At 52.1% G+C, this 55,947-nt stretch carries 57 protein-coding genes, 1 tRNA gene and 2 pseudogenes (1 of these 60 cut by a window edge); 31 read left to right on the forward strand and 29 right to left on the reverse strand.

Annotated elements, in window-relative coordinates; translation table 11 throughout:
- On the reverse strand, positions 1-462 hold the 5' portion of the coding sequence (locus tag WGC32_RS10905) for an amidase domain-containing protein (protein ID WP_342681936.1). The gene continues 48 nt to the left of window position 1, outside the view; the window shows 462 of its 510 coding nt (coding positions 1-462); its start codon is at positions 460-462; its stop codon lies off the left edge, out of view.
- A gap of 139 nt (positions 463-601) precedes the next feature.
- On the opposite strand from WGC32_RS10905, the gene WGC32_RS10910 reads away from it, so the two are divergent.
- Positions 602-688: transfer RNA gene (locus tag WGC32_RS10910), tRNA-Leu, on the forward strand.
- A 174-nt stretch (positions 689-862) separates the two neighbouring features.
- Here the strand turns inward: WGC32_RS10910 and WGC32_RS15115 are convergent.
- From WGC32_RS15115 to rbsD, 12 genes and pseudogenes are all read right to left on the reverse strand, one after another.
- Positions 863-1,162 (reverse strand): integrase core domain-containing protein, encoded by a 300-nt coding sequence (locus WGC32_RS15115; protein ID WP_462933637.1) that lies wholly within the window; start codon positions 1,160-1,162, stop codon positions 863-865.
- Positions 1,162-1,392 (reverse strand): annotated as a pseudogene (locus WGC32_RS15120) (DDE-type integrase/transposase/recombinase); the annotation flags it as partial. The pseudogene WGC32_RS15120 and the gene WGC32_RS15115, both read right to left, overlap by 1 nt.
- Before the next feature lie 125 nt (positions 1,393-1,517).
- Positions 1,518-1,589 (reverse strand): annotated as a pseudogene (locus WGC32_RS15125) (hypothetical protein); the annotation flags it as partial.
- Positions 1,590-1,722: 133 nt separating this feature from the next.
- Positions 1,723-2,715 carry a PfkB family carbohydrate kinase gene (locus WGC32_RS10920; protein ID WP_191483291.1) on the reverse strand — a complete coding sequence of 331 codons (993 nt, stop codon included), beginning with the start codon at positions 2,713-2,715 and terminating at the stop codon, positions 1,723-1,725.
- 79 nt (positions 2,716-2,794) lie between these two features.
- Positions 2,795-3,931 carry a mannitol dehydrogenase family protein gene (locus WGC32_RS10925; RefSeq protein WP_342681938.1) on the reverse strand — a complete coding sequence of 379 codons (1,137 nt, stop codon included), beginning with the start codon at positions 3,929-3,931 and terminating at the stop codon, positions 2,795-2,797.
- 57 nt (positions 3,932-3,988) lie between these two features.
- On the reverse strand, positions 3,989-5,008 hold the full coding sequence (locus tag WGC32_RS10930; RefSeq protein WP_191483289.1) for a PfkB family carbohydrate kinase: 1,020 nt from the start codon (positions 5,006-5,008) through the stop codon (positions 3,989-3,991).
- Between the two features lie 28 nt (positions 5,009-5,036).
- On the reverse strand, positions 5,037-5,606 hold the full coding sequence (gene hxlB, locus WGC32_RS10935; RefSeq protein ID WP_342681939.1) for a 6-phospho-3-hexuloisomerase: 570 nt from the start codon (positions 5,604-5,606) through the stop codon (positions 5,037-5,039).
- The gene (locus tag WGC32_RS10940; RefSeq protein ID WP_191483294.1) at positions 5,607-6,242 is read right to left on the reverse strand and encodes an orotidine 5'-phosphate decarboxylase / HUMPS family protein; all 636 of its coding nucleotides are present in this window, start codon (positions 6,240-6,242) and stop codon (positions 5,607-5,609) included.
- Positions 6,243-6,290: 48 nt separating this feature from the next.
- Positions 6,291-7,277, reverse strand: coding sequence for an ABC transporter permease subunit (locus WGC32_RS10945; RefSeq protein WP_191483295.1), 987 nt, complete (start codon positions 7,275-7,277; stop codon positions 6,291-6,293).
- 32 nt (positions 7,278-7,309) lie between these two features.
- Positions 7,310-8,797, reverse strand: a complete 1,488-nt coding sequence (locus tag WGC32_RS10950; RefSeq protein WP_224771655.1) for a sugar ABC transporter ATP-binding protein — start codon at positions 8,795-8,797, stop codon at positions 7,310-7,312.
- 78 nt (positions 8,798-8,875) lie between these two features.
- On the reverse strand, positions 8,876-9,922 hold the full coding sequence (locus WGC32_RS10955) for an ABC transporter substrate-binding protein (RefSeq protein ID WP_342681942.1): 1,047 nt from the start codon (positions 9,920-9,922) through the stop codon (positions 8,876-8,878).
- A 75-nt stretch (positions 9,923-9,997) separates the two neighbouring features.
- A complete protein-coding gene (gene rbsD, locus WGC32_RS10960; protein ID WP_342681943.1) occupies positions 9,998-10,402 on the reverse strand; it encodes a D-ribose pyranase in 405 nt (134 codons plus the stop codon).
- A gap of 267 nt (positions 10,403-10,669) precedes the next feature.
- Between rbsD and WGC32_RS10965 the strand changes: the two genes are divergently transcribed.
- Positions 10,670-11,905 (forward strand): ROK family transcriptional regulator, encoded by a 1,236-nt coding sequence (locus tag WGC32_RS10965; protein ID WP_342681945.1) that lies wholly within the window; start codon positions 10,670-10,672, stop codon positions 11,903-11,905.
- Positions 11,906-12,151: 246 nt separating this feature from the next.
- A complete protein-coding gene (locus WGC32_RS10970) occupies positions 12,152-12,550 on the forward strand; it encodes a hypothetical protein (RefSeq protein ID WP_342681947.1) in 399 nt (132 codons plus the stop codon).
- A gap of 255 nt (positions 12,551-12,805) precedes the next feature.
- On the opposite strand, the gene WGC32_RS10975 is transcribed toward WGC32_RS10970, so the two are convergent.
- Positions 12,806-17,032: a cadherin-like beta sandwich domain-containing protein gene (locus WGC32_RS10975; protein ID WP_342682004.1), complete on the reverse strand. Its 4,227-nt coding sequence runs from the start codon at positions 17,030-17,032 to the stop codon at positions 12,806-12,808.
- Positions 17,033-17,758: 726 nt separating this feature from the next.
- On the opposite strand from WGC32_RS10975, the gene WGC32_RS10980 reads away from it, so the two are divergent.
- The 4 genes from WGC32_RS10980 (at position 17,759) to WGC32_RS10995 (ending at position 21,738) form a co-directional block, all read left to right on the forward strand.
- Complete coding sequence (locus WGC32_RS10980; protein ID WP_342681949.1) at positions 17,759-17,980, forward strand: hypothetical protein; 222 nt, start codon at positions 17,759-17,761, stop codon at positions 17,978-17,980.
- 203 nt (positions 17,981-18,183) lie between these two features.
- Positions 18,184-19,500 (forward strand): 5-bromo-4-chloroindolyl phosphate hydrolysis family protein, encoded by a 1,317-nt coding sequence (locus WGC32_RS10985; protein WP_342681950.1) that lies wholly within the window; start codon positions 18,184-18,186, stop codon positions 19,498-19,500.
- Positions 19,501-19,556: 56 nt separating this feature from the next.
- Entirely contained in the window at positions 19,557-20,705 is a 1,149-nt protein-coding gene (locus tag WGC32_RS10990; protein WP_191509396.1) for a toxic anion resistance protein, read from the forward strand.
- Positions 20,706-20,859: 154 nt separating this feature from the next.
- Positions 20,860-21,738, forward strand: a complete 879-nt coding sequence (locus tag WGC32_RS10995) for a damage-control phosphatase ARMT1 family protein (RefSeq protein WP_342681952.1) — start codon at positions 20,860-20,862, stop codon at positions 21,736-21,738.
- A gap of 111 nt (positions 21,739-21,849) precedes the next feature.
- On the opposite strand, the gene WGC32_RS11000 is transcribed toward WGC32_RS10995, so the two are convergent.
- The gene (locus tag WGC32_RS11000; RefSeq protein ID WP_342681954.1) at positions 21,850-25,782 is read right to left on the reverse strand and encodes a GH32 C-terminal domain-containing protein; all 3,933 of its coding nucleotides are present in this window, start codon (positions 25,780-25,782) and stop codon (positions 21,850-21,852) included.
- A gap of 367 nt (positions 25,783-26,149) precedes the next feature.
- On the opposite strand from WGC32_RS11000, the gene WGC32_RS11005 reads away from it, so the two are divergent.
- Positions 26,150-26,566, forward strand: a complete 417-nt coding sequence (locus tag WGC32_RS11005; RefSeq protein WP_191482057.1) for a secondary thiamine-phosphate synthase enzyme YjbQ — start codon at positions 26,150-26,152, stop codon at positions 26,564-26,566.
- A 10-nt stretch (positions 26,567-26,576) separates the two neighbouring features.
- Complete coding sequence (locus tag WGC32_RS11010) at positions 26,577-26,972, forward strand: secondary thiamine-phosphate synthase enzyme YjbQ (RefSeq protein ID WP_342681957.1); 396 nt, start codon at positions 26,577-26,579, stop codon at positions 26,970-26,972.
- Here WGC32_RS11010 and WGC32_RS11015 read toward each other — a convergent pair.
- A complete protein-coding gene (locus WGC32_RS11015) occupies positions 26,953-27,162 on the reverse strand; it encodes a hypothetical protein (protein ID WP_342681959.1) in 210 nt (69 codons plus the stop codon). The two genes, WGC32_RS11010 and WGC32_RS11015, sit on opposite strands and share 20 nt — an antisense overlap.
- Before the next feature lie 76 nt (positions 27,163-27,238).
- Positions 27,239-27,973, reverse strand: a complete 735-nt coding sequence (locus WGC32_RS11020) for a MerR family transcriptional regulator (protein WP_342681960.1) — start codon at positions 27,971-27,973, stop codon at positions 27,239-27,241.
- Between the two features lie 212 nt (positions 27,974-28,185).
- Here WGC32_RS11020 and WGC32_RS11025 point away from each other — a divergent pair, with 212 nt between their 5' ends.
- Together WGC32_RS11025 and WGC32_RS11030 are read left to right on the forward strand one after the other, a co-directional pair.
- Complete coding sequence (locus WGC32_RS11025; protein WP_342681961.1) at positions 28,186-28,899, forward strand: DUF5131 family protein; 714 nt, start codon at positions 28,186-28,188, stop codon at positions 28,897-28,899.
- A gap of 27 nt (positions 28,900-28,926) precedes the next feature.
- The gene (locus tag WGC32_RS11030) at positions 28,927-29,346 is read left to right on the forward strand and encodes a flavodoxin domain-containing protein (RefSeq protein WP_342681963.1); all 420 of its coding nucleotides are present in this window, start codon (positions 28,927-28,929) and stop codon (positions 29,344-29,346) included.
- A gap of 67 nt (positions 29,347-29,413) precedes the next feature.
- Here the strand turns inward: WGC32_RS11030 and WGC32_RS11035 are convergent, their stop codons facing one another.
- Positions 29,414-30,598, reverse strand: coding sequence for an iron-containing alcohol dehydrogenase (locus WGC32_RS11035; protein WP_342681965.1), 1,185 nt, complete (start codon positions 30,596-30,598; stop codon positions 29,414-29,416).
- Positions 30,599-30,818: 220 nt separating this feature from the next.
- On the opposite strand from WGC32_RS11035, the gene WGC32_RS11040 reads away from it, so the two are divergent.
- Together WGC32_RS11040 and WGC32_RS11045 are read left to right on the forward strand one after the other, a co-directional pair.
- The gene (locus WGC32_RS11040) at positions 30,819-31,886 is read left to right on the forward strand and encodes a tetratricopeptide repeat-containing glycosyltransferase family 2 protein (protein ID WP_342681966.1); all 1,068 of its coding nucleotides are present in this window, start codon (positions 30,819-30,821) and stop codon (positions 31,884-31,886) included.
- Positions 31,887-31,982: 96 nt separating this feature from the next.
- On the forward strand, positions 31,983-32,903 hold the full coding sequence (locus WGC32_RS11045) for a helix-turn-helix transcriptional regulator (RefSeq protein WP_342681967.1): 921 nt from the start codon (positions 31,983-31,985) through the stop codon (positions 32,901-32,903).
- 45 nt (positions 32,904-32,948) lie between these two features.
- Here the strand turns inward: WGC32_RS11045 and WGC32_RS11050 are convergent, their stop codons facing one another.
- The gene (locus WGC32_RS11050; protein WP_342681968.1) at positions 32,949-33,743 is read right to left on the reverse strand and encodes a ZIP family metal transporter; all 795 of its coding nucleotides are present in this window, start codon (positions 33,741-33,743) and stop codon (positions 32,949-32,951) included.
- Between the two features lie 199 nt (positions 33,744-33,942).
- Between WGC32_RS11050 and WGC32_RS11055 the strand changes: the two genes are divergently transcribed.
- The gene (locus WGC32_RS11055) at positions 33,943-34,833 is read left to right on the forward strand and encodes an SPL family radical SAM protein (RefSeq protein ID WP_342681970.1); all 891 of its coding nucleotides are present in this window, start codon (positions 33,943-33,945) and stop codon (positions 34,831-34,833) included.
- Between the two features lie 149 nt (positions 34,834-34,982).
- Here WGC32_RS11055 and WGC32_RS11060 read toward each other — a convergent pair whose 3' ends face one another.
- From WGC32_RS11060 to WGC32_RS11075, 4 genes are all read right to left on the reverse strand, one after another.
- Positions 34,983-35,504: an O-acetyl-ADP-ribose deacetylase gene (locus tag WGC32_RS11060; RefSeq protein WP_342681972.1), complete on the reverse strand. Its 522-nt coding sequence runs from the start codon at positions 35,502-35,504 to the stop codon at positions 34,983-34,985.
- Positions 35,485-35,805: a GIY-YIG nuclease family protein gene (locus WGC32_RS11065; RefSeq protein ID WP_342681974.1), complete on the reverse strand. Its 321-nt coding sequence runs from the start codon at positions 35,803-35,805 to the stop codon at positions 35,485-35,487. Before WGC32_RS11065 ends, WGC32_RS11060 begins: the two co-directional genes overlap by 20 nt.
- Entirely contained in the window at positions 35,768-36,547 is a 780-nt protein-coding gene (locus tag WGC32_RS11070; protein ID WP_342681976.1) for an SDR family NAD(P)-dependent oxidoreductase, read from the reverse strand. The genes WGC32_RS11065 and WGC32_RS11070 overlap by 38 nt, the downstream gene beginning before the upstream one ends.
- A 61-nt stretch (positions 36,548-36,608) precedes the next feature.
- Complete coding sequence (locus WGC32_RS11075; RefSeq protein WP_342681977.1) at positions 36,609-38,537, reverse strand: translation factor GTPase family protein; 1,929 nt, start codon at positions 38,535-38,537, stop codon at positions 36,609-36,611.
- Between the two features lie 188 nt (positions 38,538-38,725).
- On the opposite strand from WGC32_RS11075, the gene thpR reads away from it, so the two are divergent.
- The 5 genes from thpR (at position 38,726) to WGC32_RS11100 (ending at position 41,243) form a co-directional block, all read left to right on the forward strand.
- Entirely contained in the window at positions 38,726-39,256 is a 531-nt protein-coding gene (gene thpR, locus WGC32_RS11080) for an RNA 2',3'-cyclic phosphodiesterase (RefSeq protein ID WP_191482045.1), read from the forward strand.
- A 42-nt stretch (positions 39,257-39,298) separates the two neighbouring features.
- A complete protein-coding gene (locus WGC32_RS11085; protein WP_191509410.1) occupies positions 39,299-39,655 on the forward strand; it encodes a Spx/MgsR family RNA polymerase-binding regulatory protein in 357 nt (118 codons plus the stop codon).
- Between the two features lie 45 nt (positions 39,656-39,700).
- Positions 39,701-39,952, forward strand: coding sequence for a helix-hairpin-helix domain-containing protein (locus WGC32_RS11090; RefSeq protein ID WP_191509411.1), 252 nt, complete (start codon positions 39,701-39,703; stop codon positions 39,950-39,952).
- A gap of 5 nt (positions 39,953-39,957) precedes the next feature.
- Positions 39,958-40,425 carry a GNAT family N-acetyltransferase gene (locus WGC32_RS11095; RefSeq protein ID WP_191482042.1) on the forward strand — a complete coding sequence of 156 codons (468 nt, stop codon included), beginning with the start codon at positions 39,958-39,960 and terminating at the stop codon, positions 40,423-40,425.
- Between the two features lie 89 nt (positions 40,426-40,514).
- Positions 40,515-41,243 carry an NAD-dependent protein deacylase gene (locus WGC32_RS11100; protein WP_342681979.1) on the forward strand — a complete coding sequence of 243 codons (729 nt, stop codon included), beginning with the start codon at positions 40,515-40,517 and terminating at the stop codon, positions 41,241-41,243.
- A gap of 72 nt (positions 41,244-41,315) precedes the next feature.
- On the opposite strand, the gene WGC32_RS11105 is transcribed toward WGC32_RS11100, so the two are convergent.
- Entirely contained in the window at positions 41,316-42,581 is a 1,266-nt protein-coding gene (locus WGC32_RS11105; protein ID WP_191482040.1) for an SLC13 family permease, read from the reverse strand.
- Positions 42,582-42,770: 189 nt separating this feature from the next.
- Between WGC32_RS11105 and WGC32_RS11110 the strand changes: the two genes are divergently transcribed.
- The gene (locus tag WGC32_RS11110) at positions 42,771-43,301 is read left to right on the forward strand and encodes a biotin transporter BioY (protein ID WP_342681980.1); all 531 of its coding nucleotides are present in this window, start codon (positions 42,771-42,773) and stop codon (positions 43,299-43,301) included.
- On the forward strand, positions 43,295-43,660 hold the full coding sequence (locus WGC32_RS11115) for a DUF1284 domain-containing protein (RefSeq protein ID WP_342681982.1): 366 nt from the start codon (positions 43,295-43,297) through the stop codon (positions 43,658-43,660). Before WGC32_RS11110 ends, WGC32_RS11115 begins: the two co-directional genes overlap by 7 nt.
- Before the next feature lie 35 nt (positions 43,661-43,695).
- On the opposite strand, the gene ppk1 is transcribed toward WGC32_RS11115, so the two are convergent.
- The gene (gene ppk1 / locus WGC32_RS11120) at positions 43,696-45,846 is read right to left on the reverse strand and encodes a polyphosphate kinase 1 (RefSeq protein WP_342681984.1); all 2,151 of its coding nucleotides are present in this window, start codon (positions 45,844-45,846) and stop codon (positions 43,696-43,698) included.
- 290 nt (positions 45,847-46,136) lie between these two features.
- Here ppk1 and WGC32_RS11125 point away from each other — a divergent pair, with 290 nt between their 5' ends.
- The 7 genes from WGC32_RS11125 (at position 46,137) to WGC32_RS11155 (ending at position 49,943) form a co-directional block, all read left to right on the forward strand.
- On the forward strand, positions 46,137-46,502 hold the full coding sequence (locus WGC32_RS11125; protein ID WP_342681985.1) for an MmcQ/YjbR family DNA-binding protein: 366 nt from the start codon (positions 46,137-46,139) through the stop codon (positions 46,500-46,502).
- A gap of 95 nt (positions 46,503-46,597) precedes the next feature.
- Positions 46,598-47,200, forward strand: coding sequence for a TlpA disulfide reductase family protein (locus WGC32_RS11130; protein WP_342681987.1), 603 nt, complete (start codon positions 46,598-46,600; stop codon positions 47,198-47,200).
- Complete coding sequence (locus tag WGC32_RS11135; RefSeq protein WP_191509418.1) at positions 47,201-47,341, forward strand: CD1871A family CXXC motif-containing protein; 141 nt, start codon at positions 47,201-47,203, stop codon at positions 47,339-47,341.
- Positions 47,334-48,239, forward strand: a complete 906-nt coding sequence (locus WGC32_RS11140) for a 4Fe-4S binding protein (RefSeq protein WP_342681990.1) — start codon at positions 47,334-47,336, stop codon at positions 48,237-48,239. The genes WGC32_RS11135 and WGC32_RS11140 overlap by 8 nt, the downstream gene beginning before the upstream one ends.
- A gap of 82 nt (positions 48,240-48,321) precedes the next feature.
- On the forward strand, positions 48,322-48,681 hold the full coding sequence (locus tag WGC32_RS11145; protein WP_191482033.1) for a DUF134 domain-containing protein: 360 nt from the start codon (positions 48,322-48,324) through the stop codon (positions 48,679-48,681).
- A 6-nt stretch (positions 48,682-48,687) separates the two neighbouring features.
- Positions 48,688-49,530, forward strand: a complete 843-nt coding sequence (locus WGC32_RS11150) for an Mrp/NBP35 family ATP-binding protein (RefSeq protein WP_342681992.1) — start codon at positions 48,688-48,690, stop codon at positions 49,528-49,530.
- On the forward strand, positions 49,527-49,943 hold the full coding sequence (locus WGC32_RS11155; RefSeq protein ID WP_191509420.1) for a NifB/NifX family molybdenum-iron cluster-binding protein: 417 nt from the start codon (positions 49,527-49,529) through the stop codon (positions 49,941-49,943). The genes WGC32_RS11150 and WGC32_RS11155 overlap by 4 nt, the downstream gene beginning before the upstream one ends.
- Before the next feature lie 63 nt (positions 49,944-50,006).
- Here the strand turns inward: WGC32_RS11155 and WGC32_RS11160 are convergent, their stop codons facing one another.
- From WGC32_RS11160 to WGC32_RS11170, 3 genes are read right to left on the reverse strand one after another with little or no spacing between them, the layout of a single operon-like run.
- Positions 50,007-50,522: a GNAT family N-acetyltransferase gene (locus WGC32_RS11160; RefSeq protein ID WP_342681994.1), complete on the reverse strand. Its 516-nt coding sequence runs from the start codon at positions 50,520-50,522 to the stop codon at positions 50,007-50,009.
- Between the two features lie 58 nt (positions 50,523-50,580).
- On the reverse strand, positions 50,581-51,951 hold the full coding sequence (locus tag WGC32_RS11165) for a CCA tRNA nucleotidyltransferase (protein ID WP_342681996.1): 1,371 nt from the start codon (positions 51,949-51,951) through the stop codon (positions 50,581-50,583).
- Positions 51,921-52,493, reverse strand: coding sequence for a dihydrofolate reductase family protein (locus WGC32_RS11170; RefSeq protein ID WP_342681997.1), 573 nt, complete (start codon positions 52,491-52,493; stop codon positions 51,921-51,923). The genes WGC32_RS11165 and WGC32_RS11170 overlap by 31 nt, the downstream gene beginning before the upstream one ends.
- A gap of 182 nt (positions 52,494-52,675) precedes the next feature.
- Here WGC32_RS11170 and WGC32_RS11175 point away from each other — a divergent pair, with 182 nt between their 5' ends.
- The 3 genes from WGC32_RS11175 (at position 52,676) to WGC32_RS11185 (ending at position 55,210) form a co-directional block, all read left to right on the forward strand.
- Positions 52,676-53,086: a transcriptional repressor gene (locus WGC32_RS11175; RefSeq protein ID WP_191482028.1), complete on the forward strand. Its 411-nt coding sequence runs from the start codon at positions 52,676-52,678 to the stop codon at positions 53,084-53,086.
- A gap of 22 nt (positions 53,087-53,108) precedes the next feature.
- A complete protein-coding gene (gene rbr / locus WGC32_RS11180; protein ID WP_191482027.1) occupies positions 53,109-53,645 on the forward strand; it encodes a rubrerythrin in 537 nt (178 codons plus the stop codon).
- 191 nt (positions 53,646-53,836) lie between these two features.
- Positions 53,837-55,210, forward strand: a complete 1,374-nt coding sequence (locus tag WGC32_RS11185) for a YibE/F family protein (RefSeq protein ID WP_342681998.1) — start codon at positions 53,837-53,839, stop codon at positions 55,208-55,210.
- Between the two features lie 44 nt (positions 55,211-55,254).
- Here WGC32_RS11185 and WGC32_RS11190 read toward each other — a convergent pair whose 3' ends face one another.
- Positions 55,255-55,674: a PCC domain-containing protein gene (locus tag WGC32_RS11190; protein WP_191482025.1), complete on the reverse strand. Its 420-nt coding sequence runs from the start codon at positions 55,672-55,674 to the stop codon at positions 55,255-55,257.
- Positions 55,675-55,947 lie beyond the last annotated feature (273 nt).

A 55,947-nucleotide genomic window follows, 5' to 3' on the forward strand; every position in this document is an offset into this window, starting at 1 on the left:
AAAATCGTAGCCGGAGAGGGGCTTGTTATCCGCCGGATAGGTGTGGGCGGCGACAAGAATTTCATCGAGATTTCCTGGTCTTCCCACCGAGACGATGACAGGGCTGTGATGAAAATTTTCCTGGTCAATTACCAATTGACAGATATCCCCGGGCATGACCTCTCTTGGGGAGACTTCCCGGGCGAAGGGGCCGGCCTCTTGGTTACGGGTGAGGAATTGATAGAGATAGATGACGCCGGTCCAGGCAGGAGCGCGGTGGTTGATATCCAGGTAGTACCAGCCGGAGGTTTCAGTATAATTCATTACGCCGCAGCCCGCATAGATACACTGGGAGGCAAAGTTGGTACAGTCTCCGCCAATATTGGTAAAATTATAGTATCTGGGGTTGAATCCATAGGCCCATTGGTGGGCATAGGCTACAGCGGCTGATCGGTCGTAAGGATGGATTTTCCATTGTTTCATATGCGGTCTTCCTCATGAAAGTTTTTCTTTATTTTATGCTCGGCAGAGCGAAAAAGTATCCAAATCAAAAAAAGGTTGAAATTTTAGAATTAGTTCTTGACAAAAGGCTCATCATTGTATAAAATATTATTTGTCACTTGCGGATATGGCGGAATTGGCAGACGCGCTAGATTCAGGTTCTAGTGGTAGCAATACTGTGCAGGTTCAAGTCCTGTTATCCGCACCATGATGGACAGAGGTCGAAATTTGGAACTCAAAAATGAGACATCCAAATTTCGGCCTCTTTTTTTCGTGTCATAAATCCAGCATTTAAGCCATTTTTTCAGTTTACCCATTTTTATAAAAATGGGAAAATTGCAATGTAAAAATAAAAAAGTGGCTATATCCGAACCCCCAATTCTCATTTTTTAAGCGAGTCTTTTTTCTTCCAATATTCCTGTTCCTTATGATCCGGAGTTTTATACTGTATTGAGGAATGTGGGCGTTCATTGTTATAGAAGTCAATAAACCGGTGAATACCTCTTATTAGATCCGCTTCGGAAGAATAGTGCCGCCGATATAGTTCTTCTTTTTTAAGGATTGAGAAAAACGCTTCTGCGACTGCATTATTGTAAGGTTGTCCAGTTCGAGAAAAGGATTTTTTACTCCAAAGTCTTCTAATACGTGGACGAATGTGTAAGACATATACTGTGTTCCCCAGTCGCTATGAAACATAAGTTTCTTTTCTGGTTTTCTCTCGGTATAGACTTGCTTAAACGTTTTAGCGAGTAATTGTGTACTGCTATTCTGAGAGATTCGATAGGAAATGATCTTTCTTGAGAACAGATCAATGATAGCACAGAGATAATAATATTTTGGTTTAAACTTAAAAGCAGTAATATCGCTAACCCGAACTCGGTTTGGCCGTTCGGTTTGAAACTGCTGTTGCAAGAAATTTCTATTTTGCCCTTTCTTCCATTTTTATATTCCTTCTTTGCTGTAGTGCTGACGCTGCTACTCTCCAATTCTTTCATCATTTCAGAAACATATTTTTTACTTGTCTTAATTTCTTGATTTCGTAATACCGCTGTGATTTTTCTGGTACCATAAATTTGTTCACTGTCATCATAAATATTCTCAAAAATCATGGGAGGATTCCTCCTTTTTTACATTCCTCACTAAGTGAAGACAGCCCACCTAAAGGCGGGCTGTCTTCACTTAGTGAGAAATCTGTGAGGAGAAAAATTTTATAAAACTATGATAAATCACTTCTAAATTTTTCTATTCCTTTGGATTTGATAGATTTTTGGGGAAAAGCATCGGTGTCCTTTTCCTGCACATCTCCACCTGTTCCCTTGTGGGAACCGCACAGATGGCTCCTGAGTGGGCAGCGCAGGCTGCCCCAGCCGCATTAGCAAAGTCCATAATGGCTCGCATCTGTTCCAGGGGAATCTTCTCCACAGGGAGATCCAGCTTACTAAGCTCTACCAGTAGAGCGCCAGTAAAGCTGTCACCAGACGCGTTGGTGTCTACCACCTTGACATCGTAGGTGGGCAGGTGACCACTGCCATTGGCGTAGGAAAAATAGCAGCCCTTGGCTCCCATGGAAACTGCGGTTAATTTCGTCCCCAGCTCCGAGAACTTTTGACAACCCTCTTTTAAGTCGAAGGTGTCTGTAAAAAGTTCCAGTTCTTCCCAGGAAATTTTTAAGATATCCAAATGGGCCAAATAGGGGAGCAGCACCTTTTGAGCGTAATCCCTGTCATAGGTATAGGGACGCCAATTGACATCACAGCAGACAGGTATCCCCTTGGAGGCCGCATATTTTTTTGCCTTTTGTATAATTTCCAACCCATTGGGGCTGCACAGAAGAGAACCTGCAATGTGGAGGATTTTCGTATCCTCTAACCCATCAAAGTCGATGTCTTCTACAGAAAAAACGTTTAAAACCGTCCGGTTCTGTAGGGAGAAAAAGGTTCGGTCCCCCCTCTTATCATGGTCAACCAAGGTAAAAACTGTAGGGGCCTGTTCCGTAATTTTGACTCCCTTTGCTCCGATGCCATACGCTATGAGCACTTGATGGAGAAACAGCCCCAGTGGATCCCTGCCTACCATGCCAATCAGCGCTGTTTTCGCGCCCAGCTTCGACGCTTCCGCCAACATATTGCTAGGGGCTCCTCCCGGCTGTGCTTCATAGATGGGATTCCCCGCGGGGGAGGTGCCAATAGGAGTAAAATCGATAACTGTTTCCCCTATGGCGAGAACATCCAGCATTGTCTCCCTCCTTTTCTTTTGGGATAAGACGGGTACACTTTTCGGACAGGAAGGCTCTCTCGCCCGAAACGCCCTCCCCCTATTTTTTTATCGTACGGTAAGCCTGGGCGACCCGGTAAACCAGTTCGTGATCTTCCGGTAAGCTACAAACCTTGGAAATGGCTTTTTCAATTCCAAGTTCTTTAATATGCCTCTGAATTTCCATCGCCTTTTCATCCCGAGGCTCGTCATAGGCAAAGCCGTTGGCCATGGATTGGATGATAGCTTTGGGGTCGATGCCATGCTTTAAGCAAAAGAGTGCATTGCCGGTGAGACGGTCGTTGTGGCTGAGTTTGCGCATAGGGTCCAGCGCCACCCGGTAGATCAGATCGGTCATGTCATGCTTAGGGGAAGGCAAGGTGCAAAAGTCCCAGATATCCTCCTCCGGCACATGAAATTCCCGGCTCAGTCCCGGCACTGCTTCTTCCAGTACTGCCCGCATCAAAGCCGCTACCTCCGGATCGGCGGAGGCCTCGTTGATGGTGGTATATCCCTTCAAGTATCCTGCAAACGCACAGGTAACATGGGGACCGTTGATGGTGTAGAGCTTCATATCCTTTAGCTGCTCCAGATGGTCCTTCAGCTCCAGCCAGCGCACCTGGCTCAGATCTGCATACACCGGTTGCTGGACCAAAAGGGTACAGGTAACCTGGGTGTTGAGTTCCAGGTCCGCCGAGGTCTTTGCACTGGTGCTCCGGCGGACAATGGCGTCCCGCAGGGCCACATGTTCCCTGAACCATTGACGGGCCTCTTCGCCGTCCAAAGCGTCCAAAAACCATCCCTCTATAGCTTTCATCAGGTGGTTTTTATTGGTGGCGCTGATGATCGTCAAATTTTTTCCCTGCCTTCTCGCCCTTTCCGAAAGGCCACGTCCCAGATAGTCTGCCGCTTCCGGGATATCCTCTGGGTACAGTGCAAGTCCGATGATGTCTGCATCCAAAAGGGCATCCATGCAGGAATAAGCCTCGTCACACAGATAGGCATCATAATCCCGGATGATCCGAGTAAAGGAGCCATTGACCTGATGGCAGTGAACGGTATAGCTACCCTTCTTTAAGGCCTCGATGACTTTAGGGTCTTTGTCCAAGAAGGAAACCTTCCATCCATCGGTGGAAAAGGTCTCTCCCAAAAAACCCTTGCCCTCCTTGCCAGCCCCTACAACTAAAATTGAATTCATATTGATCCTCCTCCGGCTAACTTCAGTTTTTTTCTCTGGATATTCTTCCAGCCCTCCCTAAATTCCCTGACGGAGGGCTCCCTCCAAAGTGGTGTTCCGAAACGGCACATCGTCCTGAATCTTTTTAACTTTCTCCCTATTCGGCATGACCAGCAGGGAACCTCTCTGCATGGTGGAACCAGAGGAACACGCATTGCAAAAATCAGCGATCTCTGTCAGTTCCTTTTCCCCCAACGTGTCAATGTCCACGCCGGGCCGGGTCACCGCATAGATCATGGACCCCATAAAGGAATCCCCCGCCCCGGTGGTATCCAAGACCGGAACGTCATAGGTGGGGCGGTAGACAAAGCCCCTCCTGTTCCTCAAAAAGCAGCCATTAGGGCCCATAGTGACCGCCACAATCCGAGCATTACCGTCAAGCAGTTTCTCTGTTGCCGTATAGATATCCTCTTCCCCCAGAAAATACCGGAGCTCCTGTAGTGTGAGCTTGAGGATTTGGGCGCTTTTGATCGCGTCAATCGCCATTTCCAGCGCCTTTTGATCGGTATAGGGGAAGCGGTAGTTGGGGTCGAAGGAGATCATGATCCCGTTTTCTTTCACTACCTTCAAAATCTTTTGTGTCGCTTCCGCAATGGGATAGGCAAATTCGAAGGCCAAAGGGGTATAATTAAACACTTTACAACTGCGAATCTGCTCCATATCCAGCCGATCTCCATCAATCATCAAATCAGAGCGCGGGCTTTTATAGTTGGTAAAGGACCGGTCGTTGTTTTCATCAAAATAGACAAACAGGCACCTGGTTCCCACCTGGCTGGTATATTGCAAATTGGTCACGTCAAAACCCAGGTCATCCTGTGCCAGATGGTAAAGGTATTCGCCGTGCTCATCCTCCCCGACCGAAGAAATGATCCCTGCTTTTCCTCCCAGCCTGGATAGCTGGGCCGCCACATTCATAGGCCCCCCTCCAGGGTTGCGCTCATAAAGAAGCCTTCCCGCTTTGCTTTTCCCCACGCAGCTAAAGTCAATCATCAAGTCGCCCATGGAGACAAGGTCAAATTTTCTTTCTGTTGTTTGCATAGTCTGTTCTCCCTGTCCTCGTCTGGTCTTATTCCAAATTAGCGTGATAAAACATGATCGTTTCCCCTGTCTGGCCGTTTTCCTTCATGAGCTGCCCGATGACGCCATCCATAGCCAGGGTGACCGCCGCTTCAGAGAAATTCCCGCCCAGATTTGCCTTGGCAAAGGCAAGTGCCTCGCTGTCCTCATGGCTCACAGGCGGCGTTTCCAGCAGGGTAACCACACAGTCACACTCCTTAGGGATCGGCGCATCGGGATGCATGGTGATCACGGCTGTGCGGGCTCCATGGCTTTTTGCCTTGCGCACCACTTCCAGTGTGACAGGGGTCTTGCCGGAACCAGAACCGACGATCAACAGATCACCCGGCTGCACACTAGGGGTGCATACCTCCCCCACCAAAAAGGTTTCATGGGCGGTCTGCATCAGGCGCATGGCAAATCCCTTCATCGAAAGCAGGCTTCTCCCAGCTCCCCCGATAAAAATGCGCTTTGCCTGTGTGATCTCTCTGACCAGCTGATCTGTCTGTGCGGTGTCGACATGGCTGAGGATTTCCGCAAGTGCTTTGATCTCCCCCAGCGCTATCTCTTTTGCATTCATTTATTTGCCCTCCATAATTCCGCGCATCTCTTCCGCCACCGCTCTGGGATTCTCCGCAGAGGAGATGGCACTGCCAATAATAACCAGATCTGGATGGTATTGTACTACCTTCTTTAGTGTCTCACAGTTAATGCCCCCTGCTACCGCCACCTTAGCATTTTTCACTACCTCCCGCAGCATCCGCAGCGGTTCCTCTGGGCTTGCGCTACTAGCTACTGAAACTGCCCGGTGGATGCAGATATAGTCTGGTTTCATAGCGTCAATCTCCGCGCCTCTTTTAGCAATTTCATCCTCCGGGACACCCATCATGTCCACCAGAATCTGCCGCCCATTGTCTCTCGCCGCCTGGATGGCCTGCTTCACCGTGTCATCCCAGGTGCGCGCGGAAACAGTGGTGACGTCCGCCCCCGCTTTGTAGGCGATTTCCGCCATGCCGTAGCCGCCGTCCATAATCTTAAAATCAGACAGGATCCTGACGCCGGGCAGTGCTTTTTTATACATCCCTACCGAATCAATGGAATGAATAAAGGAATAAGGAGTACCCAGTTCTAGAATATCGATGAGGTCCGCCACTGATTTTGCCACGGCTAATCCCTTTTCCTCCTCTACCATATCCAAAGCTAACTGTAATTCCATGTTAGTTCCTCCTCTTTGTTATATTTGTTATAACCCTCGCATCATTTTTTAAAATGCACTCTTCTTGCGGGTGCGCAGAGAGTCAATATAAACGACCAGTACAATCAAAATTCCAAGGATCACCTGCTGCCAGAAGGAGTTGACACCGTTGAGGTTGAGCCCATTGCGCAGAATGGCCACAATCAGCGCTCCGATGAGAGCTCCCAGAACATTTCCTTCTCCGCCGGCCATGCTGACTCCGCCGATAACGGAGGCAAAAATCCCCTCAAACTCATAGCCTTCCCCCGTGTTGGTCTGGGCAGAGATCATACGGGAGAGCATAACCAGCCCCGCAATGCCGGAGAGAAGGCCCGCCAGGGAGAAGGTCATCAGCTGTACCCGCTTGACGTTGATGCCCGCCATCCGGGCAGTTTCTGTATTGCTACCAATGGCGTAAACACTGCGTCCATAGGTGGTTTTCTTCAAAAGAAAAGTTAGAATGATGGCTACCACCGCCACCACATAGACGGGAATTGGGATACCCAAAAAGCGCCCGTTCCCTAAAAAAAGCATCATATTCATGGTTTCATCGTTGACAGCACCACGGACAGTGATGGTTGCTCCGTTGTTGAGCAGCTTTAAAATCCCACGATAGATCCACTGCCCGCCCAGAGTGGCGATGAAGGGGATCAGCCCCAGTTTGGTGACCAAAAGCCCGTTGATAAAGCCGCAGGCCAGCCCGCACAGCGCGCCGCAGATCAGGGCAAAGCCCAAGGGGATATGGAACATAGTCATGGTGATGCATGTGATGCCTCCCGTTAGTCCCACGATAGAGCCGACCGACAGGTCAATACCGCCGATGATGATGACAAACGACATACCCATCGCTAACAGCATATAGACAGAGGCGCTCAGAAGCACCTGGGTCAAATTGGCGACGCTACGAAATTCTGGGGTACTGATAAACATAAACAACAGAATGCCTATGAGAACGCCTACCGGCCCCAGGCTTTTAAGATACTTGTTATTTTTTACCCGATTCCATACCTTATTCATCACTATCTCTCCTTTTCACCCTCCAAAAGGTATCAAACGCTTCCGGTGGCGTACTTCATCACTGTCTCAGAATTCGCCTCAGATCGAGGCAGATCTGCGGTGATGCGCCCTCCTCGGAACACCAGCACCCGATCGCTCATACCCAGCACCTCCGGCAGGTCGGAAGAGATCATAATGATACCCATCCCCTCGTCGGAAAGCTGGTTCATGATATTATAAATCTCATATTTCGCACCCACATCAATGCCCCTTGTGGGCTCGTCAAAGACAAGAACTTTGGCCTTGTGGGTCAGCCAGCGGGCCAGGATGACCTTCTGTTGGTTTCCTCCGGAGAGGTTTCGCACCAGCTGCCGGATGCTTGGCGTGCGGATATTGAGCTGCTTGCAAAAGTCCTTGGCGTTTTGTTCCGTCTTTTTATCCTGCATAACGCCATAACGAGAGAATTTTTTAAGGGAAGCTAAGGTGATGTTCGATTCAATATCCAGCCCCAGCGCGGTCCCGTCCAGCTTTCTGTCCTCTGTCATATACACAAAGCCCGCCTCAATGGCCTCGGATGGTCTTTTAAAGTTGTATGATTTGCCGTACAAGAGAATCTCCTTGGAGTCCACGGGGTCGGCCCCGAACAGCGCACGCATGGTTTCGGTCCGCCCGGCCCCCACCAGTCCCGCTACGCCAACAATTTCTCCGGCGCGGACTTCAAAATGATCTACATCCAGCTTATTGCCGTATTTAATGTTTTTTGCCTCAAAAATAACATCTCCAATGTTTCGGGTATACTGGGGATAGACGTTTGTCATCTCCCGCCCCACCATGAGGCGGATAATCATTTCGCGGTTGGTGTCCTTGTAGTCCATGGTCTGTACAAGTTTTCCATCCCGCATTACAGTGATGCGGTCCGCAATCTCATCGAGCTCTTCCATACGGTGGGAGATATAAATAATTCCCACCCCTTTTTCTCTTAATTTCCTGATGATTTCAAAAAGATGGTGAATCTCATTGTCGGTTAAAGATGAGGTTGGCTCGTCGAACACCACGATTTTACACCCTTTGGAAACCACCTTAGCAATCTCCACCATCTGCCGGTCTGCAATGGAAAGATCTTTCATCAGACTGGTAGGATCTACCTCCAGTTTTACTGTCTCTTTTAATATTTTTTTGGTCTCTTCAATGGCCCATTTGTCATCGATGACACCAAATTTATTTTTGATGCATCCCAGAAAGATGTTGTTTGCTACATCCAGATGCGGGCAAACATTCAGTTCCTGAAACACAACGCCAATTCCCTGGCTTATTGCGTCCTGAGCGTTGGCGATTTTCGTTTTCTTCCCCTCGATGGCGATGGATCCGGTATCCGGTTGGTACACACCGTACAGAATTTTTATGAGCGTCGATTTTCCGGCGCCGTTTTCACCGACCAGCGCATGCACCTCTCCAGCTCTGACATCCAGCGAGACATCGTCGAGAGCCACCACTCCAGGAAATTTCTTTGTGATATGTTCCATCTCAAGCAATGGTGTCATGGCTTATCTCCTTCTAAAAAATATGCGCTGGAGCTGGAACACAGTCTCCAGCGCATTCCCTTCGTTCCTATCGCTTTTTTATTGTCCAATGTAATCTAACGGGAAAAGCAACTTCTGCATCTCTTCCTCTTCCATCTTCTCCGCCGGAACTACTGTACAGCCGGTGTCCACAGTCTCATGAGCCAGCTCTTCTCCGTTAAGAGTCTTGACCGCTGCCTCAAACCCCTGGTATCCCATCTGATAGGGCTGCTGAACCGTCAGAAACTGAACCGTTCCATTTCTCATCAGTTCTGCGCTGTCCGGATTGGAGTCGAAGCCTCCCAAAATGATCTCACCCTCTTTGCCCAGCTGTGTCAGAGCGGTTCCTACCCCAGAGGTACGGGTTTCATCCACTGCAAACATGCCCTTGATGTCCGGGTTCGCGGTAATAACATCCACCGCCTGAGTGGTGCATAGGTTGATATCCGCTTCGCTGTAGAGTGTTCCAATCACTTCAATATCCGGATAAGCCTCCGCCATGCGGTCGGTAAAGCCTTTGACGCGGTCTACGTTGGAGGTGCTTGCCGGGCTTCCGGCAAAGATATGTACCTTCCCCTCGTTGTTTATTCTCTTGGCCATTTCATCAGCCGCCAATGCACCAGCAGTCACATTGTCCGTAGCAAAAGCACAGACATAGTCATCTGATGCAATCAGAGTATCTACCAGGATGACCGGAATTCCTGCTTCCTGAGCGGCCTGGCAAGGCGCTATCAGCGGCTCCGCATTAACAGGAGAGAGAACGATAGCATCCGGCTTGGAGTTGATGACGTCATACATGACCTCCACCTGGCGGGACGCCTCCTCTTTATCGGGATAGACAACACGTGGCGTCATACCAGCATCTTTAGCAGCCTGTTCAAAGCCGCCAGACACAATGCTCCAGAAATCAGCGACGCCTTTGGGGATAAACACAATGTCATAGCCCTCTCCGTCAGCTGTGGCTGTACTCTCTGTAGATGAGTTATTCGCCGTAGAGCTAGACGGCTGGCTTGCATCCGAGCTGCCGGGATCTGGCGCAGAGCTGCTGCAGGCGGCCAGGGTAAATACGAGCGTCAGCGCCAATAAAACTGCGATCATTTTTTTCATTTTGTTTACTCCTCCTTTTTATCACTCGGCTTCCCTTTTTAAATAGGGGAAGCTTTTGTACCTTTTTATTCATCTTTATCCGTCATAGGTGCAGCCAGACTGAAGTATGAGATTGGGTGCATGCAGACCATATTGTCCGGTGCGTATGATGCCCTTTGCCTTGGGAACGAGCTGGTCAAACTTGCTGTGAGGAACAAATTCGATAGTGATCCCCTCGAACCTCTTTTGATACTCATCTAAAAGATCCGGAGCAAATTCCCTGATCTCCTCGGCAAGTATGACCTTTTCCACATTGAATTCCTCCAAAATGCCATCCAGTACCTGCAGCATGGTTGGCAAGTTGGGGAGAAAAGCTAAATCGACAGTCTCAACTTGCGGTGGATTGTTGAACCCCGCGTCTGTCAGGGCCAGCCAGTCCCGGTGTCCTGTCCTTGCGAGCAGTGATCTTGTCTGTGCATGGAGAATTCCACGTGTCAGCATTTCTTTCCTCCTTTCTTTGTTTTTTACGTTTTTTCATTTTGCGTATCCTTTCATTTTGTTAAATAAATGATAGCGAAAAGTATTTCCTCTGTCAATAGGTCAAGACAGAAATTGGTTATCTCTCTAAAAATAGAGAATATTCCTTATGCGATTTCACAATACTCCTTCCTTTTCCCTTTTCGGAAAAAATTTGACAATCCTGAAAAATGATTTATAATAGTCTTAAATGAAATATTTAATTCTGTTAAATGATATATGAGGTTTATTATGAAATCAGGAAAGAATCTTAACGATCTTCTCAATGAGAACAAGGCGCAAATCTTGCGGTATCTGATCCATCACCGCGGATGTTCCCGTACGGAGCTCTCGGAAGCAGTGGGCCTTAAACCCGCCTCCATTACGAAAATTGTGCAACAGTTTTTAGAAGACAACCTTGTGGTGGAAACCGGTCTCTCCGAGGGAGCTAAGGGGCGGCGGTCTATCAGCCTCTCCTTTAACTACTCTGATTTTTATGTCATTGCCATCAAAATCTCCTGGGAGCGGCTAAAAATTGACCTATTGGATTTTGCGGGTATTTCCCGCAATGAACTGATCAGTCTGACCACTGAGCACCTGACCTATCACTCGATGGATGCTCTCATTTCTCTCATCGCAGAAAAGGTGGCAGAAATTTGCCGCCGCCATCCCCACATCATTGCGGTAGGGGTCGCCACCATCGGACCCTATGTGTGCAATGAGGGGAGCATTCTTTTTTCTGAACCGAGGGCGGATGAAAAAACTGCTTATCCCCTGCTGAAAAAATTGCAGGAAAAGATCTCTCTGCCTGTTTTTGCGGATCAGGATGCGGCAGCCGGCGCTCTGGGATACTGGTGGTTCCGGACCAGTTGCAATCCACACACCCGGCTGATGCATATCTTTGCCGCCGAGGGCGTGGGAGGCAACTTTGTCCTCAACGGACATCCTCTCTCTGATTTTTTAAGCCACGCCTTTGAATTTGGCCACACCATTATTAATTTGCACGGGGAACAGTGTTCCAGTGGGTGCATTGGCTGCCTTGAGACTTATTGCAGTTTTCCCAGCTTTATTCGGAGAACCCGAGAGAGGCTCTCTCTCTTTCCCGACAGCCTTCTACAGGCCAAAAAGGATACCTTCACCATCTACGACATCATCTCTGCCATGAAAGCCAAAGATCCTCTGGCCCTTGCTATGGTGGAGGAATGGGGACATTCTCTGGGCTGCGGTATTGCTTCCATTCTTCCCCTGTTTTTCCCCGATGTGGTGGTTGTCAGCGATATCATGACAAGCTGCGGGGATGTTTTGCTTGATGCCATCCAGTCCTCCCTCCGACATTATAAGCACGGCTGCTATGAGGAGCCTAAGCTCATCTTCACCAATCCCCAGGATGACCTGGTCCTTCTGGGGGCCGCTACCGTTGCAATCGACAAGGTGGTCTCAAACCCTTCCCGCTATCTTTCTCCCCCCAAATCGGCAGATCAGGAATAGTAAAATAAAAAGCAGTCCTTTCAAATCAAAACCACCGGTGAAGCCGGGGGTCCTGACTTTCTGAGGATATCCCTTGAAAGGCAGGGTTAAGACGATCGTCTTTTACCCTTGATTTTGGGATTTTTATGAGCTATTGTATTAGCGTACAACCCTCCTAATTATTAAAAAACCGAAGAAAACTCCTGTGAAACAACAGCGAGGAATTCGGAGGCTTATAAAATAATCGATATCGAGGGGGAATGGTTCGTGAAAAGCAAAATAAAATATGTGGCATTATTGCTCGCAGTGGTTTTTATTGCGGTCGGGATTTCAGTGATTCTTTTACAAACGCCTTCCAATAGATACTCCTATGATGATATCCCAAGAAGATATATTACAGGCGAAATTACTTCGATTTCTGAACAAGATGAAGATATCGAATTGTTGTTGGAGAATGGCGAGCGAGCTTCGGTAACCATGACGGTCAATGGAAAAGTAGAAATTTATGAAATAGTCGATGCAGATGTAAAAATGGCCGACTTTTCCAAACTGAAGATAGGCCAAACCATTCAATGTGACATAAGACTTTCGGTCACGCTTGAGAAAATAAATTCGTTTCATGATTGCAGGCAAATCTTTATTCTCCCAGACGAATGGCTGGGATGAGACCGCGCAAAAAGGCCATTTGGCAGAACAGAGGATAGCGGAGGTTCGAAATCTAAATTGACTACATCGGCCAAGCCTTCGGTAAGCACTGAGTTTACCGAAGGCTTATTTTGTTTGTATTTTAGGTGGATGTAAAAATAAAGTTTACCGCGTTTTCTGAAATTTTTGATGAGCTCCCAGCCTTTGTGGCCCAATAAAAAGCGGATGGTATTGAGCCATCCGCTTTTTTTGGTCATAAAACAAAATGAGATGAAACTATTTTCTCTTGCGGGAGAGAACCACTACAGCGCCAGCACTCAGTACAAGGACTGCCAGTGCTCCAGCGATCATGCTGTGATCGCCAGAAGACGGGTTCTCTTTGTCACTGTTGCCAGAACCGGATCCATTGGCGGAATCATTTCCGCTGCCAGACGGCCAATCCCAGTCCCCGCCGCCTGCCTGATCTTCATCAGATCCAGGGATGCTGGGCTTATCGGTGCCAGGTGTGGGATCTGGCTCTGTCACCGCTTCCTCTTCCCGTGTCACCACAATCACATATTCGCTCTCTTCACCTTCCAGGCTCAGCGTAACTACAATCTCGTTTTCGCCTACCTGCAGCGGGATCTCTTCAGAGTAGACGCCGCTCTCCAGCGCCTCTTCTCCCAGCATGGCTGTAATGCCATCGGCAAAGAAGGCTTTCACCTGCACACCCTCTACCTCGTTTCCTACGGCAGCGGTGTAAGAGAAGGTGTCTTTGTCAAAGGCGGGAGTAAGAGTTCCTTCAGACAGCTCCAGACCGTCCAGGAGAGGTTTCTCGCCTACAGGAGGCTGTTCTTCCTCTTCCCTTGTGACGGTGATGGTGTAGGTCTTGTCTCCTGCTACCACGGTGATAGCATTAGGTCCAACCTCCAGGGCAATATCCTCGGAGTAGGAGCCAGAGGCGACATCCTTGCCGTTGACGGTAACAGCGGTGTCACCGGTGTAGGTGGGCATGACCTTGACAGAGGAGACGGAGTTTGCCACGGTGGCGGTGTAGGAGAGAGTATCCTTGTCAAAGGCGGGATCCAAGGTGCCGTTGGAGAGCTCCAGATTGCTCAGCTCGGTGGGAACGGGCGCTGGTTCCTTCCAGGCAGAGTTCATGGAATAGATGTTGAGGCTATCCACAGTGACATTGCCGCCATTTGTAAAGAATTCCATACCGTTGCTTTCAGGATCAGGGAAGTAAACAGAGCTAACGGCGGAAATACCGTCATTGCCAAAGGCCTCAATGGCGCTGGAATCTACTAGAATCCGCATCTTAATTTTATTGCCTTCAGGCTTAAGCTCCATATAGCTGACACCGGTATAGGAGATTCCGGATTTACTCTTATCCATCACCAAGCGCTGATTTGCGACATCATATTTGACAACAGTCTCCTGGGTGTCACCCTTGCGCAGTTTGAAACCAAATTCGGTGACGCCGTCGCCCAGGGTAAATTCACCTTCGATGTCCATAAGGGTGCCCTGTTTTCCATCCAGGATATTGGCGGAGTCGGGGGTGACCTCCACGCCGGTGCCCGAATAGATCAGTTCATCCCGCAGGCTTTCCAACTCCTTGACAGGATAGCTGTACATCCGGATTCCGTCGTCAGTGGTGCGTAGGGTGGTTTCCAGAGGTACGGTCATAGCGCCGTTCCAAACCTTGGTCTCATCCAAAGCGTAGGCGGATTCTCTCAGCCAGCTGACAGAAATAATCCGATCATCGGGAGCGGCGTAGAAGGTCTGGGTGGCATAAACAGTCTGATCGCCGCGGCTTTCCAGCTCGCTGAGATCAGCATTAAACTGGAAGGAATCACCGTTGTACCGCAAAGGATCGGTTTCCGGCTGGAAGGAAAGCTTTCCTTCCCCATCTTTGACCATGTCTCCGATGAGATAGAAGGAGCCGGCCGCGTTGTAGACCCATTTTTTGTTGGAGGAATCTCCGTCAACAGCTACCTGGTACATATCCGGGCACTCCCAGCTGATGGTGTTGCCGTTTTTCAGCTTCAATGTGCTGTTGTAGGTCCAGTTTTTCAGATCAGGAGAGGTGTACATCTTAACTTCACCAGAGGTCAGCAGAACCCAGGTGCCGCCGCCCGCCATTTCTGCGTCTTCATACCAGAAGACCTTGGGGTCAGCGCACCAGCCGTCGGCCAGCACAGGAGCTCCATCCTGGTATTTGGTCCAGGTCAGGCCGCCGTCCTCGGTATAGGCAAGGCCGGTGGCGCCGCTGCCCCGGACAATCGCATATGCGAGGACCATACGCGCTTCCGGCGGGACAGACTCGTCGTAGAATCCAGCCGTGTTGTTGTAGTCGATAAATCCGCTGCCAGACCACATGTTGCCGTACTCATCGGGGGAGAGGGCCAGGGGAAGCTGGGTCCAATGAACCAGATCTTTGGATACAGCATGTCCCCAGTGCTTCTCATCGGTAGGAGACATACTATATGGATAGGTCTGGTAGAAGAAGTGGTATTCCCCGGTGGCAGCGTTATAGAGCATGCCGTTGGGGTCGTTCATAAAGGCGTATTGAGGCGTAAAGTGGAACTGGGGACGATATTTCTCGTTGTAGACGGTTTCGGGATCCGCGTCCTTGCGCACCCGCAGGGTAAAGGTACGGGAAATGTGCCCCACCGGATCTTCCGCCTTAATGGAAATATTGGTATAGCCGATGGCATTCAGGGGAACTGTCGCGGCCACACCGCTCTCGCACTCCTGCTTGTCGATGGAGAGGACAAAATCCTCCGGAGCCGTCAGGGTGATAGAGACAGAATCGGAACCCTCGTCGGCGACAGCTAAATACTCAGCTTTCCCTTCCACATAGGGCTCAGAGAGCTGGGCGCCAGAGAGCTGCATATCGGTAATACGCGGATTTTGGGCGGGATAATAATTGACGTTATTAAAGGTAACGTCGCCGCCGTTGGTCATGAGGCCAAAATATCCGCCGGTGAAATCGGCGTCTACATAGGTGCCCACCAGGCCGCCATCCAGATAAAAGTTAAAGGTGCCGCCCTCCAAAGCTTCCAAGCGGAGGTGGTAATCCTTTTTCTCAATTTCTGCCTGGGTCAGGCCGCGCTGGACATACCAGACCTCGGTACCACCGGTATTTTTGAGCATCTTGGTCTGGGTGCCCCACCGTTTGCCCACATTGATGCAGTACCAGTGGGAATAGGGATCGTCGGGGTTCTGCACACCGAAGACCAGGCCGCCGATGCCGTCGCTGTTTTCAAGGTGCATGTCCCCTTCGAAGACAAAGGTTTCACTGCTGTCCACCGTGTCGGTAAACATGGCGAACATGTCCCCGCCTCCGATATTGTTGCCCCGATAACCCCGGGAGGTGGTGCTCCAGTCTCCTTGGACACCGTGAATACCGTTTAAATTGGTGGTAAAACCAACAGGATCGTTGTTAAAGAAGCGAATGTTCTCAAACTTCGCCTCGCAGCAATAGGTGGTCAGGCCGACATAGCCGGCCGCATATTCGTCATAGTTGGTGGAGATGATGGGATCAGGGTTGTTGCCGAGATAGACCTTGATATTGCCTTCGGCATCCACATCCAGCTTGAGATGGAATTTTCCATCTACAATGGCGCCCTCAGGAATGGGCTCCCGGATATCCAGACCAGCTTGATTGCCCTCGTCAAAAAGACGAAGCTGGGAATAGGTGGCTTTGATGCCGATCCAATCCACCCCCAGGTCGGTGCGGTTGACGGTGGAGAACAAAAATCCAGCGTCTCCGCCCTCTAAAAAGGTGATGTCCGCCTCCATGGTAAAGGCGTTGCCCTTAGTTTCGGAAAGGGTGTGGAAGTTACCATTGTTGTTAGGCACAGTGACCGCTCCGGTGAGAGGATCGACAATGGGAGAACCGGTCCAGCCGCCCAGGGATTCCTCATTTTCTGCGGGGGGAGTTTCGGTGTTCTCACGCAGGACGATATTCTCAAATTTTGCGCTGCCAAAATAGCTGGTAAATCCGATGTAGCCGCTGTGGTAGGCGTCGTACTGGTGGGAGATGACAGCCTGGCCGTTGACATAGACGCTGACGATATTGTCTTCTGTCACCGCCAATTTGAGGTGAACCTTTTCATTGTCCAAGGCGCCAGAGGGTAGATTCCCGTATTCATTGAGATTGGAGCCGGCATGGTCGGAGAAAAGCCGGACATTGGAAAATCCAATTTTGACGGCAGTCCAGTCGGTGCCGGGAGCCTCCCGATCGGTGACGCCGAAAATAAAGCCGGCGTCCACATAGCCGTCTGGGAAAGAGACATCCGCCTCCAGGATGAAGGCATCAGCCGTCACCTCCGAAATGACGTGGTTGTTGTCTTCCAGACGATTGACGGTGATGGTACCGGCATCCTTATCCACCGAGCAGTCGCCGGTAAAGGTGCCGTCAAAAATGTTGTCCGTGGCGCTGTAAGGTGCAGGACCATGAGCAGGGACATCGATGGCGCTGACCGACAGGCAGGAAAGCACCATCATCAGGGAAAGCACAAGGGACAATATCCTTCGTCCCGGCTTTCCGGATTACACTCTTCTTCTCATAAGCAGCCTCCATTTGCTTTCAATTGATTTATCTTAAGGCTCCAGGGGAAAACCTAAGGGGCAACCTTCCGCGGGTTTTCCCTTAAAGCCTTTCGACCGATTACTTCTTGCGGGGAAAGGCTTCTCAATAGGCCTAAAACAGCCATTTTAGGGGATTTCTCTCACAATTTTTCACTTAAACTGATTATAGCACCGGCAGAAAAACTGTACAATGATCGCATATTTTGCCCTTTTAAAATCCGGAAATTTGCACTTTGAATATTCCGGTAAAATAACAAAGGAATCAAATTTTTTTTATAAAAATCACCTAGACATGTACTAACAAGTTACTGTATTCGCATACAAGAAAAGAAGTTCCGCGATCAAACTAATGAATTTTAGTGTGACAAATTGGATGAAAGTACAAAATTATAAAAACTTCAAAGGCCTGTTTCTTCATCCTTCAGGCCCGCAGAGAGATCTGGCTGAAAAAAGAGTGTCTTCCGCTTCTCCTGCTGAGATAAAAATTTTTAGCCGGATTTTTATCCGGCAATTATAAAAGTTGGTGACTAACCACAAGAAAAACAAAAAGCGTGTAAAAACTGCCGCGGAAAACGGTGCCCGACAGAGGCCGGCCGGAAGAAAGGGGCATATGATGATTCTGTACGATATTTTTCTACAGGGGGTGAAACACAGATGATTATGATTGCCACAGTCCGGGAGGTTAGGGACGACAGCCTGCTTGTAAGAAACCGCGCAAACGGCCAGGATGTAGTGGTGCATACAAACTGTACAAGGTGTTTTTGTGTCGGCGATATTGTCAGCATCTTATTTAACGGCATCATGACCAATAGCCTTCCGCCGCAGATTACGGCTACCAATATCCGGCGGATTTTCTCCCGCGGTTTTTGCCGGTAATCTTGCAGGGAACCGCCAACTACCTAATCTATACGATACCAGCGCTGGATCAAATGATATTGATCCAGCGCTTTTTGCGGTGGTGGTTTCGGAATATAGGAGAATCTTTTTAAACAAATTTTCACAGTTATTGTTATTTTGCCCTGAATCCGCTATAATGAATTTGATTATTTGTGTTTCATTCCACAGAATGGAGGAAGAGCATGAGAGAAGACGAGTTGTCCAGGTTGGGAAGAGAAGTTGGAAGAGCAGTGCGCAATGTTTTAAACTCCAAAGATTTCGATGACCTGAGGACATCTATAGATTCTGCGGTGAGGAATATAGGACGGACTCCGGGAAGTCAGCCGCCCCCCTTTGGGCAGGAACCCTTTCGGGATCCCTACAGCCCTCCGGGTCCGGATAGAAGCGGCCAGTGGCAGCCGGGATCACAACAGGTTCCTCCCAACCAAGGCCAGTGGCAGGCGCCTCCCAGACAAAACCAGTGGCGGGGAGCAAGCCAGCGCTGGCAAAGTAGAAACCCAGCCGGACAGCAGCCTTTCCGGCCTTATACTCCGCCGACTATGAACCGGCAGTATAGAGCCACCTACCGGGCCAAGGGCCCGTCGGATACCGGTACCCTGATGATGGTGCTGGGGATCATCTTCACCATTTTGTTCAGCTTTGCCATCGTGAATACAGTGTTCCAATTTATCGGCGGAGGCTTGGAATCCTTGGCCGAATTGGCCTCTTTATTCCTGCTTTTGATCGGCGGCATTGTACTGCTCTGCGTAGGGAAGAGCAAAAGAGATCGGATCAAGCGCTTTCGGGTCTACGCGGCAAAATTGCAGGGCAGGAATTTTGCCACTGTCAAGGAGTTATCCGAAGCGGTAGGATTGCCGGAGGAATATGTGGCCCGGGATCTGCAGAAGATGATAGAAAAAAGGCTATTTCCCCAGGGCCATATGGATGAAAAGAAAACCTGCATCATGACCGATCAAGAGACCTACGCCCAGTACCTGAAGACCCAGGAGAATCTGAAAAAACGCCAAGAAGAGGAGCGGAAGGAAAAAGAGCTTTGGGAAAAGGATCCGGAGGCGGCGGCCCTTCATGAGATGCTTGTGGAGGGAGCCCGTTACCGGGAGGAGATCCGGCAAGCCAATGACGCCATTCCGGGAGAAATCATCTCCCAGAAGCTAGATCGTTTAGAGAATGTGACAACGAAGATCTTCGAGTATGTGGAGAAACATCCCAAGAAGCAGCCGGAGATCCGGAAGTTTATGAGCTATTATCTCCCCATCACCCTCAAGCTGGTGGGCGCTTATCGGGATTTTGATGCCCAGCCGGTGCAGGGGGAGAACATCATCTCCGCGAAAAAGGAGATTGAGGATACCCTGGATACCATTAATCTGGCCTTTGAAAATCTGCTGGATGGTCTGTTTGAAGATGTGGCCATGGATATTTCCACCGATATTTCCGTTCTAGAAACCATGCTGGCTCAGGAGGGCCTGACAGAGGAAAAGTTCGGCTCTGGAGAAAAATAGAAGTTTGGCGATAAAGCCCGTTTCTCAATTTGAAATTCCAAAGGAGGAATCTTGGCATGAGCGAAGAAATCAAAGAAGTCCCCAGCTTGACCCTAGAACCTTTTGCAGAAGAAGCGCCGGTTGCGCCTGCCGCCGCGGAAACATCTCCGGCCCAGCCGCCGGAGGAAGCGGTTTTGGATGAGAGCAACCTGACCGAAGAAGAGCGGGAGATGGTAGCGGAGTTTGCGGAGAAAATTGAGCTGAGCAATTCCAATATGGTGATCCAGTACGGCGCTGGTGCTCAAAAAAAGATCGCGGACTTTTCAGAAACTGCCCTGTCCAATGTCCGGACCAAGGATCTGGGGGAAATTGGGGACATGATCTCCGGTGTGGTCACCGAGCTCAAAAGCTTTGATGTGGAGGAAAATGAAAAGGGATTTTTTAGCTTCTTTAAGCGCACCTCCAACAAAATTACCGCATTGAAGGCCAAATATGATAAAGCAGAAGCCAATGTGGATAAAATCTCCCATGCTTTGGAAGGACATCAGATCCAGCTGCTGAAGGATGTGGCGATGCTGGATAAAATGTATGAACTCAACAAGGTCTATTTCAAAGAGCTTTCCATGTATATCCTGGCTGGTAAAAAGAAACTGAAACAGGTACAGGAACAGGAGCTTCCCGTTTTAACACAAAAGGCTAAGGAATCGGGACTCCCTGAGGACGCCCAGGCAGCCAACGACCTGGCGGCGCAATGCAACCGTTTTGAAAAGAAAATCCATGACCTGGAGCTCACCCGGATGATCTCCATCCAGATGGCGCCCCAGATCCGTCTGGTGCAATCCAATGACACCCTGATGTCAGACAAAATCCAGTCTACCCTGGTCAACACCATCCCACTGTGGAAGAGCCAAATGGTGCTGGCGCTGGGTGTAGCACATTCCCAGCAGGCGGCGGAGGCCCAGCGGCAGGTCACCGATATGACCAATGAGTTGCTGCGCAAAAACGCGGAGACGCTGAAGATGGCCACCGTGGAGACCGCCAAGGAATCGGAGCGGGGCATTGTGGATATGGAAACCCTTAAACATACCAACGAAACCCTGATCTCCACCCTGGATGAGGTTGTCCGCATTCAGGAGGAAGGCCGGGAAAAACGCCGTGCGGCGGAATTGGAGCTTGGCCGTATTGAAGGCGAGCTCAAGCAGAAGCTGCTGGATATCCGCAAGTAAGAAAACGCAAAGGCCCTCCGAACCCTCGGAGGGTTTTTATTTTTCTATCTCATGGGAAGCGGGCACGTGCTTCTTTAGATTTCATCTGATGGGATCTTGCCTTGCCAAATGCAGGGGAAAGGGGTATCATAAAGAAGACTTAGGAGGGATAGAGATGAATCTCAATGCATCCTGCATCAGCTGTATTGTGGGACGGGAGGAAAAGAGAATCCGGCCGCTTAAGGACGAGGCCATGAAAAAGGATTATATGATCCGGGTGCTGCATATTCTGGCGGAAGACAACGGGGAGCCGGCGCCGGCAAAGTCCATCCATTTAAAGAAGCTTCAGGAGGAGATGCTGGGGCCCCAGCCCAGTTGGCGTGAGACCAACCGCAGCTACAACCTGATGATGCTGAAAACCGAAAAAGACCTGCAGGAAAAGATTGCTGCCGCCAAGGATCCGCTGGCAGCGGCAATGCTCTACGCCAGGGCCGGGAATTACATTGATTTCGGCGCTATGCAGGATGTATCCAAGGAAAAGTTAGAGGAGCTGTTGGACCGGGCGCTCTCCGAGACATTGGATTCCCAAACCTATGAGGACTTTCTCCAGGACCTAAAGAAGGCAAAAAGCTTGGTCTACCTGACAGATAACTGCGGGGAAATAGTGGCGGACAAGCTGCTGATTTCCCAGCTGCTCCATCAATTCCCCGAGCTTCAGATCACAGTTGTGGTGCGAGGAGAAGAGGCGGTCAATGATGCCACCCTCATCGATGCCAGGGAAGTTGGGCTGACAGAATTGGTGCCGGTCATCGGCAACGGTACAGCCATTCCGGGAACGTATCTGCCGGCGGTTCTCCCTGAGGTGCGGGATCAGATCAAGACGGCGGACCTGATTATCTCCAAAGGGCAGGGGAACTTTGAGTCTCTCCACGAATGCGGGCTGAATATCTATTATCTGTTTCTCTGTAAATGTGAGCTCTTTACCCGGCGGTTTGGAATGAAACAATATGAGGGCGTTTTTATCCGGGAGAAAGATGTGAAGATAAAAGGATAAAAACTTCTGACTTTGATATCACAAAAGGGGCAGGCGGTTTTCCGCCTGCCCCTTTTGTGATGAAGTTAGGAAATGAAAGGAAGTAATCAAAATTTAAGAGGTAATCAATGGTTATTTTCTCTTACGAGAGATTCCTATGGTGATGGCAACACTTCCAGCTAAGAAGGCCAAAGCCATGGGAATTCCACTGTTGTCACCGGAGGAAGGATTGGTCTTGCCTGTTGTAGAGGAGGATCCTCCATTGTTCTCTGAGCCGCCCTCAGGCCAGGTGAAATCGCTGCCTCCGCCGGGGATGGAAGGCTTAGCGGTGGCTGGCGGCCCCTCCGGGTCTTCCGGTTCCACCGGGATGTCTGCTTCCGCCCGGGTGACTATGAGGGTATAGACGGTTTCCTCACCGCCAGTATCCCTGACCAGGACCTGGATGGTGTTGTCTCCGACAGCCAGTGAGATATCTCCGGAGGCTGTACCGCTGGCGACCTCAACACCGCCGATAAAGACGCCGCCCTCCCCGGTGAAGGTGGGGGTGATGGTGATAGAATCTATATCATATCCCACAGACGCGCTGTAGTTGAGGACGTCGGAAGCAAAAGCAGGATCCAACCTGCCTTCTGAAAGCTCCAGCCCGGTGAGGGTGGCAGGATCTTCGGATTCAGGAGGCGTGGGAAGACCCTCTGGACGGTCCATTTCCCTCCAGGTGGATTTCATGGAATAAATCTCCATGGAATCGATGGTCACATTGCCGCCGGCGGTGAAGAATTCCATGCCGGTGCTGTCGGGATCATTGTAGTAGAAACTGTTGATGGAGGCTTCTCCATCATTGCCAAAGACATCAATAATAGAGGTATCTACCAGGATCCGCAATTTTACTTTGCCATCTTCCATGGGAGACAGCGCCATATCATAGATGCCGCTGACAATGTCGGGACGTCCGTTGCTGTTGCGGTCTAAGGAGATACGCTGGGTTTCCGTGTTGTAGGTGACGACAACCTTCTGCTGTTCTTTGGTGCGAAGGTTAAACCCGAAGCTTGTTGCGCCCTCCGGAGTAAATGTGGCCTCGATGTCATAAAGCTGGCCGGTAACATCTTTTAGGATATTCTCGGTGTCCGGGGTGACGGTGAGGCCTTCCGCAGAGTAGATCAAATCCTTGCGGATGGAGTCCACCTCCTCCACAGGATAGGAGTTAAGGCGGTATTGGCCATTTTCATAGATGAGGGTAGTCTCCAGGGGCAGGGACTGGGCGCCTTGCCAGTTTTTATTGTCAGCGGGACTGAGGAAGTTATCCCGCATCCAGCTGACCAGGATCCGCCTGCCCTGGGGATCATTGTAGTAGCTCTGGGTGGCATACATCTCACCCACATACATGGGGGAGATAGCGTCGGTTTCCGCTTCGAATTTATAAAGCCCGTCTTCGTCTTTGACCAGGTCGCCCACCACATAGAAGGTGCCGCCGCCGGTATAGACCCATTTCACGTTGTCAGGATCCCCGTTGACAGGCAGGGGGAATAGATCGGGGCACTCGGAATGGATTTCCCCGCCGCTGGCGTAGGTGAGTTCGTCGTTGAGGGTCCATTCGATAAGGTTTTCGGAGGTGAAGATCCGCCCGCGGCCGCCAGCCACAATCATCAGCCAGATGCCGCCGTTTTTATAGCTGTCATCTTCCATCCAGAGGATCTTGGGATCACGGAATCCTTCTCCGTATTTATTCCCTTCATTTTTGATGATGGGATTTCCCTCATATTTGATCCAGGTGGTACCATAATCGGTAGAATAGGCCAGGGATTGTTTCTGATTTCCGTAGGTTTCGTCGCCGCCCTGGTTGGTATAAATGGCGACCAACCGGGAAGCGGGAGGTGTGCTTTCATCAAATAGGCCGCTGGTATTCTTTTCGTCAATGACGCCGCATCCGGACCAAATATTGCCCAGATTGTCCGCCGGAATGGCTACCGGGAGTTCAGTCCAGGCGACCAAATCCTTGGAGATGGCATGGCCCCAAGTGGTACCCTCCCCAGCGGCGTACTGGTAATACAGGTGATACAGGCCGGTGGTGGCGTCATACATCAGGCCGTTGGGGTCATTCATCCAGTTTGCCTCTTCGGAGAAATGAAATTGGTTGCGGTATTTTTCGGTGTAAGCGATAGCAGGATCCTGCTGCCGCTTGATTTTAAAGTTGGTGGATGTGACAAAGCCGCTTTCCTTGTCGGCAATTGAAAGGACAAAGGAATTTTCCCCTACTTCCAGAGGAACCTCGCAGGGCTGCCCATTTTCGGCTGGGATGCCATCAATAGTAATGGTGCCCTCTCCTGAAATTGTGGGGATGAAGGTGACAGATTCAGTGTCATAAGGGACAAACCCGCGGTAGTTATAGACGTCGGGGGAGAAAGCGGGCAATAGGTCAAAGCCCTCGGTCTCCAGCCCGGTGAGCAGGGAGATGGAGGAAGGATCCTTTTCCTCATAGTAGACGTTTTGGTAGGTGGCGGTGCAGTTATAGAGGTTGAGACCGAACACCCCCTCAGCCAGCTCGTCATTGGAGCCGGTGACGGCCAGCACGTCGTCTACATAAAGGTTGAGGGCCGGGCCGTAGGTTTCCACCCGGATGTGATAGGTGTCCTTGTTTTCCGGCAGCTGATAGGTGTTGCCGATCTGGGCCTCCCCGGTGACTTCTCCCTCCGCGTTCTGGGTGAAGCGGAGGATGCGGGCGGTGCCGCCCCGAGAAAGTGTGGCAATATAATAGGCGGAATGATCTTCTTTGGCCCGGAAGATGGGGCCGCCGGCGCCGGCGCCGTTGAAGGTTAGATCCATTTCATAGACAAAGTTTTTAGCGCTGGTGGTGGAAAAGGCCGCAAAGTTGAGCGATCCAGTGCCTTGGTATCCCTCTTCCATGTTGATCCACTGGCCGGTTTGGCCCGCCCAGCCTTCAATATTGGTCTTGAAATTGGGCACCACCGGCGGTGTATTGTCGGTGAATTTGATGTTTTCAAATTTGGCGGCGCAGTTAAAGGTCATGAGCCCCACATAGCCACCGTTCAGGCGGGGATAGTTTTTCTCAATGAGACGTTCGCCATCCACATCTACATAGATATCCCCTTCAGCAGTAACCTCCACCCGCAGATGGTAAGGCTCGGTGACAGAATCGGGAAGGACGGCATAGACCTGCAGGCCGTTTTCAGAATCCTGCCAGGTCCCTTCACAGAACAGACGGACCTGTCCGCCGCCCAGATGGACGCCGCACCAGGAGCCGCCACTGTCAGTGGGGGAGAGGCAGTCGAAGATCAGACCGCCGGTAGCGGCGCCGCCCAGGAAGGTGACATCCGCCTCATAGACAAAGGCTTCAGAATAAGTCTCGGAAATGACCTTGTTGTTTTTATCCGGCACCTCGGCGGGTACCTCGTTGATGGTAACCACGCCGTCATGGTCGATGGTGAAATAGTTTCCCGAAAGCTCCCCTAAGGCCTCGGAGGGCGGCGGGGTGGTGTCGGTGAACTGGATGTTCTCAAATCTTGCTTTGCTGGAATAGGTGGTGAAGCCCACATAGCCGCCTTCCAGGCCGCTGTAGGCTTTGTTGATGACCTCCGTCCCGTCCACAGAGACGATGATGGCGGTCTGGGTGACCTCCAACCGCAGCTCATAGGGTTCCGCCGCGCCGGAGGGAATGCCTACGATCTCGTTAAGCCCGTTTTCGGTGTCGGCATAATTCCCCTCGCAGAAGAGCCGGACACTGCCGCTGCCGATGTGCAGGGCGCACCAGTTAGCCCCGGGATCGGTGGGGGATTTGGCGTTGAAAAGCAGGCCGCCGGTGCCTCCCTCCAAGAAGCTGAGGTCTGCTTCCAGGATAAAAGTTTCTCCGTAGGTGTCGGAGATGACAAAGTTATTGCCGTTGACGGTGTTGGCGATGACGGCATCGCCCTCTTGGGTAAAGCTCCCCGAGAAATTGCCCAGGGGGCTTTCCGCTGACGCCGTCAAGGGGATAAACATGGTGATCACCATGCTCAATGCCAGCACCAGGGAAAACAGCCGGTTTCTTCTCCGCTTTTTCATCGGTTGCATTTGCACTTCACTCCTTCTTCTCTCCAGATGATTGTGAAGACATTGGGATAGAGGCTTCATAACTTTCTGCAAAAGCATAAAAATCTTCACAATTACTTATATTAATCATATCACTTTCCAAAATAAGGCTCAATAAAAGAAAAGTTGTTTATAATTTTTGTACAATTAGTGAAATAAATCTAGGGATAATCTCGCAATAAGAAAGAATCATTAAAAAAAGATGTCTATAGTTTTGTGAATTTGACTTAAAAACAAAGCAAAATGTTTTAGAAATGCGTACAACCTTCCTTCCCGGCAATGAAAGACACACCTATGGGGAATAGAACAAATATGGTATAATTATCCCAATAGGGAAAGGAGGATGACAATGAAATCTTATCGGAAAGAACTGCATTTTCACCTGCCGGCCCGGCGGGGAATTGTCAATATTACCCCCCAGGTAGAGCAGGCCCTGCGGGAAAGCGGCATCAAAGAGGGGCTGTGCCTGGTCAACGCCATGAATATCACCGCCAGTGTTTTTATCAACGACGATGAAAGCGGCCTCCACCATGACTATGAAGTCTGGCTGGAAAAATTGGCGCCGGAAAAGCCTTACAGCCAGTACCGGCATAATGGCTTTGAAGACAACGGCGACGCCCATCTAAAGCGGACCATCATGGGCCGGGAAGTGGTGGTAGCCGTGACAGATGGCCGGCTGGATTTCGGCACCTGGGAGCAGATTTTCTACTTCGAGTTTGACGGAAAGCGGGACAAACATGCCCTCATCAAAATCATTGGGGAATAGGGGGAGCGACATGATCTATGAATTTACACTGACTACACGGCAGCAGCAGATGGCGGATATTACCCGGCAGGTCTCCCAAGGGGTGGCGCAAAGCGGTATCCAGGATGGCATCTGTGTGGTCTACTCCCCGCACACCACAGCGGGTATCACCATCAATGAAAACTCCGACCCGGATGTGGTCAGCGATCTGCTCTTTGCGCTGGATCAAACCTATCCTGACCGGCCGGAATTTCAGCATGTGGAGGGCAATTCTGCCGCCCACCTGAAAGCGGGAGTGATGGGATCCAGCGCTACCCTGCTCATTGAAAAGGGACAGCTGGTGCTGGGAACCTGGCAGGCCGTATATTTTTGCGAATTTGACGGCCCCCGTCACCGTCGTTTTTATGTCAAGGTTCTGGGCAAATAAAAAACATCAAGGCAAAACAAAAAGGCTGGCCGAAATCATCGTTTCGTCCAACCTTTTTGCGCTTGTATGCTTTTGGATTTTCGGGCCGGCGGGTGACGGGGCTAAAATCTCCCCAGGTCTTTCTGCGGGCTTTGTACCATTCCCTTTGCTGACGTTTGCTCCGCTTTTCCAGCGGTACAAATTTTTTCATATCCATCATCCTTTCGAAAGGACAGTATACCACAGAAAGAGCCCGGTGTCATCCGCCAGATTTTACAGGACCTGGGCTATTTTACATAGGCGGCAATGGCAGCGCTGAGAAATGCGGCGGTTCCAGCCCCATAACGGCTGTCAATGTTTTGAAGGAAGCGCTCATCCTCCGTGTACATCCGGCCCAAGCCAGCTAAGATTTCCGGGGTGCAGTCATAGTAGTACCGGCTCAGGTGATCCTGCCAGCGGCCTACCAGCGCCTGGGCTTCGGGGGCATCGGGGGATTGTTGCATGTGACGGTGAAAGCCGGAAAAGATCTCGTCCATCTCCTGCTGTATAGACTGCCACTGGGCATCTGTGTAGCCCTGCGCCTTTTTCTGGCTTTGGGCAAAGGCTGGGGTGGCCCCCCAACGATCTTCTGCCTCGGCCGCGTATTTTTCCTTAGCGGCCTGGATTTCACTTTGATCAAACGGTTTCATATCTTGTATGTTCTCTCCTTTCAGAATGCGGTCGATAAGGTCGATGAGCCTCTCCAGCCGCTGCTGTTTCAGGCACAATAGCGCCCGGTGATTTTTCAGCGCCTTGGTCTCGTCAAAGGAGGGGTCAGAAAGGATTTCCCCGATTTCTTTCAGAGGAAAATCCAACTCCCGGAAAAAGAGAATCTGCCGCAGACGGGAGAGGGCCGCGTCGTCATACAGCCGGTATCCCGCCTGGGTGGTTTTGGTAGGGGAAAGCAGTCCGATTTCATCATAATAGTGCAGTGTGCGCACACTGACTCCAGAAAGACGGGACACCTCTTTGACCGTTTTCATCGCAAGACCTCCTTTGCCCGGCTCGTATGGCATTTGCAAATGGGCGGTATTCCGCCCGCCGCCGGCAATACCAGCGGCCCCATATCCATAGCATACCCTATGACGTAAGGGGAGAGTCAATAGAATTTGACAAAAAATTGAGAGAAATTATACTTAATCCGGAAAGATCAGCCCCGGGCGATAGGATAAAATAGACAGAAAGGGGAATGAAGATGGCTGGCTGGAATCCCTGGCACGGCTGCCACAAGATAAGTCCCGGCTGCCAGCACTGTTATGTTTACCGGATGGATGCAAATTATGGCCGGGACAGTTCGGTCGTCACCCAGACCGCGGCCTTCCGCCTTCCGGTGCAGAAAAAACGGAACGGGGAATACAAAATCCCTCCGGGAGAGCTAGTGTACACCTGCTTTTCTTCCGACTTTTTTGTTCCCGACGCCGATCCTTGGAGAAAGGAAGCTTGGAAGATGATCGCCCAGCGGCGGGATCTTCACTTTCTCATGATTACCAAGAGGATCGACCGGCTTTCCATCTGCCTGCCGGAGGACTGGGGCGAGGGCTATGAACATGTGACCATCTGCTGCACGGTAGAAAATCAAGATCGGGCGGACTACCGTCTCCCCATCTATCGGGAAGCGCCCATTCGGCACAAGATCATCATCTGTGAGCCGCTGCTGGAGAGAATCAACCTCCGGCCCTATCTGGGGCCTTGGGTAGAGGAGCTGGTGGCAGGAGGAGAGTCGGGCAACGATGCCCGCCCTTGTGATTTCGACTGGATTTTGGACCTGCGGGGCCAGTGTATCAAAGAGGAAATCCCTTTTCACTTTAAACAAACAGGGGCACGGCTGATCAAAGATGGGCGCATGTACCGAATTCAGAGGCAATATCAGCACAGCCAAGCGGAAAAAGCCGGCATCGATTACCCCTAAGACCATGACGGACGGAGGCAGATCCAGATGAAAGCAGCGGTAGTATACGCATCCATGACTGGAAAAACCAAAAAGGTGGCAAAGGCCATGGCGGCAGCCCTGGGGGTGAAGGCGGTGCCGGTGAAAGAGGCGGCACAGTGTAAAGAAGCGGACCTGCTTTTCTTAGGCAGCGGTATCTATGGCGGAAAGCTTTCTCCCGAGCTTTTGGAATTTGCAAAAACGCTGCAGCCGGATCGGGTGAAAAAGGTAGCGCTGTTTCACCTGAGCGCTACGGAAGCAGCAGCTCCGCCGGATCTGCGGGACATCCTGACCCAGCAGGGCATCCCGGTAGAGGAAGAAGAATTTTCCTGCGCGGGGAGCTTCCTGTTTTTTATGCGGATGGGTCATCCCACCAAGGAGGAGCTAGCTGCCGCCAGGGACTTTGCGGTCCGCTGCGCCAAAGGGTAAATCTCTACTGTCACACAATAAAAAAGCCATTGACTTTTTAAGTCAATGGCTTTTTGCTTTTGGGAATTTATCTGCAAGCCAGATGATAGATGGCCGCGCAGGATTCCTCTGTCATGGGGAGGAAGGCGCCGATTTTGCGCTGATCCAGATGCAGGTTCTTCACCAGGGTGGGGATATCCTCTTCTTTAGCGCCTAGTTCCGCAAAGCTGGTGGGCATACCCAGGGAGCTCCAGAACCGGCGCAGCGCATCAATTCCCTCTTTGGCTGTGTTTTCTGGATGGGCAAAATCCATCTGGCATCCAAAAACTCGCACCGCCATCTGAGCAAAACGGCTAACGTCGTGGTGCTGGGAAACGTATTCCATCCAGGCCGGGCAGATAACAGCTAGGCCCGCGCCATGGGCACAATCATAGAGGGCGGAGAGCTCATGCTCAATGTTGTGACTGGCCCAGTCCTCCTCCCGGCCTGCACCGCAGATACCATTATGGGCCACAGTTCCCGCCCACATAATATTGGCCCGTGCTTCGTAATCGTTGGGGTTAGCGATAACTTTCGGAGCCTCCTTGACCATGGTCAAAAGGACAGCCTCGCAGAGCCTGTCAGTGATTTCCACATCGGGGGTGTTGGTGAAATAGCGCTCCATGACATGAACCATAATGTCCACTACGCCGCAGGCCGTTTGATAGGGAGGCAGGGTCATGGTAAGCTCCGGGTTCATGATGGAAAACTTGGGACGCAGGGCGGGGCTGCCAGCCCCCCGCTTGACCATGCCCTCCTCCCGGGTGATCACGGTGTCGCCGGAACCCTCGCTGCCCGCCGCGGCGATGGTGAGGACGGTGGCTACGGGAAGGGCGGTTTCGATGGCGGGACGGGCGCCCTGATCGTCATAGAAGTCCCAGAAATCCCCATCATAGGGGACGCCGGCGGCAATGGCTTTGGCCGAATCAATGGCGCTGCCGCCGCCTACAGCCACGATAAAATCTACTTTTTCCTTGCGGCATAGCTCGATACCCTCATAGACAAGGCCGCTGCGGGGATTGGGCTGTACGCCGCCCAACACGACATAGGAGAGACCCTCTTTTTCCAGGGAAGCTTTGACCCGGTCGATCAGGCCGCTTCTCACAGCGCTGCCGCCGCCGTAGTGGATGAGCACCCTGGTGCCGCCGAATTTTTTGACATAGGCGCCTGTATTGTTTTCCTCACCCTTTCCAAAGACAAACATGGTGGGGCTGTAAAAGGTAAAATTATTCATTTTCTTCTTCCTTTCCTGTTTGTTTTTAAGAAAAACGGTCAATTACCGCAACAGCTTTATTATAACAAGGAAGCTGACATGATGGCAAGAAGGAGAGAAAAAAAGGAACTTGTTCCAGCATAAAAGATGGGCTGATCCTCGCCAAAGAAAATAAACTCCGGTAGAGGAAAAGAAAGTTTCCGCATAGGATGTAAAAACTATAGAAAGGGAGAGAATATCTTTGGCCAGCGTCAGTCTTTGCATGATTGTCAAAAACGAGGAGGAGGTACTGGCTCGATGTCTGGAAAGTGTCCAGGGGATTGTGGATGAAATCATCGTGGTGGATACGGGAAGCACCGACAATACCCGGGAAATTGCCGGAAGATATACCCATCAGGTTTATGATTTTGCCTGGAAGGATGATTTTGCGGCGGCACGGAATTTTTCATTTTCCAAGGCCCACGGGGATTACTGCCTGTGGCTGGATGCCGACGATGTCATAGAACCGGAGGATCAGGAGAAACTGCGTCAGCTCAAAAGCACCTTGTCCCCAGAGGTGGATATGGTGATGATGCCCTATCACATTGCCTTTGACGAAAAGGGTATTCCTACCTTTTCCTACTACCGGGAGCGGATGATCCGACGGGACAAAGGCTTCCGCTGGCAGGGAAGGGTCCACGAGGTGATCCCGCCGGCGGGAAATCTCCTTTACAGTGACGCAGCGGTGAGCCATCGGAAAATAGGCCCTGGGGATCCAGACCGGAACCTGCGTATCTTTGAAGGGATGCTCCGGGAAGAAGGGGCGCTGGAGTCCCGGCATCAGTTTTACTATGCCAGGGAGCTTCTTTACCACCAAAAATACCAGGAGGCCATCCGGGAATTCACAGACTTTTTGGACGGGGGCCGGGGCTGGATCGAGAATAACATTGACGCCTGCCGTCAGCTGGCCCAGTGCTATGGGGCAACGGGAGAACGACAGCAGATCTTGCCCGCCCTGTTCCGCAGCTTTTTCTATGGAGCCCCGAGGGCGGAAACCTGCTGCGACATCGGCGCTTATTTTATGGAACAGGGGGACTATACCACCGCCATCTTCTGGTATGAACTGGCGGCCTCCCGCCCCCGGGACGACACTTCCGGCGCCTTTGTCCTCCCCGACTGTTACGGCTTTATCCCCTATTTGCAGCTTTGCGTCTGCTATCATCAGCTGGGCTATCGGGAAGAGGCGGTTAGATACAATGAGCTGGCAGGGAAAATCCATCCTGACGCTCCAGCAGTCCTCCACAATCGGGAGTATTTTGCAAACCATTGATCCCGTTTTTGCAAAAGCTGACATCCATTTGTCAGCTTTTTGTGGTATGATGATACTATCATACCATAGCCCCTTTGGGGGAGAAGGAGAAAATCTGTGCAGATACACCGTTTGTTTGAAATTGTCTATGTCTTACTGGATAAAAAGAAGGTCACAGCAAAGGAATTGGCCTGCCGCTTTGAAGTCTCGGAGCGCACCATCTATCGGGATGTAGAAGTCCTTTCTTCCGCTGGTATTCCCGTCTACACCGTCAAGGGGAAAGGGGGCGGCATCAGCCTGGTGGAGGATTTTGTTCTCAACAAGTCCCTTCTCTCAGAGGAAGAGCAAAGGGAAATTCTCTATGCCCTCCAATCCCTGGAGGCGGTGGGCGGCCGGGAAAGTGACCGGCTCCTTTCCCGATTGGGGACCCTGTTTCAAAAGGAGGAGGGCGGTTGGATCGACGTGGACTTCTCCCATTGGGGCAGTGATGCGGAGGAAAAAGAGCGCTTTTCTCTGCTGAAAACCGCCCTGCTGGAGCGCAGGCGCATTGCCTTTGACTATTACAGCGCCTATGGAGAGAAAACCCGCCGTGTGGTGGAGCCTGTGAAGCTCTGTTTTAAAGGCCGGGCTTGGTACCTGCAGGCCTACTGCCTGAGCAGGAAGGATTTCCGCATGTTTCGTATCAGCCGGATGGAGGAGCTGACTTTGACAGAGGAGACTTTTTCCCCTCATACATCCATCCCACCAGTAGAAGCGCCTATCGATGGGGCGGTCCCGGTGGAGGTGGTAGAGCTGGTGCTGCGGATTGCTCCCCGGTATGCCTATCGGGCCTATGATGAGTTTCCCCGCCGGATGATCACCCGGGAGAAGGACGGATCCCTCCTGGTGCGCAGCCGCATGCCCCGGGATAGTTGGATCAGCGGCTACCTTCTCTCCTACGGCGCTGGAATCCAGGTGCTGGAACCTCAGTGGCTGAGGGAAGAAATGGCGGAGAAGGTTGCCCAGATGCAAAAGCTTTATGCTGATATAATTCAATGAGCCTCAATAAAAAACGGAGCCCCAAGGCTCCGTTTTTTACTTTGATTATCCCAAGGCAACGTCTAAAATCATCATGACCAGAAAGCCCACCATAACGCCTAAGGTGCCGGTATGGGAGTGTTCCCCCAGATGTGCCTCGGGGATCAGCTCTTCCACCACTACATAGATCATGGCGCCGGCGGCAAAGGAGAGAAGCCAGGGCATGACCCCCACCACCGAACCCGCTGCAAAGACGGTGAGAACGCCGAAGATGGGTTCCACAATCCCCGAAAGGCTGCCGTAAATAAATGCCTTCCAGGTGGGGGTTCCCTCCTGGCGCAGGGGCAGGGACAACGCCGCGCCCTCAGGGAAATTCTGGATGCCAATCCCCAAAGCCAGGGCCAGGGCGGAGGTCAGCATGGCGCTGCCGCCCTCTTTAGCGGCTAAGGCGAAGGAGAGACCCACCGCCATGCCTTCGGGAATATTGTGGAGGGTCACCGCAAAGATGAGCATGGTGGTCCGCTTGAGGGAGGAGTGCATCCCCTCCGGATCTTTGCTGCCAGGATGCAGATGGGGCAGGAGCTTATCCAGCAGAAACAGGAACAACCCGCCCAGAATAAAACCGCCTGCGGCGGGAATCCAGCCAATCTGCCCCAGCTCCTCCGCCTGTTCAATGGCGGGGATGAGCAGGGACCAAACCGACGCCGCAATCATGACGCCGGCGGCAAAGCCCAGAAAAACCCGCTGGATACCGGCGCTGATCTCTTTCCGGAAGAAAAAGACCAGGGACGCGCCTAGGGTAGTCATCAGGAAGGTAAAGCCTGTGCCCTGTAAGGCGGCCAAAACAGTTTGCGTCTGCATGAGAAGTCTCCCCCCAATTCCATTATGGGCCGGATAGGCCCGCTAAATCATGTTTACCGTTTGAGTATATTATGGGGCCTTCCGCCAGCACTGTCAAGGGGAAAGCTGCCACCTTGTTAGGATGGACAAAAACAGAAGAAAATATGACGGCCTGTTGTCTTATCTTCTGTGGTATACTAAAAACAAAGGGGGTGGGGAGATGGAAACAGTTCCTGCAAAGACCATTGTCACCCGGACAAAATCCACCAGCTGGTTCGGCACCCAATATAACATGAATATCTACCGGGGCTGCTGCCATGGCTGTATCTATTGCGACAGCCGCAGCGCCTGCTACGGGGTTGAGGACTTTGACCGGGTTCGGGTGAAGGAAAACGCCTTAGAGATCATCGCCCGGGACCTGCGGCGGAAGGTGCGCCCCGGCGTAGTGGGAACCGGCGCTATGAGCGACCCCTATAATCCCTTTGAAAGGGAGTTGGAACTGACCCGCCATGGGCTGGAGCTTCTGGATGCCTATGGCTTTGGCGTGGCGGTGGCCACCAAAAGCGATCTGGTGGTCCGGGATGTGGATATCCTCACCCAAATTGCGGAACATTCGCCGGTGCTGGTCAAGATGACGGTGACAGCGGCGGACGACGAGCTCTGCCGGAAGGTGGAGCCTTATGTATGCCCCTCCTCCCAGCGGTTTGCCGCCATCCGGGCTCTGTCGGATGCGGGTATCTTCACCGGCGTCCTCCTCATGCCGGTGCTCCCCTTTCTGGAAGACAACGAGGAAAACATCGGACAGATCATCGCCAAAGCCCAGGAAAGCGGCGCACGGTTTCTCTATCCCGCCTTCGGGATGACGCTGCGTTATAACCAGCGGGAGTGGTATTTACAGCAGTTGGAAAAACAGTTCCCCAGCCAGGGGCTGCGGAGACGATACGAGCAGACCTATGGAGAGAGATACCGCTGTGTAAGCCCCAAGGCAAGGCAGCTGTGGGAATTCTTTCGCCGGGAGTGCGATGAACGAGGCCTCCTTTATCGGATGCAGGATATTATCAGGGCTTACCAGCTGGGATATGGGGGAACGCAGCTGAGCTTCTTTGACTAAAAAAGGCCGGTAAAATACCGGCCTTTTTTCTATGATGGGGTATAAACGCTATATCAGATGGCAGAGGGACAGCCCGGCATTGATAAGCTCAATGCCGGAATGGGATTTTTGAAAAGATGCCGGCTGTTTGCAAGACCGATAAAATTGGCTTATCGGGAACAGTTTTGCAAGGCCTTTTCATAGGCGGCCTTGGTAGCATTGTCAAAGCAGACCATCATGACCTTTTCCAGCTGAGGATAGGCTTCCAGCCCCTCTTTGATGGCCGCCACAGCGATGGCCGCCGCCCGCTCCAGTGGGAACCGGTAGACGCCGGTGCTGATAGAGGGAAAGGCCACACTCCGGCAGCCCTGTGCCGCCGCCAGAGCCAGACAGTTTTGGTAGCAGCTTCTCAGCAGGCTGTCTTCCCCGTGTTTACCGCCCCGCCAGATGGGGCCCGGTGTGTGGATGACATACCGGGCGGGCAGATGATATCCTTTGGTGATTTTGGCTTGACCTGTAGCACACCCGTGGAGGGTTTTGCACTCTTCCAAAAGCTGAGGCCCTGCCGCCCGATGGATGGCGCCGTCTACGCCTCCGCCGCCTAAGAGGGAGGTGTTGGCGGCGTTGACAATGGCGTCGGTTTTTACCTGGGTAATGTCTCCCAGAATGATTTCAAAACGTGGTTGTGGCATGGTCATTTCCTTTCTCGTGGATGAGGGCCAGCTTTTCCCGGCGGGAAAGCCGTTTAATGGCGTATTCCCGGCGCATGGCTGCCTCTTTGGAGGGGTGTTTTTCCACATACACCAGCGCTACCGGCAGCCGGCCTTTGGTATATTTGGCGCCTTTCCCGGCCTGATGGGCGGCAAAGCGCCGGGACAGGTCGTTGGTCCAGCCGGTGTAAAGGCTGCCGTCGGCGCATTGCAGGATATAGACCACATTGTCCTTCATTTTCCCGTCAGCGCCCGGCATAGGACCAGCCCTCGTCTCCATCATAGATCATCCGCTTGGTCATGCCGCCGTCTACGGTGATGGTTTCCCCATCGATGAAGCTGTTTTCCTCATCGCACAAAAAGAGGACGGCCCGCACAATGTCCATGGGATTTCCCACCCGGCCGGAGGGGTGTTGGGAGGTATCCGCCGGGGTATACTGGGGCAGATAGCTTGGATCGTGGTAAGCGCCGGTGTCGATCCAGCCGGGGGCCACGCAGTTGACCCGCACCTTCCCAGCCAGGCTGACGGCCAGTGCATGGGTCAGGGCGGAGATGCCGCCCTTGGCCGCAGAATAGCTTTCGGTGTCCCCTTGGGACATCCAGGCCCGGGTGGAGGAGATGTTGACCACCGACGCCCCTTTCTGGAAATGGGGCAACAGCTGCTGGGTCAGATAATAGGGAGCGGCTACCCCTACCCGCAACACATAAGTAAAGTCCTCATAGCTGCAGGGGGTCAGGATGCCTTTGCGGGAAAGACAGGCATTGTTGATGAGAATATCCACCCTGCCAAAGGTCTTTTCCACCTGGGAGACGAAGGCTTCCAGGTCCTCTTTTTTCCCGACATCCCCGTGAAAGAAGAGGGCTTCTCCCTGGGCGGAAAGGTGGGAGAGAAGATTTTCTCCCGCCTCCTTTTCTTTGTCGATAAAGGCCACCTTGGAGCCTCGCTGGATGAATGCCTCACATAGGCACCGGCCAATGCCCAACGCGCCGCCAGTGACGACGCACACCTTATCTGTATACTTCATTGGGATACCCCTTTCTTTATGAAATACGAGTGATGCCGCATACATGCTTTAGAAGAAGGCCCTACTTGCAGTGGATATGGTTTGGTACTTGGTCCCACTTGACAGGATATCCTGCCCCATGGGAGCAGAAGACGGAATCGGGTGTGTTCTCCACATCCCGCTCCGGGTCATAGCCCTTGGCTTCGATGACCTCTTGGGCATTGTGACAGGGAGCATACCCCTCAAATCGGAGGCTGATCCGTCCGGTGCCGCGGGTGGCGGAGATAAGGGTCTGGGGATAGTCCGCTATGCAGGCGGCGGGCGCCCGCCCACGGACCTCCATCCGCTCCCCTGCGGCTTGGGGAGGCTCGGACTCTCCCTGCATCCGCTGGATGTCGAACAGGACCCGTCCCAGGTCTCCGCTGTCCACCTCGATCACAAAGGAGAGGATGGGTTCCAGCAGCACACTTTCCCCGCTCATCAGCCCTTGGCGGATGGCCCGGTAGGTCGCCTCCCGGAAGTCGCCTCCCTCGGTGTGCTTAAGATGGGCCCGCCCTGTGACAAGGGTGATAACCACATCGGTCAGCGGGGCGCCGGTGAGCACTCCCAGGTGCTCCTTTTCCAGCACATGGGTGCGGATCAGCCGCTGCCAGTTTTGATCCAGCACATCGGTGGAACACTGGCTCTCAAAGGTGATGCCGCTGCCCGGCTTTCCCGGAGAGAGGAGCAGATGAACCTCCGCGTAATGCCGCAATGGCTCAAAGTGGCCATAACCCATGACGGGAGCGGCGATGGTCTCTTTATATAAAATTTGCCCGGGGCCGAATTCCACCTTTAGTCCATAGCGCTGGGCGGCCAGGGATTTAAGCACTTCCAGCTGCACCTTTCCCATGACCTGGATCCGCAGCTCCCCTAGCTTCGGGTTCCATTGGGTGTGAAGGGATGGATCTTCGTCGGCCAGCTGGGAGAAGATGGACACCGCTTCCGGGGCGGGTACGGTATCGGGAAAGAGAACTTGGGAGGAGAAAAGGGGAGCGCAGAGGCCGGGGCTAAGATCTTCTTTGCCGCCGAAGCCCTGACCTGCCTGGGAATGCTGTAAGCCGGTGACGGCTACAATATCCCCGGCCTGGGCGCTGTCGGCGCTTTCATATTTCGCCCCCTGATACCGGCGGATTTCATTGACCTTTTCCCCTAGGATTTCATCCTTGACCCTCAATATGCCGCTGCGCAGCCGAAGAAAGGCCAGACGATTGCCCTTGGCGTCGTGGCGGATTTGGTAAATATGGCCGGAGAGGGGGGCATCTAGGTCAAATTCTACCTGGGTGAGAGCATGAAGGGCAGATAAAATCTCGCCGATTCCCGTCCCTTGCAGAGCCGATCCGGAAAAACAGGGGAAAAGGCGTTCCTCCTGAATGAGCTGGCGGGCGGCAGAGAGCCATGCCCTCTCGTCATAGCCTCCCTCCAGATAAAGGGCTAGGAGGTCGTCGTCCTGGGTGGCGATATCCTCGCACAGCTCCCCTGAAAAACGGACGCCATCGAACTCCCCATCAAAGCTTTTGACGTAGGGGGAGAATTTTTCCTGCAATTTTTGCAGCACCCCTACAGGGTCGGCGCCGGGGCGGTCTATTTTGTTGAGAAAAAGAAAGGTGGGGATTCCTTTTGCCCTCAGAAGCCGCCAGATGGTCTCGGTATGAGCCTGGATGCCCTCGGCACAGCTGACAATAAGGATAGCGTAGTCGAGGACGCCCAGCACCCGCTCCATCTCAGCGGAAAAATCAGCGTGGCCAGGGGTGTCCACCAGGATATATTCCTCTCCCTCCAGGGAAAAGGAAGCCATACCGGAAAAGATGGTGATGCCCCGCTCCCGCTCCAGGGGATGGCTGTCCAAAAAGGCATTTTGATGATCCACCCGGCCCAGGGTGCGGATGGCGTGGGTATGGTAGAGCAGCTGCTCGGAAAAGGTGGTTTTGCCCGCGTCTACATGGGCGAAGATACCGATGGCCTTTTTCATGAAGCATTCCCCTTTCTCGAACCTTTCAAACGGTTCTATTGTAGCCCATTTGAAAACCAGGCGCAAGGTATTTGCGGTTTTATCCTGATTCGACTATAATAGGAATAGAACCACTGACATGGGGCGAGGCAATCTATGAATATCCAGCGATTCTCACCCTTTGCAGCGGCTCAGATAGGAGGACATGTATGCGCTTGTTTATTGCCATTACGTTAGAAAGCGCCATTAAAGATAGGTTATGCACCATGGCGAAGGCTTTGGCGGAAAGTTCCTTGTCCGGCAGTTTTACCCGGCGGGAGAACATGCATCTGACCCTTGTTTTTATTGGAGAGACCACCCGGCTTTCCGCCGTCAAAGCGGCGGTGGACTCTGTAGTAGCCCCGCCATTTTCCCTGATGATCGGAGGGATTGGACGGTTTCGCCGCAACGATGGGGACATTTGGTGGACAGGTGTTCGGAAGGACCCGACGCTGCTCGATGTCTACCGCCAGCTGCGGGCTTCTCTGACCGAGCGGGGATTTAGGATCGATGAAAAGGAGTATACACCCCATCTGACCTTGGGACGGAGGATCCGGCTGCGGCCCGACTTTGATCGGGCGGCTTTTGCATCCCGCATCCCCGTGTTAGAAATGCCGGTGCACAAGATCAGCCTGATGAAGTCAGAATTTGTCGGCGGCAGGGTCAGCTATACCGAGCTTTATGCCAAGGCATTGGGCTAAAACTCCCCACTGCCCAGGGACAAAAGAGAAAGGAAAAAACAGATGAGCGTATTATTTCTGGAATATCCCAAATGCAGCACCTGCCAAAAGGCAAAGAAATGGCTGGATGAAAGAGGAATCTCCTATGAGGATAGGCATATTGTGGAGCAAAACCCCACAGCGGAGGAGATAAAGGCTTGGCGGGAAAAAAGCGGGCTGCCCCTCAAGCGCTTTTTTAATACCAGCGGGTTAAAATATAAGGAGTTAGGGCTGAAGGACCGTCTTCCTCAGATGAGCGAGGAAGAGCAGTACGCGCTACTCTCCACCGACGGAATGCTGGTCAAGCGGCCCATCGTAGTGGGCGACGACTTCGTTTTGGTGGGATTTCGTCCTGCGGAATGGGAGCAGCATCTAGGATAGATTTGGTCTCCGCCTATGGTGGCCTATCAAAAAAGGAGAAGAATGATGACCACGGATTTACAAAAGATCCCCGGTGTGGGGAAAAAGATGGAAGAAAATTTCCGCGCCATGGGAATCCACTGGGTGGAAGACCTCCGGGGGCGGGATCCCCAGGAGCTTTATGACCGATGGTGCAAGAAGGAAGGCGGCCGGGTAGACCGCTGCGCCCTTTATGTCTTTCGTTGTGCGGTCTATTATGCAGAGACGGAAAATCCGGACCCGGAAAAGCTCAAATGGTGGAATTGGAAGGATGATTGATAGCTATGCAGCTTTCTATAAAACAAATTACCCAAAATAAAGAGGAGTGGATGCCCCTGCTTCTGCTGGCGGATCCGGACGAAGGGATGGTCAAAAAGTATCTGGATCGGGGGCTGATGTTGGGAGCCTTCGGGGACGGTCAGCCTGCTGGTGTTATTGTGGCTGTGCCGCTTCAGGAGCCAGGCCAGTGGGAGATTAAAAATATGGCGGTAGCCCCTCGCTATTGGCGTCGGGGAATCGGGACCCTGCTCATCGAAGAGATAGAAAACTGTCTGCCCCCTGATACGGATACCCTCTGGGTGGGAACTGGGGACACTAGCACAGGCCCCCTTGCTTTTTACGAGAGCTGTGGCTTTCACTTTGATCATGTATTGGAAAACTTTTTTGTGGAACATTATCCTGAACCTATTATCGAAGATGGAAAACAGTGCGTGGATATGTATTACCTGAAAAAAGAGCCGGGGAAATGGTGATTCCCCGGCTCTTTTCAAAGGAAGATCCATTGACATGGTCAAAAACGAAACCTATAATGAAGACAAAAAATAGGGAATGAGGTGCCGGCATGGAGAAGATAGAACAGCTGCAGCAGATGATTGACCGAAGTGAAAACACCGTGTTTTTTGGAGGTGCCGGCGTATCCACCGAAAGCGGCATTCCCGACTTTCGCAGTGTGGATGGGCTGTACCACCAAAGCTATGATTATCCACCGGAAACCATCATCAGCCATAGCTTTTTTGTGGCTCATCCGGAGGAGTTTTATAAATTTTATAAAGAAAAGATGCTGATCCTCAACGCCCAACCCAACGCGGCCCACCGAAAACTGGCGGAATTGGAGCGGTGCGGTAAGTTAGCGGGCGTCATCACCCAGAATATCGATGGACTCCATCAGGCGGCGGGCAGCAAACGGGTATTGGAACTGCACGGCAGCGTCCACCGAAATTACTGCATGAAGTGCGGCAAATTTTATGATGCTGCTTATATCCGGGATGCTGTCGGCATCCCGTGGTGCACCTGCGGCGGGATGATCAAACCGGACGTAGTGCTCTATGAGGAAAGCTTGGATGGGGATACCTTGGAGCAGTCAGTGGAGATGATCAGCCATGGGGACATGCTCATCATCGGCGGCACCTCTTTGGTGGTATACCCGGCGGCAGGGCTCCTGCGCTACTACCGAGGAAACCGGCTGGTCGTCATCAACAAATCGCCGACCCCTATGGATGCCAAAGCTGACCTGCTTATCTCCGGCAAAATTGGAGAGGTCTTAGGCAGGATCAACTGTTCGAAAGCATAAAATAAAAAGGAGGCGCTTTCCCAAAAGCGCCTCCTTTTTGCCCGGATCATTCTAAAAATTTCGCCCAATGATTTAATAGAGTACCCAGAAATAGATATATGCGGGGATTACCGCCGCCAAGGTAAAGGGGATACCGATGCGGATAAAATCTCTGGTTTTAACTTCGTAACCGTTTTTACGCAGGATGCCGATACCGGCAATGTTGGCGGAAGCTCCGATAGGGGTACAGTTGCCGCCCAGGGTGGCACCGGACAAAAGGCCGAAGTACAGGAGTGTCGGCGGGATACCTAGAGCTTGAGCCAAACCGGTTACAACGGGAAGCATAGTGGCTACATAAGGAATATTATCGATAAAGGCGGAAAGCAGAACAGACGCCCAAACAATAATTGTATAGATAACAAAGACATTACCACCGCCAAGTTTTGCTAGAAGCTCTGCGGCCGCATCAATAACGCCCATATGGGTAATGCCGCCAATCACCAAAAACAGGCCAAACAGCAATCCGATGGTTTCAAAATCGATGGCTTTAATAGGATGGATTAGGGCGCCACGATTGTGGGTTTTTGCAAAACTATAAAGGATGCCGATGATCATGAGCCCAACACAGATAAGGCCGTTGGTGATATCTGGTTTGTTGGGAATGAAGGAGGCACTGATGAGTAAAACAATCATCCCCACCAGTAGAATAGAGGGAACATAATCGGTGACAACGGTTCTCGGCATCCCCTTGGGAACAGGTTTCTTTTCTTTTCGGAACAGCCATGCCAGGATGAGAGCAGATACAATGGCCCCCAGCTCTACAGCGAAGAAGATACCGGGTTTGCCCTCGTAAACAAAGAAGTCCAAAAAGCTCATATTGGCATAGGAGCCCAGCATAATGGCGGTAGTATCGCCCACCAGGGTTGCCGCGCCCTGTAGATTGGAGGACACTGCGATGGCGATAATAAAGGGGACAGGGTTGGTGTCTAGCTTTTTGCAGATCTCCAATGCGATGGGGGCGACCATAAGAACGGTGGCAACGTTGTCGACAAAGGCGGAAATAATGCCCGCAAAAAGCGCCAGTGCAACAGCTGCCATCTGAATGTTGGGGACCTTTTCCATTACCAAGTCAGCGAGAAGTGCCGGCATCTTGCTGTCGATAAACAGCTGGACAAGCCCCATGGTGCCAGCGATCATCAAAAGCACATTAAAATCAATAGCGCCGACGATCTGATCCAGTGGAAGCATGCCGGTAATGATAAAGATAGCCGCAGAAGCAATCGCTATATAGGGACGATATTTGCTGAATGCCAACATCAAAACATAGGTGATGGCAAACAGGATGAGTGCATAAACCATTTTAACATCCACTCTCCTCATTTTTTTTACCCTATTATATTCGTATCAACATTTATTTTCAATCATGATTCGACAATTGTAGTAGTTTTGTTGTTAACATCAAAATTTTCTTGACAAAGTAGGCTGTTTTTTGTATCCTAATTGTAGACCAAAAAAATAAAAAAGTTGACAATTGAGGAGACAATAAACATGCAGATGAAAACCTCCACCCAGAAAATCACCTTTTGCGCCTTGTTTGCAGCGCTGACGGCCATTTTGTCCCAAATTGCCATCCCCATTGGACCTGTTCCCATCAATTTGGCCACCCTGGCGGTGTTTATTGCCGGCGGCCTTATGGGCCCGGTTTGGGGTGCTGTCAGTATGATCGTCTATGTGGCCCTGGGCGCTGTAGGCGTGCCGGTTTTTTCCATGTTCACTGGTGGAATCTCCATCATCGTGGGGCCGACGGGAGGCTATATTATAGGATACATCGCGGCTGCCTGGCTTATCGGACTGATCGTTTCCAAATGGGGAAGGAAGGCGTGGCAGCTCGTCATCGCCATGGTAGCGGGATTGGCGGTGTGCTATGCGCTGGGAACTGCCTGGTATATGTATTCCACGGCAGCCGGTTTGGGTGTATCCCTCATGTCCTGTGTGATCCCCTTTCTGCCCGGAGACGCGGCCAAAATTGCGCTGGCGGTCATAACTGTTTCCGCCCTGAGAAAGAGGCTGGCATGGTAGAGCTACGGCCCCATCACGGGCTTTGTATCCGCTATTTTCAGGGGAAGGGTTACAGTCCGGAATTTGTCAATCGGATGCTGGAAGTAATCCACAGGTTGCAGTCGGAACCGGAGCAAAAGATCCGTCTCCATTCCGGTGCCGACGTCCTTTGTAAGTGCTGTCCCAACTGCCATGGAAAGGAATGCAGCGGGGAAAAGCCGGGGAGATACGACCAAAGCTGCCTGGCGCTCTGCGGCCTTGACGACGGCGCTGTCATCTCCTGGAAAGAGTTTTGCCGCCTGGTAGAGGATCATATTATTATCCCAGGTAAGCGCGCCCAGGTATGTGGGGACTGTCAATGGAGTCGGCTGTGCAGATAAAAGGAGGGAGCCAAAGCTCCCTCCTTTTTTGAGGACTATTCAAATTTGTCTGCCAGCATCCGAAAGAAACGTCCCAATGCATGATTCTTTTTCTTGACAGGTTCGGGGGCAGGTTGTTTCTTTGCCATCTCCCGGGCGGTAGCGATGAAATACTCCTGAGAGTTGACCAGAGGCTCCCCAGGGGCCAGCTCTTTTTTGCGGTAGCGGCCATCGCTCTGCAAGACCCGGGCTTTGACGTTATCCCGGAGCATGATGTCCACAATTTTGAGCACCCGTTTTTTAATATTGGGGTCTAAAACGGGACAGGCAATTTCCACCCGTCGGTCGGTGTTGCGGGTCATCATATCTGCGGAACCGATGTAAATCTTCGGATCCTCCCCAGCGCCGAAAACATAAATCCTAGGATGCTCCAAAAAGCGCCCTACAATGCTGATGATATCGATGTTATCCGTCTTCCCCGGGACATGGGGGACAATGCAGCAGATGCCGCGGACAATCATCTGAATCTGTACGCCAGCCTGGGAAGCTTCAGCCAATTTATCGATGAGATTGCGCTCGGTGATGGAATTCATCTTTAGGATCATTTTGGCCGGCTGGCCCGCCTTTGCCTTGGCGATTTCCTCGTCGATGCAATCGAGCAGGGCGTTTTTCAGGGAGTGAGGCGCCACCAAAAGCCGGTTGTAGCTGCCGTCCAGGTTGGCAATGGCCATATTCTTGAAAAAGACAGCGGCGTCGGTACCGATTTCCTGATTGGCGGTCATGAGACAAAGGTCGGTATAAAGCTTGGCGGTTTTTTCATTGTAGTTGCCGGTACCCACCTGGGTGATGTACTGGATATTTCCCTTGTCCCGGCGGGTAATTAAGCAAATTTTTGAATGGACCTTAAAGCCTTCAAAGCCGTAAATGACCTGGCAGCCGGCTTCTTCCAGCCGTTCGGACCAGTTGATGTTGCTTTCCTCGTCAAAGCGGGCCCGAAGTTCCATGAGGACGGTAACGTCCTTGTTGTTTTCCGCCGCTTGGGCCAGGTATTCAATGAGCTTGGCTTTGCTGGCCAAGCGGTAGATGGTGATCTTAATGGACAGGACATTGGGATCGTTGGCCGACTCCCGGATCAGCTGCAGGAAGGGATCCATCTGCTCATAGGGATAAAACAGCAGCACGTCATGGCGCAGCACCTGGGAGGTGACGCTCTCCGCCCGATTGAGGGAACGGGAGGGCTGGGGTTCAAAGGGCTGGTAGGTAATCCGGTTAAGGGTGGTCTGGGGAAATTTATCCTGGAGGGAATAGACATAGCCCATGTTGAGGGGGGATTTGGACCGGAATACCTGCTCTTTGCGCAGGCCTAACCGTTCACAGAAATATTCTGCCAGGGGTGTATCTACATCCCCCTGAATCTCCATCCGCACCGGGGCAAGGCGGGCTCTCTTTTTCAGCACCTTACGCATCCTCTGGCGGAAGTCGTCGTCGATCTCAAAGCTTTCATCCTCGGGGCTGATGTCAGCGTTGCGGGTAATGGAGATTACCGCCTTATCCGCGATGTCATACATGTCGAAAACCTGGGAGGCATGCTCCAAAATGACCTGCTCAGTAAGAATATAACGCACGCTGCTGCCCGGCAGAAAGATCACCTTGGGCAGAGAGGCGGGAACAGGGATGATGCCGTAGGTGGAGCCCCCTTTATCCTTGAGCATGACGGCGATGTACAGCGCCTTATTTTCCAGGTGGGGGAAGGGATGGTGGCTGTCTACCACCTGGGGGGATAGGATGGGCAGAATATAGTTTTTAAAATATTTTTCTATGTATTTTTTTTCGGAACTTTCCAGCTCTTTCACATGGAGATTGTAAATATCATGCTGGCGCAGACGCTCCTCAATCTCGGAAAAGGATTTGTCCTTCTGCTTGCAAAGGGGTGGAACGGCCTTAAAAATGTTGGCCAGCTGCTCTTTTGGGGTCAGCCCTGTTTTGTTGTCCACATGCTCCTCCTTGAGCAAGGCCATGTCGAACAGGCTGCCCACCCGGATCATAAAAAATTCATCCAGGTTGCTGGTAAAGATGGAAACAAATTTGAGCCTCTCGTAGAGAGGAACTTCTGGATCACGGGATTCTTCCAGCACACGTTCGTTAAATCGTAACCAGGAAAGCTCCCGATCTTGGGTGTAGCTGAAGTCACCATGGGATTTTGCCATTACAATACACTCCTTATGCTTTAAATGGCCATGAGACGAAACGATTATTCTAGGCAGCTGGTGCCAGCTGCAGCTACCTACAGATTGGCTTATTATACTTATTGTATCATATGTTTTGCAATCGAACTATTGTAAAATTTACGGTAAATCTATGTAAAATTGTGACAGTTCTCACAAGAAATTAGAAATCATTGGCTTTCTAGCCGTAGCAAATAACTTGGAAAATACGGTTGAGCAAAAAAACACCGCGCGTTATACTAAGGATAATCAAAGGACAAGGAGGAAAATCCGTGAAAACTAAGCGGGAAGCAATTGATTACTGTCTGGGGCTGCCTGGAGCCTATGAGGATTATCCTTTTGACGACGGAGAGTGGACCGTGATGCGCCATCGGGAAAATCGAAAATCTTTTTGCATGATTTTCCTGCGGGAGGGACATACCTGGCTCAACCTCAAGTGCGAGCCTATGGAGGCGGATTTTCTCCGCCGGGCGTATGACGCGGTGATTCCCGCCTATCATATGAATAAAGTCCACTGGAATTCGGTGATCCTGGACGGAAGCGTTCCGGAGGAAGAGATTTTCCGCATGATCTGGATGAGTTTTAATCTGACCCGGCCGCCCCTGCCCAAAGCGTCCCGCCATAGGGAGAATATGTGATAAAGTCACACGGCGGGATTGCAAAAACTTCCACCTTTATAGTATAATATCCCCGATCCTAAAAGACAAGATTCCCCTGAAAGGAGAATGTCAAGATGAAAAGATGGATTGCGGCCATACTCTGCTTCAGTTTTTTGCTGGCGGTGTTTGCCGGCTGCGCATCCCAAGAAGACGCAGCAGGGCAGGATACAGCTGGCGGGTCAGTCTCCCAGAGCGACTCTGGAGAGGAGCAATCCGCCGACATTGGAGACTTTACCGCTGTTGATGTAAACGGCAACGAGGTGACAAAGGACATTTTTTCCGGGCATAAGCTGACAGTGGTCAATGTCTGGGCCACCTGGTGTACCTGGTGCCTCAAGGAGATGCCCCATCTGGCCGAAATCGCAGAGGAAATGGAAGCGGATGGCGTACAGATCATCGGCCTTGTCACCGACGCCGGCACAGCGGAGGCGGTAGATGAGGAGCAGCTGGCGCTGGTCAAGGAGATTATGGAGCAAACCGGGGTGGAATACCCCATTATCCTCCCCGACGCGTCCCTCTCAGAAATCCTGCTCAGCCAGGTCGCCGGCCTGCCCCAGACCTTTTTTGTCAACGGTGAGGGGGAGGCGCTGCCCCTCTACTACCCGGGGTATCAAGACAAAGAGGGCTGGATCAGCACCATCCAGTCGGTGCTTGCCACCTTAGAGGGGGAATCTTAGATGAAACGGCGCTGGATACTGCCCGCCACCCTCCTTGCTTTAGGCGGCGTGTTGATGGCAGTAGGAATTTATCGCGGGGAGATGGCCACAGTCTTTCAAAAGGCCGCCAACCTGTGTCTGGAGTGTATCGGCATTGGCTAAACAAAAGAGAAGAAACCTCCGTCCCTGGGTGCAGGGGATCTGGACGGTGGTGACCAACAGCTATCTGGTGGGATTTTGGCAGGGAAAACTCTACCGCGGCCCCATCAAAAACCTCTGTGTCCCCGGACTCAACTGTTATTCCTGTCCCGGAGCGGTGGGTTCCTGCCCTATCGGCGCCCTACAGGCGGTGATAGGCAGCCGGGACTATCATTTTGCCTTTTATGTGGTGGGCTTTCTCATGGCGGTGGGCGCCATCTGCGGCCGGTTTGTCTGCGGCTGGCTCTGTCCCTTTGGCTGGATCCAGGAGCTGATTCACAAAATCCCCTTCCCCAAGAAGATCCGCTCCTTCCGATGGGATAAGCCCCTCCGGTTTCTCAAATATGGGATTCTGGTAGTTTTCGTGATCCTGCTGCCCCTGTTTCTGGTGGACTTCATCGGCCAGGGAGAGCCCTTTTTCTGCAAGTTGATCTGCCCCGCCGGCACCCTGGAAGGCGGCATCCCCATGGTGCTGCTCAACAAGCCGCTGCGGGCGGCTATCGGCTGGCTCTATACCTGGAAGATGGCCATTTTGGCGGTTTTGATCCTTTTATCCATTCTAATCTACCGGCCCTTCTGCAAATATCTTTGTCCCTTGGGAGCCGTCTACGGGCTGACAAATCCCGTCTCTTTCTATAAGCTTCGGGTAGATGAGGAAAAATGCATCCGCTGCGGAAAATGCGCCAAGGTCTGTCCTATGCAGGTGGACCCGGTTAAATCCCCTAACGCTTTGGAATGCATCCGCTGCGGGGAATGTAAAAAGGCCTGTCCCACCGGCGCCATTTCTATGGGATTTGGCGCCCGGGTCTCTGCCAAAAAGATGATTGGCATCGATCTGCCAGAGATGGAGAAAAAGTCTTGACATGTGGGCATATGCACATTATAATGAGAGGGTAATGTGCATATGCCCATTTTTACTGGGCAAAATGAAAGGAAGTAACCCCATGCCCAGAAATGTCAAATGCAGGAGGGTCTGCGCCGAACCCCAGGCGGCATGCTTTGTACCGGAAAACGGGGGAGGGGAGGAGATCCGGCTTAGCGTAGACGAGCTGGAATCCCTGCGGCTGTGCGATCTGGAGGGAATGGACCAGGATATGGCCGCCGAGCGGATGAATGTCTCCCGCGGCACCTTTCAGCGCATTCTCTATGCGGCGCGGCGGCAGGTGGCTGACGCCCTTTGCCACGGCAAGATCCTGCGCATCGGCGGCGGCAACTACCAGGTGGCCCAGTCCCGTTGCCAATGCCCCGGAATGTGCGCCAAATGCAGATTTTCTGAAGACGATGAAACCAAAAAGGAGATGTAAAATCCCATGAGCGAATGTAATCACGATTGCGGAAGCTGTTCCCAGACCTGCGCGGAGCGGCAGGATCCCGCCGATTTTAAAGAAAGCCTCAACGAGATGAGCAGCGTCAAAAAGGTCATCGGCGTTGTCAGCGGCAAGGGCGGCGTAGGCAAAAGCATTGTCACCGCTATGCTGGCAGTTCTCTTAAAGCGCCGGGGCTACAACACCGCTGTACTGGATGCCGACATCACCGGTCCCTCCATCCCCAAGGTCTTCGGCATCAAGGAGCGGGCCCAGGCCAGTGAATTCGGCCTTCTGCCGGCCAAGAGCAAATTCGGCACCGACATTATGAGTGTCAACATGCTGCTAGAAAACGAGGAGGATCCTGTTGTCTGGCGCGGCCCGATCATCGCCGGCACAGTCAAGCAGTTCTGGACCGATGTGATCTGGTCGGATGTGGACTTTATGTTTGTGGATATGCCTCCGGGCACCGGCGATGTGCCGTTGACCGTGTTCCAGTCCCTGCCGCTGGATGGCATTATCGTGGTCACCTCTCCCCAGGAGCTGGTCAGCATGATCGTGGCCAAAGCTGTCAACATGGCAAAGCTGATGGATATCCCCATCCTGGGTGTGGTAGAAAACATGAGCTATGTAGAATGCCCCGACTGCGGCAAGAAGATCCTGGTCTTTGGGGAAAGCCATGTGGAAGAAGCAGCCAAGAAATATAACCTTCAGGTCCTGGGCAAAATCCCCATGACCCCGGATTTGGCCCGGGTCTGCGACCAGGGTGTCATCGAGCTGTTTGAAGGCGATTGGCTGGATCACGCAGCTGACGTCATCGAAAATATAGAGGGAGATGCGAAGAAATGAAAATCGCGGTAACCACTGAAAACGGCCAGGTCTTCCAGCATTTTGGCAAGACCAAAACCTTCACCCTGTACACGGTGGAAAACGGCGCGGTACAGGAGAAAACCCTGCTGGACGGCGGCGACGAAGGACACAGTGCCCTGGTTGGCGTTCTCAAAAACGCGGGGGTAGAGCTTCTCATCTGCGGCGGCATTGGGCCGGGAGCCCAAAACGCCCTGGCGGCGGCTGGCATCACCTGTGTGGCCGGCGCTTCTGGGGATGTGGACGCTGCGGTGGCAGCCTATCTCGCCGGAACCCTGCAAATCGATCCGGCGGCGGCTCATTGTAACCACCACGGCCATGGGGAAGGCCATACCTGTGGCGATCATCACGGCCATGAGGGCGGTCACAGCTGCGGAGCCCACACCTGCAAATAATTGCGCGCAAAAAAGAGCGGAAGCCTAGGCTTCCGCTCTTTTTATGTTTGGGCATTTCAGTCTTTATTTCATCTCTTCCCGGAGCAGGGAGTAGATACAGGAATCGAGAAGCCGCCCTCTCTTGTATACACTTTGACGGAGGATCCCTTCCAGGGTAAAGCCCGCCTTTTCCAGAGCGCGGCGGCTCCCCAGATTGGCGGCATAGGGCTCGGCGTGGATGCGGGCAATGTCATAGCGGGAAAAGGCCTCCTCGCACATCCGCCGGATGGCCCGGGACATAATCCCCCGGCCCCAAAAGGGCTCTCCCAGCCAGTAGCCGATCTCCCCGCTTTTGCGGTAGACGTCTTCCCCGAGAGTGACGCTGATGCTCCCCACGGCCTGGCCGTCGATCTGGATCGCCCGGGCCAGCTGGCGCTCATCGCCGGCCTGGATGCAGGAGAGGACAAACTGCCGGGCATCGTCATAAGCATAGGGAAAGGGGAAGACATCCCGCAGGTTGGCCGCAATTTTCTCATTGTTGGCATAAAGGTATACACTGTCGACATCTTCTATCGTCCAGGGACGAAGGGTAAATTCCATCTGGGTCATCTCCTTTGAGGGGATTTTAACACAGGGGCACAGGAAAAACAAGAAGGTCTTAGGAGCCCTGTTTCCAAAGGGCGTGAGCCCGCCTCAGCAGGGCTTCTTTTTGGTTGGGAAGCTCCCCGTCGATGACGGCGGAGAGCAGCTCCTTTAAAATGCTGCCCAGCTGAGGCCCAGCTGGAAGGCCTAAAGCCATCAGATCCCGCCCGCCTACGGCAAGGTCACGAAGGGAGAGGCAGGGTCTTTCTTGCAGCTGCTTTCTGGCGCACTCTTCCAGAGCATCGATGTGAGCAAGACGATCCGGATCGGGGTTCCGGCGCTGGGCCCGGATATCCGCCCGGCGGATGTCCAGAATATCGAAAAAGCCTTCCTCCCCCAGCTGGGAAAGCCAGCGCCGGACTGTTTTGGCCTCCGCCGGGATGTCCAGGCCGTGATGGCGGATGAGGGAGACAATCTGTTCCCGCTGGGCGGTAGAAAAGCGGAGATTGCGCAGGATGGTGTCGGCCATCTGGGCAGAGATTTCCTCGTGCCCAAAGGCATGTCCCACCCCATCCTCTGACCGGGTGAAACAGCGAGGCTTGCCAATATCATGAAGCAGCATAGCCATCCGCAGGGATTGGGTGGGCCGGATGAAGGAGACAGCCCGGGCCATATGGGTATATAGGTCAAAATCATGGTGGGGATTGTGCTGGTCAAGGCCGACACAGGGCAAAAGTTCCGGGACCCAAACTCCCAGTATGTCGGGGGAGGTAAGGAGGACGGACAGGCAGTTTTCCCCGGTGATGAGCCGGAGCAGCTCTTCCCGGACCCGCTCGGCGGAGATGGCCTTCAGCAGTCCTCTCAACTCATGGAGGGCGACAGCGGTGGCGTCCTCAATAGAAAATCCCAGCGCTGAAGAAAAACGCAGGGCTCTGAGAATGCGCAAGGCATCCTCAGAAAAGCGACGCCGAGGATCGCCTACACAGCGGATGAGCCCCAGCCGGAGATCCTCCCGGCCTCCGAAAAAGTCCACCAGTCCTACCTGAGGATGATAGGCCATGGCATTGACGGTGAAATCCCGGCGGGAGAGGTCGTCCGCCAAATGAGGAGAAAATCGGACAGCGTCAGGATGCCGGTGGTCGGAATAGCCGCCATCCACCCGGAAGGTGGTGATTTCAATGGGCATCCCGTCTATGTGTACAGTTAGGGTGCCGTGTTTGAGGCCGGTAGGCACCAGGGAAAAGCCTTCAAATATAGCCAGCATGTCCTCTGGCCGGGCGGCAGTGGTGATGTCCCAGTCATGGGGCTCCCTTCCCAGCAGGGAATCCCGGACGCATCCTCCTACAGCGTAGGCGGCAAAGCCCTGGGCGGTGAGCAGGGAAAGGGCGCTTTCCACAGCAGAAGGCAGATGAATCTTCATTGCATGTTCTCTTCCTCTCTTTTCCATTGACCCAACCTCCCACGACGCTCATAAATCAGTTCCACCATGCCCTGACACTCTTGTGTGCTGATGAGCTTGCATGCGCGCCTTTCTTCCAGCGCCCCAAAGAGGCGGACGCCGCTGCCCAGAATGGTGGGGATCAGGGTGAGATGGAAAATATCAATGGCGTCCTCCCAGATGAGCTGCTGGGCAAGATTGGCGCCGCCGCAGATCCAGATATCCTTTCCCCCCTCCCGCCGCAGCTGTTCTATCAGTATGGCTGGATCCTGGGCAACAAACCTAACTTCTGATGTGGAGGGCATCTTTTGATGGGTAAAGACATAGCTGGTCATTCCCTGATAGGGCCACTGTCCAGGAGAGAGTTCGGTGAAAATTTGGTGGTAGGTGTTCCATCCCATGAGCACAGTATCAATATTCTGCATTAACTGAGAGTAACTTTCGGCCTCCCCGGCGTCGGGAGCTTGATCTTCCAACCACTGCACTCCGCCCAGGGAATCGGCGATAAAACCGTCCAGGCTCATGGCAAGATAGAGTATAACTTTTCTCATGGAGATCCCCCTTTGTCCTTTTTATTTTACTATATTTCCTGGGCTTTGGGTATCCGTGTTCCCGTGGAATCATTATGAGGCTGTTCCCTAGAAAACTTTCAAAATATCCTTGACAGGGAGGAGAAGTTCTGATAATATAATAACAGAACTAATAATTATTACTATTAAGAGAGGAGCCTGACATGAAATATTCCCGTCAGAGGGAGTTGATACTCGAAGCTGTCAGAGAGGACGACGTCCATCCCACAGCGGACTTTATCTATCAAAGGCTTAAAAAAGATCATCCGAACCTGAGCTTAGGGACTGTATACCGCAATTTAAACCTGCTCAGTGAGATCGGTACCATTAATAAGCTTCATGTGCCAGGGATGCCTGACCGTTTTGACGGCAACATCACTCCCCATTATCACTTTTATTGTAAGCACTGCGGCAGGGTCTTTGATGTCAGTATAGATTTTCCACAGGAAATCGATCGGGAGGTCGAACGGGAAACCGGCCATCAGGTGGATTCCCACAGCATCCTCTTCAGCGGCATCTGTAAAGGCTGCGCCCAGAAAACACCAGATCAAGACGGCAATAGTGCCGTTAGATAAATTTTGACAGAAAGAAGGAACGATGATGAACTTAAAAGGATCAAAAACCGAAGCCAACCTGATGACTGCTTTTGCAGGGGAATCCCAGGCAAGAAACAAATACACCTATTTTGCAAGCAAAGCAAGAAAAGACGGCTTTGTACAGATCGCGAACCTGTTTGAAGAAACCGCCAACAACGAAAAAGAGCATGCAAAAATTTGGTTTAAACTGCTGGATGGCATCGGTTCCACCGCAGAAAACCTAAAGGCTGCCGCAGCTGGCGAGAACTATGAGTGGACCGATATGTACGCCACCTTTGCCAAAGAGGCCAAAGAAGAGGGATTCGATCAGATCGCGTTCCTTTTTGAGTCTGTTGGCAAGATCGAGAAGCATCACGAGGAGCGGTATCTGGATCTGCTCAAAAACGTCGAGGAGAACAAAGTCTTTAAGAAAGACGGCAAGGTCTATTGGAAGTGCGGTAACTGCGGCCATATCCATGAAGGCACCGAGGCCCCTGGCGTATGTCCGGTCTGCAACCATCCCCAGGCTTATTTTGAGCTGGTCAACAAAAACTATTAATCGACAATTCCTATTTATATACCTTTTTCATAAGGACAAAGCGGACAGCGGTTTTGCTGTCCGCTTTGTCCTTTTCTGAATATGAATATTTTTCCACTTTTCTTTCCAGGGGAGGAGATTTGTATTATAATAGACGCTGTATTTGGACAAAATCCGGCAGCAATGCGGAAGAGAAAGGATGAGACTCTCCATTGAAACATACAACCAAGCTAAAAAGGATCATCCTCTATTGGCTGGTCATTGCCATATCAGCGGTAATTCTCTATCTGGGATATCAATGGGCGGTTTCGGGCGGAGATAACGGCGCCGGCACCCTGCCCACCCCGAATACCCAGAATAAGGCGAGAATCACCGAGATCATGGCAGAGGATCTGGTGGAAACCGACCTGGGGGGACAGGCGGTATATCAGTGGATCTGTTATTTTAAGGCCGAGATACTGGACGGGGAATTCCAGGGGGAAATTGCCACCATCCGCCAGTCCATCGACGAGAATATGATTCCGTCTTCCATACCGGTTCAGGAGGGGGACGAGATCTATGTCACCGTCAACCGGGGAGAGGATGGCAGCCTGACGGGGACAGCGGGGGATTATGTGAGGACAACGCCCCTGTATCTATTGGTGGGAGGATTCCTCCTCTTACTGCTGATTTTTGGCAGGAAGAAGGGAGTGAACACCATCATTTCGCTGGCATTTACCTGCCTGGCGGTGTTTATTGTCTTTGTGCCGGCCATCCTCAACGGGTACAACCCCATGCCGGTCTCGATTCTTGTGTGTATTTATATCATCTTTATGACACTGCTCATCTGCAATGGCTTTACCTTTAAAACGGCGGCCAGCGCGCTGGGCTGTATCGGTGGCGTCCTGGTGGCGGGAGTGGTCTCCTACAGCATGGAGTATATCTTGAAGCTGACGGGTATGGTAGAGGAGCAAAGCCTGCTGTTAACCACCATCACCGAAAACGCTAGTTTTGATTTCCGGGGGCTGATCTTTGCCGAGATCATCATCGGCGCCCTGGGAGCTGTTATGGACGTTTCTATGGACATCGCCTCGGCCCTGGAAGAGCTGATCTCTAAGGTGCCGGAGCTGGGCTTTCGCCAGATTATCAAATCAGGTATGAAGGTGGGCCGGGATGTCATGGGCACCATGGCCAATACGCTGATTTTGGCCTATGCGGGAGGAAGCCTTTCCACCATCATGCTGATTACAGTCTCCGGTAAGGATTTATCCCTCATCCTCAATGGAGAGCTAATTTCTGTAGAGATACTCAAAGCCATGGCGGGCAGCATCGGCATCCTCTTCACCATTCCCATTACGGCCATTGTCACGGCCCTCCTCCACACGGAAGGGGTCCACTGGAGAAAGCGCCGCCACCGGCGATCCAGCCATCCTGCTGGGGCAGAGGAGGTTTTACAGCAGAACACATCTTCTATGGAGCAAGAACCTATGGCCCTGGAGCCTGCCGCGCCATCCCCAGAGGAGGCAGCAACGGAGGAAAAGCCCTCAGAATCCCCACAAGGGGATTGGTCCCGCTTTCAGGAGATCATGGGGAATAAAGAAAAATAAAAAAGGCAGCCGTATCTGCGGCTGCCTTTTTAGATCATGATCGACTATAAATCGAGGAGATTTAATCCAATTTCATCGGAATGGAAGCGGCCAATGTGACCGTTTACCGTATGGATAAAGATTTCCCCGGTGGCGCTGATGGTTGCCTCGTTGAGATGGCCGCCGAAGACATGGCCTGCTTGGTCGCCAAAGGTGGCGTGGATATGGAGATAGACCTCTCCGTTCATTTCAGAAACATTGCCCACGATCGAGGTGATTTCCAGCACACCGGAAAGCTCGTTGGGATAGAATTTCTTTTCCTTGGTGTCAAATACGCCGACAACGGCGTGGTTGGCAGCACCAAGGCCGACGATAGAACCGGCCTGGACCTTTTCTTTGGCGCAGACCTCCTTGAGGGCGGCGCAAACCTCCTCGCCCTTTTCCAGACGCACCGCAATGGTGTCGCCGAATACACGATAGACCATGATACACACCCTTTCCCGCAAATAAACGCTGGTTTTTGTTTGCCTTCATTATAGCACGGTTGGCAAGAGAAATCCAGGGAGGGATAAAAAGACACCGGTATGATGGTGTTACTCCCTTGCTTTGGGGGCAAGATATAGAAAAGCTGATCCTTAGCGCTGATGGCTGCCCGACAGGTGGGAAGAAGATCCGAAGACTCTTGACAAAAAGCGGGGAAATTGGGTATTTTTATAGAGGAACAAAATGAAATCCGGTGGTAGGGCTCCGCCCTAGCG

Origin of the sequence: Zongyangia acetica, assembly GCF_038739695.1 — a bacterium.
GTDB classification, from domain to species: Bacteria; Bacillota; Clostridia; order Oscillospirales; family Ruminococcaceae; genus Zongyangia; species Zongyangia gallinarum.

What these genes read in the sequence shown, in the direction of transcription:
- WGC32_RS10920 (WP_191483291.1), bottom strand. Translation starts at nt 2,715, where the DNA reads ATGCTGGATGTTCTCGCCATAGGGGAAACAGTTATCGATTTTACTCCT.
- WGC32_RS10925 (WP_342681938.1), bottom strand. Translation starts at nt 3,931, where the DNA reads ATGAATTCAATTTTAGTTGTAGGGGCTGGCAAGGAGGGCAAGGGTTTT.
- WGC32_RS10930 (WP_191483289.1), bottom strand. Translation starts at nt 5,008, where the DNA reads ATGCAAACAACAGAAAGAAAATTTGACCTTGTCTCCATGGGCGACTTG.
- hxlB (WP_342681939.1), bottom strand. Translation starts at nt 5,606, where the DNA reads ATGAATGCAAAAGAGATAGCGCTGGGGGAGATCAAAGCACTTGCGGAA.
- WGC32_RS10940 (WP_191483294.1), bottom strand. Translation starts at nt 6,242, where the DNA reads ATGGAATTACAGTTAGCTTTGGATATGGTAGAGGAGGAAAAGGGATTA.
- WGC32_RS10945 (WP_191483295.1), bottom strand. Translation starts at nt 7,277, where the DNA reads ATGAATAAGGTATGGAATCGGGTAAAAAATAACAAGTATCTTAAAAGC.
- WGC32_RS10950 (WP_224771655.1), bottom strand. Translation starts at nt 8,797, where the DNA reads ATGACACCATTGCTTGAGATGGAACATATCACAAAGAAATTTCCTGGA.
- WGC32_RS10955 (WP_342681942.1), bottom strand. Translation starts at nt 9,922, where the DNA reads ATGAAAAAAATGATCGCAGTTTTATTGGCGCTGACGCTCGTATTTACC.
- rbsD (WP_342681943.1), bottom strand. Translation starts at nt 10,402, where the DNA reads ATGCTGACACGTGGAATTCTCCATGCACAGACAAGATCACTGCTCGCA.
- WGC32_RS10965 (WP_342681945.1), top strand. Translation starts at nt 10,670, where the DNA reads ATGAAATCAGGAAAGAATCTTAACGATCTTCTCAATGAGAACAAGGCG.
- WGC32_RS10980 (WP_342681949.1), top strand. Translation starts at nt 17,759, where the DNA reads ATGATTATGATTGCCACAGTCCGGGAGGTTAGGGACGACAGCCTGCTT.
- WGC32_RS10985 (WP_342681950.1), top strand. Translation starts at nt 18,184, where the DNA reads ATGAGAGAAGACGAGTTGTCCAGGTTGGGAAGAGAAGTTGGAAGAGCA.
- WGC32_RS10990 (WP_191509396.1), top strand. Translation starts at nt 19,557, where the DNA reads ATGAGCGAAGAAATCAAAGAAGTCCCCAGCTTGACCCTAGAACCTTTT.
- WGC32_RS10995 (WP_342681952.1), top strand. Translation starts at nt 20,860, where the DNA reads ATGAATCTCAATGCATCCTGCATCAGCTGTATTGTGGGACGGGAGGAA.
- WGC32_RS11000 (WP_342681954.1), bottom strand. Translation starts at nt 25,782, where the DNA reads ATGCAACCGATGAAAAAGCGGAGAAGAAACCGGCTGTTTTCCCTGGTG.
- WGC32_RS11005 (WP_191482057.1), top strand. Translation starts at nt 26,150, where the DNA reads ATGAAATCTTATCGGAAAGAACTGCATTTTCACCTGCCGGCCCGGCGG.
- WGC32_RS11010 (WP_342681957.1), top strand. Translation starts at nt 26,577, where the DNA reads ATGATCTATGAATTTACACTGACTACACGGCAGCAGCAGATGGCGGAT.
- WGC32_RS11015 (WP_342681959.1), bottom strand. Translation starts at nt 27,162, where the DNA reads ATGAAAAAATTTGTACCGCTGGAAAAGCGGAGCAAACGTCAGCAAAGG.
- WGC32_RS11020 (WP_342681960.1), bottom strand. Translation starts at nt 27,973, where the DNA reads ATGAAAACGGTCAAAGAGGTGTCCCGTCTTTCTGGAGTCAGTGTGCGC.
- WGC32_RS11025 (WP_342681961.1), top strand. Translation starts at nt 28,186, where the DNA reads ATGGCTGGCTGGAATCCCTGGCACGGCTGCCACAAGATAAGTCCCGGC.
- WGC32_RS11030 (WP_342681963.1), top strand. Translation starts at nt 28,927, where the DNA reads ATGAAAGCAGCGGTAGTATACGCATCCATGACTGGAAAAACCAAAAAG.
- WGC32_RS11035 (WP_342681965.1), bottom strand. Translation starts at nt 30,598, where the DNA reads ATGAATAATTTTACCTTTTACAGCCCCACCATGTTTGTCTTTGGAAAG.
- WGC32_RS11050 (WP_342681968.1), bottom strand. Translation starts at nt 33,743, where the DNA reads ATGCAGACGCAAACTGTTTTGGCCGCCTTACAGGGCACAGGCTTTACC.
- WGC32_RS11055 (WP_342681970.1), top strand. Translation starts at nt 33,943, where the DNA reads ATGGAAACAGTTCCTGCAAAGACCATTGTCACCCGGACAAAATCCACC.
- WGC32_RS11060 (WP_342681972.1), bottom strand. Translation starts at nt 35,504, where the DNA reads ATGCCACAACCACGTTTTGAAATCATTCTGGGAGACATTACCCAGGTA.
- WGC32_RS11065 (WP_342681974.1), bottom strand. Translation starts at nt 35,805, where the DNA reads ATGATGGAGACGAGGGCTGGTCCTATGCCGGGCGCTGACGGGAAAATG.
- WGC32_RS11070 (WP_342681976.1), bottom strand. Translation starts at nt 36,547, where the DNA reads ATGAAGTATACAGATAAGGTGTGCGTCGTCACTGGCGGCGCGTTGGGC.
- WGC32_RS11075 (WP_342681977.1), bottom strand. Translation starts at nt 38,537, where the DNA reads ATGAAAAAGGCCATCGGTATCTTCGCCCATGTAGACGCGGGCAAAACC.
- thpR (WP_191482045.1), top strand. Translation starts at nt 38,726, where the DNA reads ATGCGCTTGTTTATTGCCATTACGTTAGAAAGCGCCATTAAAGATAGG.
- WGC32_RS11085 (WP_191509410.1), top strand. Translation starts at nt 39,299, where the DNA reads ATGAGCGTATTATTTCTGGAATATCCCAAATGCAGCACCTGCCAAAAG.
- WGC32_RS11090 (WP_191509411.1), top strand. Translation starts at nt 39,701, where the DNA reads ATGACCACGGATTTACAAAAGATCCCCGGTGTGGGGAAAAAGATGGAA.
- WGC32_RS11095 (WP_191482042.1), top strand. Translation starts at nt 39,958, where the DNA reads ATGCAGCTTTCTATAAAACAAATTACCCAAAATAAAGAGGAGTGGATG.
- WGC32_RS11100 (WP_342681979.1), top strand. Translation starts at nt 40,515, where the DNA reads ATGGAGAAGATAGAACAGCTGCAGCAGATGATTGACCGAAGTGAAAAC.
- WGC32_RS11105 (WP_191482040.1), bottom strand. Translation starts at nt 42,581, where the DNA reads ATGGTTTATGCACTCATCCTGTTTGCCATCACCTATGTTTTGATGTTG.
- WGC32_RS11110 (WP_342681980.1), top strand. Translation starts at nt 42,771, where the DNA reads ATGCAGATGAAAACCTCCACCCAGAAAATCACCTTTTGCGCCTTGTTT.
- WGC32_RS11115 (WP_342681982.1), top strand. Translation starts at nt 43,295, where the DNA reads ATGGTAGAGCTACGGCCCCATCACGGGCTTTGTATCCGCTATTTTCAG.
- ppk1 (WP_342681984.1), bottom strand. Translation starts at nt 45,846, where the DNA reads ATGGCAAAATCCCATGGTGACTTCAGCTACACCCAAGATCGGGAGCTT.
- WGC32_RS11130 (WP_342681987.1), top strand. Translation starts at nt 46,598, where the DNA reads ATGAAAAGATGGATTGCGGCCATACTCTGCTTCAGTTTTTTGCTGGCG.
- WGC32_RS11135 (WP_191509418.1), top strand. Translation starts at nt 47,201, where the DNA reads ATGAAACGGCGCTGGATACTGCCCGCCACCCTCCTTGCTTTAGGCGGC.
- WGC32_RS11145 (WP_191482033.1), top strand. Translation starts at nt 48,322, where the DNA reads ATGCCCAGAAATGTCAAATGCAGGAGGGTCTGCGCCGAACCCCAGGCG.
- WGC32_RS11150 (WP_342681992.1), top strand. Translation starts at nt 48,688, where the DNA reads ATGAGCGAATGTAATCACGATTGCGGAAGCTGTTCCCAGACCTGCGCG.
- WGC32_RS11155 (WP_191509420.1), top strand. Translation starts at nt 49,527, where the DNA reads ATGAAAATCGCGGTAACCACTGAAAACGGCCAGGTCTTCCAGCATTTT.
- WGC32_RS11160 (WP_342681994.1), bottom strand. Translation starts at nt 50,522, where the DNA reads ATGGAATTTACCCTTCGTCCCTGGACGATAGAAGATGTCGACAGTGTA.
- WGC32_RS11165 (WP_342681996.1), bottom strand. Translation starts at nt 51,951, where the DNA reads ATGGAAAAGAGAGGAAGAGAACATGCAATGAAGATTCATCTGCCTTCT.
- WGC32_RS11170 (WP_342681997.1), bottom strand. Translation starts at nt 52,493, where the DNA reads ATGAGAAAAGTTATACTCTATCTTGCCATGAGCCTGGACGGTTTTATC.
- WGC32_RS11175 (WP_191482028.1), top strand. Translation starts at nt 52,676, where the DNA reads ATGAAATATTCCCGTCAGAGGGAGTTGATACTCGAAGCTGTCAGAGAG.
- rbr (WP_191482027.1), top strand. Translation starts at nt 53,109, where the DNA reads ATGATGAACTTAAAAGGATCAAAAACCGAAGCCAACCTGATGACTGCT.
- WGC32_RS11190 (WP_191482025.1), bottom strand. Translation starts at nt 55,674, where the DNA reads ATGGTCTATCGTGTATTCGGCGACACCATTGCGGTGCGTCTGGAAAAG.